Below are 57,671 nucleotides of genomic sequence, written 5' to 3'. Positions count from 1 at the left end.
TAATTGAATGAATGAATCTTGATTTTGGTTTTCTTCCAAATTGGAAGGGTTTACCTAATCTTATACTTTAAGTTTAAAATAAATAAGTATGTTTGAATACAATCCAGAGAAGCATTATCCAAGTCAAACGGAAAGCAGGACAGTCATCCGCTTTCAGGATTGTGACCCACTTCAGCATCTCAACAATGCAAAATATTTCGACTATTTCTTCAATGCAAGAGAGGATCAAGTCCCAAAACTCTATGGAGTAGAAATGATGGATTTTATCAGAAAATACAAAGCTGCTTGGGTAATCTACAACCACAACATTTCTTATGTAAAACCTGCAAAAGTAGGGGAGTGGGTAAGAATCATGAGCAGGATTCTATGGTTCAATCAAAATACAGTAGTCTTGGAATATTACATGACAGATGATTCGGAAAAGGAATTGAAGACGCTGCTTTGGACCACGATGCGCTATGTGAGTATCGCCGATGGCAAGTCCACTGATCATACAGGATCAATCTTGGATTTTCTTAAGGCCACCTCAGAAAATGTTGATATCAAGGACATGTTGATTACAGAGCGGGTTAAATTTCTAAAAGGAAAACTTTCAGAAAAGTAAATACTTCAGATTCCTTGCCCGAAACAGAACAGAACCTGTACATCAGCGAACAGGTTCTGTTTTTAATTCATTTGAAATCAATTTATTACAAAATTTATTTTTATATTATTTCAATTTTTTCTCTGCTTTAACGCAACCTTTTTTAAAGGAGTGGAATCTCTTTTTTTAATCAAAAATTGTTCGGAATCGGAGCAAATTCTTGTCCGCATGTATCACTATGAATCAATTCTTTGAGATTCAAAAATTGAATTTAAATCTCAAAAAAAGAAATTTTGAATTATTTGAGTGTTCAAATCAGATCGTAATAACTCAAATATTTTTTCTGGTACAAATCCTGAATAAGGACCAAGTATCAAACTAAAACACAGAAAATCATGAAAACCCTACTTACACTCGCTCTCGCTTTTAGCCTAGGAGCTACAAGCTTGGCAAACGCAGCAAACGAAAATATCACAGCATTGTCCTCTGTGATTGCAAAAAACAACAAGGTAGTCGTCCACTTAAAACAAGGGCTGGGAAAAGTTAGATTGGCAATTCTCGATCCAAAAGGCAAACAGCTACATCTGCAAACGATCAGGGTCAAAAAAAATGATGTCAATGTTCCCTATGACCTTTCGGCACTCCCAATTGGAGAGTATCAAGTGTACATAGAAAGCAATCTGAATGAAAAAGGTGCTGAAGAAAACCTCGTTTACAGAGTAGAAACTACCAAGCAACCCATCGCTTTGCCCTTAATGGCCTATGGCAAAAGTTTAGACGATAGTACAATACGATTGGCAGTGATAGGTTTGGAAATTCCAGGGGTAACAGTGGAAATCATAGACGGCCAAGGAAAAAAGGTATTTAAGGAGGAAATAGCCCAACCTGAGGGTTTTACAAAAATCTATCACCTAGACAATTTAACCACGAAAGACATCCATCTGAGAGTGACTGACGCAAAAGGCAGAACCAAAACACTCTATTTCTAAGTATTTTTGATTTAATCTTTTGGTTCCAAAAAAGTCCCATCCAATCTGGAGAGGACTTTTTTTGCTTTGGTTCAATAGAAAGAAGTTTAACCCAAATTCTAAGACATCGAAAAAGTAACGAAAAGCAGCTAACTTGATTAATTTAGATGGAAATATGTATTCTGTTTCCTAATAGGGAATGAAACTGCAAGAAAATCAGACCATTTGAAGAAAAAGGTGTAGTACCTATAGGATGAAGTAAAAGCTATAAACAAAGACTGATTATAAAGCTATTTCCGTAAGGAGTCGAATTGGGAATGGATCACACGAATTTAAATAATAACCTTCCTATGAGTGTCCAAGTTATAATAGATGATACTTAAGATATTTTCCAGATTATTCATCTCTTCGAAACCAAATGTAAATTGGTATTTGCGTAAGTAATTAGGAAATCGAAAGTATAAATGATTTTATTTTCGTAGTTTTCCCATTAAAATTCTGTAAAGGATATAAACCCATTTTGAAATGTACGGATTGCCAAGAACGATATTTACTGAGGAGCATGATTTGTTTCGTGACTCGATAAAAGATTTTATTGCCCAGGAAATTTCCCCAAACAACGCCCAATGGGAGAAAAACAAAATGGTTTCCCGTGAATCTTGGAAAAAATTGGGTGACAATGGGTTTTTATGCATTCAAGCACCCGAAAAATTTGGGGGATTGAACATACAGGATTTTCGCTACAATGCGATTTTTATAGAGGAATTGGGACTAAGCGGTTGTTCTGGACCAGCCATCGGTTATCCATTACACAGTGACATCGTTTTTCCGTATATCCTACATTACGGAACAGAGGAAGCCAAAACCAAATATGTACCTGGAATGGTTTCCGGGGATTTGATTTCAGCCGTGGCCATGACGGAACCTGGCGCTGGAAGTGACCTTCAAAACATCCGATCCACCGCCGAAGAAATGGAAGATCATTTCCTTATCAACGGTTCCAAAACCTTCATCACCAACGGTTATCTCTCAGATATCGTCGTGGTTGCTGCCAAAACTGATCCAACCAAGGGTGCAAAAGGAATCAGCTTGTTTTTAATTGACAAAGACATGCCCGGATTTTCAAAAGGAATTCCCTTCGAAAAAGTTGGACTGCATGCACAGGACACCTGTGAGCTCTTTTTTGAGGACGTAAAAGTACCAAAGCACAATCTTCTTGGTAAAATCGGAATGGGATTCAACTATCTCATGACGGAATTGGCGCAAGAAAGATTGATAGTGGCTTTATCGGCATTGGCATTGGCAGAGTCCACTTTTCAAACCACAGTGGATTACGTCAAAAACAGACCCGCATTTGGGAAAATGGTTTCTGATTTTCAAAATACAAGGTTTAAACTCGCAGAAATGGCAGCAAAGTTGGAGCAAGCCAGAATCTACTGCGATCAGTTGGTGGTGCTTCATAACGACAAAAAAGTGGATCCAGCCATGGCCTCCGCTGCCAAGTATACCATGACAGAGTTGCAATGTGATGTTGCTGACGAATGTGTCCAACTACATGGAGGCTATGGGTACATGTGGGAATATGCAGTGGCTCGAGCCTATGCAGATGCACGTGTTCAAAAAATCTATGCGGGGACCAATGAGATCATGAAGGAATTGATTGCTAGAAAAATCCTCAAATAATTAGGTTGAAAATTACTTCCGGCCACTTTTCTTTTTAGGAAAGTGGCTTTCTTTTTTTGTACAAACCATTATTATTTTATATTTAGTGGTTATTAAAAGAATCGAAAATTTGTTAACCCAAAATACAACCCCATTTATGCAAGACTCCCCGTGGTTCAAGTTTTATCCAAAGTCTGTGGAGAAAGAAGTAGATGTGACTGCTTACAGTTCCATCGTAGATCTTTTTGAAGAAAGTATCAAAAAATTTGGAGACTCCATTGCCTATGAATGTATGGGCAAAACATTGACCTATAAAGAGGTGGATAAATTGTCTGAAAATTTTGCTTCCTATTTACAAAATGATCTTAAACTGAAAAAAGGGGATAGAGTAGCCATTCAATTGCCCAACTGCCTTCAATATCCAGTGGTATTGTTTGGGACACTAAGGGCGGGAATGGTAGTTGTCAATACGAATCCACTTTACACCTCAAGTGAAATGAAGCACCAATTCAATGATTCTGGTGCAGAGGTAATTGTTATCTTGGCAAATTTCGCAAGCAATCTGGAGAAAATCAGAAATGAGGTAACCGCCAGGCATGTAATCGTCACTGAATTGGGTGACCTATTGGGTGGACTGAAGGGTACGATTGTAAATCTGGTCGTAAAACATGTTAAAAAAATGGTTCCTGCCTTTAATTTGCCTGATGCCATTTCTTTCCGTGTTGCTCTGGCAAAGGGCAAGAAAAACAAATCCAAAAAAGAAACAGTGGTGCTTTCTGATGCCGCATTCCTACAATATACTGGAGGAACCACGGGTATTTCAAAGGGAGCAGAGCTCACCCATGGCAACATGGTGGCCAATATGCAACAAATCTCAGCTTGGATGAAACCAAAACTGATCGAAAAAGAGGAGTTGGTTGTGACTGCTCTTCCACTTTACCATATTTTTGCGTTGACAGTCAATTGCCTGGCCATGATGAAAATAGGTGCGCACAATCTTCTTATCACTAATCCAAGAGATATGCCGGCCTTCATCAAGGAATTGAGTAAGCACAATTTCTCGGTTTTCACCGGGGTGAACACACTTTTCAATGGGTTACTCAATCAAGAGGCCTTTCACAAATTGGATTTCAGTTCTCTTAAGATCGCAGTAGGTGGTGGTATGGCCGTTCAGGTGGCAACCTCTGGGAAGTGGCTAAAGGTGACAGGAACCCCTATTGCCGAAGGATATGGTTTGACCGAAACTTCACCTGTGGCAACTTGCAATCCAATCGATGGTACAGAGAGAAATGGGACCATCGGCGTCCCGCTTCCCAATACAGATGTTAAAGTGATCGATGATGATGGGAACGAATTGCCTTTTGGCACGAGAGGAGAACTGTGTATCAAAGGTCCACAAGTAATGAAGGGCTATTGGAACAGACCCGATGAGACCGAAAAGGTGATGGAGGGGGAATGGTTGAAGACAGGAGATATCGCAGTCATCAATGAAGATGGTTTTGTCCAAATCGTTGATAGAAAAAAGGAGATGATTTTGGTTTCCGGTTTTAATGTTTATCCAAATGAAGTGGAAAATGAGATCGCTTCACATCCCAAGGTTTTGGAAGTTGGTGTCATCGGAATGCCCGATGAGAGATCCACAGAAAAAGTGATCGCCTACGTGGTTCCCAAGGATAAATCAATTACTGCTGCCGAAATCATTGCCTATTCAAAAGAAAATCTAACGAACTATAAAGTGCCTCGTGAAGTCTATTTTGTGGATGAATTGCCGAAAACAAATGTGGGGAAAATCCTAAGAAGGAAAATCAAGGAACTACATGAGTCGACCCTAAGTCAAGTGAATTAAAACAGAGTCAAATCAAGGTTTTTGTTCAGTCCGCATTTAGGACCAAATTTAGGTTGAAGACTTTATTTGTTTTGGGAAATTAACTTTTTCCAATTGCTTGTGCTGCGGTTTGTTGTTCATCTTAATTGATAAAGGTCAATGCTTTATGATTACATCATAATCGGTGCAGGTTCTTCCGGTTGCGTCATTGCGAATAGATTGTCTGAAAATCCCCAAAATCTGGTTCTGCTATTGGAGGCTGGGAAGCCGGATAAGAAACCAGAAATACATATTCCTGGTGCCTATACCCAGCTCAACAAGTCTGAGGTGGATTGGGCTTTTTGGACTGCACCCCAAACGGCCTTGAGCGGAAGAAAACTTTTCATCCCTCGAGGCAAAACGTTGGGAGGAAGCAGCAGTACGAATGCAATGGCCTATGTTAGAGGAAACAAGGCCGATTTTGATGAGTGGGAGGCTTTGGGAAATCCTGGATGGGGATTTAAGGATGTCTTGCCCTATTTTGTCAAATCGGAAAACAACGAGGACTTTGGAGGTCTATTCCATGGTAAAAATGGACTCTTAAATGTGTCTCATTCCAAACAACCCCATCCACTTGGCCAATTTTTTATAGAGGCATGTGCCCAAAATGGCATTCCCTTCAATCCTGATTATAACGGTGACGAGCAATTGGGTGCCTCTATGCTTCAGTTTAATATCAAAAACAACAGGAGACACAGTGCTGCTTCCGCTTTTTTGAAACCTGTCCTGCTCAGAAAGAATTTAATGGTCAGGACAGGTTGTCATGTTTCCAAAATTATTATCAAAGATGGAAAAGCAGAAGCTGTTTTAATCCTCCTTGAAAATGGTCAAACAGAAGAAATTTACTGTTCAAAAGAAATAATTCTCAGTGCTGGGGCCATCCAGTCCCCCCAAATATTGATGTTGTCAGGAATAGGCAATCAGGAATACTTGAAAGATTTTGGAATCGACCCCATCCATCACTTACCAGGGGTGGGTCAGAATCTTCAGGACCACGTTTGGTCGCCGGTGAGTTCTTGGTCATCGGTCTTGACCAACAACGAAGTCACAAAACCATTTAACATGTTAAAAGCACTGATGCAATACTTGTTATTTAAAAGAGGTCCATTGGGAAATAGTCCACTCAATGCAAATGCATTCCTCAAATCTGACAATGCACTTGAACGACCTGATCTTCAGTTGCACTTTTTGCCTGCAGCCATCGCTGATGATTACAGTACGGATATTTATGACCTTAAAACCTACCCCAGGAAAAGTGGATTCAGCATCATGGTTATTCTTATACGTCCCCAAAGCAAAGGATTTATAGGCCTAAACTCAAATAAACCAACGGATCCACCTTTGATTCAACCAGATTTTTTTCGTTCCAAAGAGGATTTGGCAGTTCTTAAAAAAGGAATGTTAATGGCAAAAAAAATAATGGAGGTTTCCTCCCTTCAGCAATTCAACAAGGGGGAAATTTATCTACCAAATGACTTTTCAGATACCAATTTGGAAATCCATATCAAAAAGAGTTTGGAAACCCTATATCATCCTGTGGGGACCTGCAAAATGGGCAATGATCCGATGGCGGTGGTCAATGCGAGACTACAGGTCCAGGGCATTAAAAAATTGCGCGTTGTAGATGCTTCAATTATGCCAACGATCATTTCCGGAAACACCAATGCAGCCTGTATAATGATTGGAGAAAAAGCAGCTTCAATGATTTTGAATCCATAAGAATGTTGCTTTTTTATTTGGTCGGAATTCCTGAAATTTCTTTTTCGCTTGATATTCAAATATGGAATATAATTGAATTGCACATGATCAGCAATATAGGATGATGGAAAATTATATTATTCATTAAAAAAAAAGCGAGAGGAGAAAAATAACCCCTCTCACTTTGTATTATTCTCTTGGTACTTATTGAGTACCTAAAAAATTCTATTGCGGAATCATGACATTGTCAATGAAATGGGCCACACCATTAAGCGCTCTAAAATCGGTTCTAATGATATTGGCACTGTTGCCAAAAGCATCAAAAACCATCAATTGACCATTTACTGTTTTTACCGTTAATGAGGTTCCGGTGTTGTTGGGTAAACTAGCACTTTCAAGATCCTTTCCGAATACCATTTGGCCAGAGACTACATGGTTGGCGATGATTACCTGAAGGAATTCCATAGGAATCGCAGTACCAATATTTCCGAAATTTAAGCCATATTTTGAGAAGGCTTCATCTGTGGGCACAAAGGAAGTAGCTTTGTCTCTTGCTGCCAAACTTAGAAAACCTGTAATATTTAGGGCACTTGTTAGCGTTTTAAATGCGGGAACAGCATTGCTGCTTCGTGCATTTAAAAAAGGATCTGCCTCGGCTTTGTAATTTTCCAAAAGCGTGATTAGATCTGTTTGGCTTTGCTCTGCTTCAATGGTCAATTGTGGCTCCTCCGTTAATGAGGTACAGCTGAATTGAAAGGCAACCAAAGCAGACATCATGAAGGACAAAATCAGTCTCTTCGGCATTGTGTTAAATTTTCTCATGGTTTCAAATGGATATTGGTGTAGTAAATTTTGCCTTAATATAGGTTAAAAATGCATTTCGTAAAATTAATACTTAAAAATATTATTCTGTAACACTAGATATTAAGTGAATACATATTTGTGAGATAGGATTTTGGGAACAAATCAGATTTATAGATTGAACTAAAAAAAAAATTGATTTTGTTTAAAAAAAGTAAAAAAGCAATATTTTATCTCTACTTCAATTTTAATTGTATTAATCGTATTTTTAATTATACCCTATACTTTTGGCTTATAACTGCCTTTGACCATAGGTAAATAATCACAAAATAATTAGGGAAGAGAAGTCTATTTTTCAGTGATAAAGTAAACTTCGGCAATTTTATCTCCTTTTATTTTATAAATCGCGATCGCCTTCATTGGTTTCTCTCCCTTTTTCAAGGTTACTTCTTCATGATCGATGACAGTGTTTCCCATCACGATTCTGTTCACAAGATGACAATGCAAATCGGGTGTTCTTGAAAACATTCTACCATACAGATTTTTCATCTCTTCTTTCCCTTGGTAAAGTAACGTGTTTGGAAAATCAAAGACCATGACATCATCTGCATAAGGGCGTACAAAGGCATCTACATCTCGGTTGTTATACCCTTCCAATTGTTCATTTGCCAATTCTTCGGGCACACTTACCTTAACCTCCTGCGCAATCGCATGAAATTGGATAAAAAAAACAATCAAAAGGAGAAAGTATCTATACACGGTACTTATCAACTTGCCAATTAGAGATAGATTCCTTTATGAATTTTGATTTTAGTTTTTCCTTGCTGGCTTTTTCCATCAAGGGTACCAATTCTTCATTTCCGGCAAACCTTAAAGCGATGATCTGTGAAAGCCTCAATTTTCTTTCCATTTCGGAAAAGGATTTTCCCGTAAGTTCAAAATACCTTTGCCTCATTTCCAGACGGATCAAACGGTCTTGATTTTTCAACGCATAGATTCTTGCCAAAAGGGGCAAGAGCACAAGGATTACCGCACCCAAAAGATGATAGCTTGCGGTCATCAGAGAAGTTCCATTTGAAAAAGCAGCTGCCAAATTAACGATTGTCCAAATCAAGTAAACCAATGTAAGTGGAGTAATTATAAAATGATGCAGCGGATAATACCTTGCATGATTGTTGAAATTCTGCATAGATTGTTTTTTAACTATATAGCCTGAAAGATACTCGAAATCATTTTAATGACCCAAAAACTATTTGGCAAATCGTATTTTTTTTATTTAAATATTTTTTTTGAAACTAAAAAAAGCAAGGATTTCCATTTTTCATTTCTTCATCTGTATAAATCTGTGTTTTCAAAAAAACAAGGATCATTTTGACAAGGATTATTTTTTTTCTCGGCGCTATGGATCGTTGTTTTTGGAATCCTTTTCCATATTCTATACCTTCGTAGCTTTAATTGAAAAAGTAAAACAATGGATTTAGACAAACTGGATAGAGACCTCACGGTCATTGTAGAGAAAAGAATTGAGCTGAGCAAAATTTCTTACGCAGATGCTAATTATGATGATTTGGAGGAAGAACTTCATGATCTTGAGGATGATTTCAATGAGGAATTTGGAGATGAACTTGAGTCTGAGTTGGAGAAGATTTACGCTAGGCTTAAATCAGACAATGAGGTTCTCCTTCCTTCAGCTTATTTGGCCAACTCCTATGTACCGATGCTTCCAGATGCTCGAGGAGTCGTCTCCTATGAGGTAAAGGGTAGGGAAGGAGTTCCAATAGAATCAGAACAATTTGACAGACAGGATGTAAGGTTAATTATTATTCCCAATCCAACAAGGTTTGTCATGCAAATCAATGGCGTTTCTCTCAAGGACATTTGGAAATCCAGGTAAAAATAAAAGACTTAAAAATGGAGAAAGCGATGGGTTTTGGTTAACCTATCGCTTTCTCCATTTTCCCCTTTGGCCAACTAAAGGCTCCTAAAAACATTAGAAACCCAATTTTTCGCGAATCTTGCCTAGAAGTGCCATTGCAATTACCCTTGCTTTGGCTTCACCTTCGATTAGCTTGGCTTCAAGTTGGTCTGGTTCGTTCATATAAAAGTCAAAAAGCCTTCTTTCTTCTTTGTATTTAGTCAAAATCAGCTCTAAAAATTCTTTTTTGGCGTGGCCATAGCCAAAATTCCCGCCAAGATATTTTGACCGCAAATCGGCTACCTGATCGGGGTTGGCTATAAGGCTAAAGAGTTTGAAGACATTGCAAGTATCTGGGTTTTTTGGTTCCTCCAAAGGCGTACTGTCCGTGATGATCCTGTTGATGTTCTTTTTCAGCTCTTTTTCGGGCAAAAATATGTCGATGAAATTGTCATAACTTTTGCTCATTTTTTGTCCATCCGTTCCAGGGATAATCATCACCGATTCACTGATTCGCGCTTCTGGAAGGGTGAGAATATCTTCTTCCAACTTGTGGTTGAAAGAACTGGCAATATCCCTGGCCATCTCCAAATGCTGCAACTGATCTTTTCCAACTGGAACCAAATTTGCGCTATAAAGCAATATATCAGCAGCCATCAAAACAGGGTAAATAAACAATCCTGCATTTACATCCGAGAGTCTATCGGACTTGTCCTTGAAACTGTGGGCATTGGCCAACATGGGAAAAGGTGTAAAGCAACTCAAAAACCAAGTCAGTTCGGCAACTTCCGGAATCCTGGATTGTCTATAAAATACAGTCTTTGAAATGTCAAGCCCAAATGCCAGCCAGGCAGCGGCTACAGCCATTGTATTTTCCTTTCTTAAATCACCATCCTTTATGGAGGTGAGCGAATGCATATCCGCGATAAATATAAAAGATTCGTTGTTGTCCCTTTTTGTCAATTCGATTGCGGGAACGATTGCACCGAGGATATTTCCCAAATGTGGCCTTCCCGAACTCTGAATTCCTGTCAATACTCTTGCCATTACTCAAATTTTTGTGCCAAATTAAATAATTATGAGTACATATCGCTCCATTTTTCCCGTTATTTGGAGGTATGAAAAACGCCAACATTTTTCTGGGCTTGTTTTGTTTCGTGGGTTTAACACCTATACATATTGAAGCACAGATACTTGAAAGAAATCTCATTCAGTGGGAACAAAAAAAAATAAACATCGGTACCATCCTTGAAGAAAATGGTGAAGTTACCGCAGAGTTTAAAGGAATCAACCCTTCAGGACTACCCATTCTCATTACGGATGTCATTACAGATTGTGGCTGTACCACAGTGGAATTTACCCGCGATACTTTGGAAAAGGATTCAGCTTCCTTCATTAAAGTCAAATTTGACCCCACACACAGGGGCGGGGTGTTTTCCAAATTGGTGATCGTCAGAACCAATACAGACATTTATGGGGACACGCTTTTTTTGGAAGGGTTCAATCTGCCTCTTCCCGAAAACAATGAAATGGCCTACCAAAACAGGATGGGAAACATTGGGATGCGGTTACCCTCAGTAAATATGGGAATTGTTTTTACCAATGAACCGAAAGTCAAATACATTGAGTTGTTTAATTTTGGGAGGAACCCCATCCGGCTCGATAAGGAGCAATTGTTTTTGCCCGAATACCTGAAAGCAGAACAATTCCCGGATTCGATACCAGCCAATTCTAGAGGTCTTTTGAGACTTACTTATGATGGGACAATAAGAAATGATTTGGGTTTTTTTGAAGATGAGATCAACTTGTCTTTGATGCATGGGGAATCACCCATGGCTTTTAAACTGACAGCAACCCTTTATGAATATTTCCCGCCCTTGCCAAAAAGTCTTGAAAACACTGTTGCCAAATTGGGGATATCTGAGACCGACATCGATTTAAGGGGGATCAATTCCAATGAGGAAGTTTCCAGATTGATAACATTAAGCAATATGGGGCCGGAATTATTGGAAATCCGAAAAATTTCCACCAACTGTGAATGTGTGAAAATTGAATTGGATAAAGAAAATCTATCTCCCGGAGAAAAGGCACAATTGCGTTTTACTTTTAATCCAAAAGGAAGGAAAGGTATTGACCATAAACACATTACCATTTTCAGCAATGATCCCCTCAATCCAGTCAGGACGATTGTGGTCAGAAGCTCGATCAAATAACATTTAGGAAATTTTGGCAGGTGCTTCGCACTGGTATGATTGTTGTTTGATTTACTTTGTAACAATTAATTTATATTTTAGTAAATTATATTCTTATATTATTTTATTTCTAACTCAAAAAAGAAAAAAACTATGAGTTCTACAAAATTTATTTTAGGCGCTTTAGTGGGTGCTGTAGTAGGTGTTCAAATTGGAATATTGGTCGCTCCTGACAAAGGAGAAAACACAAGAAAGAAAATCGGTAAAAAAGGAAACGAATACCTTGATGAGGTAAATGGCAAAGTCAATACTTTTCTTGATAGCTTGACCAAAAAAGTTTCTGACGTGAGTGAAGAAGTCGACAAATTGGCCAAAAGAGCAAAAGCCAAAACAGACGAGTTAGCGAAATAAGATCTTCGGTAAAAAAAGGAAAGGGGTTTAACCCCTTTTTTTTGTGCCTGTTTTTTTCCGTTTGATCCGTAAGTTTTTGAGGAGATTTGAAATTGTAAGAAAATCAGACTTTTTGGAAACCAGGGCATAGCAATGATATCGGTTGATTTCCCAATATCTGATTTACTAGCAGTTTCAACCCCAATAAGATATCTAATGCATATTTCGGGCTTAAAGAAAATTGGAAAACAAAATTCATTTCAGCGTATAAAAAAAAATAGGCACTGAAGTAAGTTTACCCAGTGCCTTATTGAATGAACATGCTTTTCAGCAAAATAAAATAAAAATATCTGATTTTTACTTAAATGCCGATATCCCTGTAATCTCATTTCCCAAAATCAACAAATGGATATCATGGGTACCTTCATATGTCACCACCGATTCCAAATTCATCATGTGCCGCATGATGGAATATTCTCCAGTGATGCCCATGCCGCCATGAATTTGCCTTGCCTCACGCGCTATGTCCAATGCCATCGCTACATTATTTCTTTTTGCCAATGAAATCTGTGCGGTAGTGGCTTTTCCTTCCTCCATCATCTTGCCGAGTTTCCAAACCAACAATTGCGCCTTCGTGATCTCGGTGAGCATTTCAGCCAATTTCTTTTGGATCAATTGGAAGGAGGCGATGGGCTTGTCAAACTGTATTCTTTCCATCGCATATCTTCTGGCAGAATCATAACAATCCATGGCCGCACCCAAAGTACCCCAGGCAATGCCATACCTTGCCGAATCCAAGCACATCAAAGGGGCTCCCAACCCGGATTTGTTGGGTAAAATATTCTCCTTTGGCACCTTCACATTGTCAAAGACCAACTCCCCCGTGCAAGAGGCCCGCAAAGACCATTTGTTATGCGTTTCGGGAGTTGAAAAACCTTCCATTCCACGCTCCACAATCAATCCATGGATCCTTCCAGACTCGTCTTTTGCCCATACCACAGCGATGTCAGCCTTTGGAGAGTTGGAAATCCACATCTTTGCTCCGTTCAAAAGGAAATGATCTCCCATATCCTTGAAGTTTGTGGTCATTCCACTTGGGTTAGAACCATGGTCAGGTTCAGTCAAGCCAAAGCAACCCAACATTTCACCGGATGCCAGTTTAGGCAAGTATTTTTCCCTTTGGGCTTCCGATCCGAATTTATAAATCGGATACATCACCAAGGACCCTTGGACGGAAGCCGTGGAACGCATTCCAGAATCACCCCTTTCTACTTCCTGCATGATCAGCCCATAGGAGATATAGTCCAAACCGCCACCGCCATAAGCTGAGGGGATTTGGGGACCAAATGCGCCTACTTCTCCAAATTTCTTTACGATTTCATAAGGAAAATGTGCTTTTTGAGCCCAATCTTCAATGTAAGGACTAATTTCTCTCTTGACAAAGTCACGGATCGATGACCTGATCAGCAGGTGCTCCTCCGTCAACAAGTCATCTATACCATAAAAATCAACTCCTTCATAAAGGTCTTTTTTTAGGGATTTTTGAACAACAGCTCCTGTCTCCATATCTATTTTTGGTTTATTGCCGATTAAAACGGATTTTTGCACATTCAATTCGTTTCTAGCCTTGAAATAAATAAGAAGAAGGCTAAAAAACTACCATTTTCGGCAAAATATTTAAACATGAGCCCAGCGCAAACGCAAAAAGACATCCTGGATAAAATAGAACTCCTTCAGGAAAAATTCAAAGCTTCAGGGCAAGATCTATCTTCGTATTTGGAGGGCCTTTTGTATTCGGATTATCTGACCTATTGGGATTATATAAATTTGGATATTTTGCTCTCCTTACAGCAACCAAGAACTTCATTTAAAGATGAGAAAATATTCATTATCTATCATCAAATCACAGAGTTATATTTTAAACTCATCATCTGGGAATTGGAACAAATCGCAGAGATGAGCCCTTTGCCTGCAAAATTTTTCAAGGAACGCCTCGAAAGAGTAAATATGTATTTTGACCAATTGATCTCTTCTTTCGGCGTGATGTGGAAAGGAATGGAAAGAGAACAATTTCTTAAATTCAGAATGTCCTTGCTTCCCTCAAGCGGATTTCAAAGTGCCCAATATCGCGTCATTGAAATTCTGGCGACCCCTGCCAAAAACTTGATTTTTCTTGGCAAACGTGAAGAGTTAAAGGATGTCGAAGATGTTGAAACTCTTTTTAGCAATCTTTACTGGCAGCATGGCGCCGTGGAATTGGCAACAGGTGAAAAAACCTTGACGCTAAAAACCTTTGAAATCAAATACCAAAAAGACCTGGAGGAATTTATTCAGGACTATAAAACGAAAAACATCTGGAATAAATACAGCGATTGTACGGACAAGGATGAAGAGTTGAAAACTCTGATGAAGAATTTTGATTTGAAAGCCAATGTTTTTTGGCCATTGGCGCATTATAAGTCCGCAGTCCGCTATTTACAACGTGATCCTGTGGACATCGCCGCTACGGGTGGCACCAACTGGCAGAAATACTTGCCTCCAAGGTTCCAAAAAGTCATTTTCTATCCAGAGCTTTGGACAGATCAAGAAAAAGAGGAATGGGGAAAAGGTTGGGTAGTCAAAGAGGTTTTTGGCGATGGGAATCTGGATTGAGAAATTGAAATGATAGGAATAAATCAATTGGGAATATTCAATTGGTATCCTGGCAATGGGCAGGGCATTAAAATTTGAAACCCAATGTTTATCATGACCTATAAGCATACATGCACCTCAAAATTTAATAGCATAAACCTTTAAGGATAAATACCTTACACGATGAAAAAAGAAATTATTTTGCAATTGAGTCCTGAAGAAGCTTATGATGAAGCTAAATTCAGGGAAACCGTTTTGAAAAAATTTGGATTGCCTCCCTCTGATCCCGAAATACTTGCCAGACAGGTGAAAAGGTCTATTGATGCAAGGGGAAGGCAGGTGAAAGTTAATGTCTCTGCAGAGGTTTTTGTCCACGAGGATTTTACCCCATTAATCACCTCAAATATCACCTACCAAAATGTCAGTACCGCTGAGCAAATCGTCATTGTGGGAGCAGGTCCCGCTGGGATGTTTGCCGCATTGCGTGCCATTGAACTGGGTGTAAAGCCTATTTTGATCGAAAGAGGAAAGGATGTACGGGGGCGAAGAAGAGATTTGGCAGCCATCAACAAGGACCATATCGTCAATCCGGAATCGAATTATTGTTTTGGAGAAGGGGGAGCAGGAACCTATTCTGATGGAAAATTATATACCCGTTCCAAAAAGCGCGGCGAGATCAAAAGGATTCTGGATATTTTTGTTTCCCATGGAGCCTCAGAAGAAATCTTGGTGGATGCACATCCCCATATTGGCACCAATAAACTTCCGAAAATTGTAACCGAATTGCGGGAAACCATTCTACGGGCTGGGGGAGAAGTTCTCTTCGAAACCAAGGTTGTTGATTTTTTGATTGAAAATGATGAAATAAAGGGAGTGATCACCGAATCAGGTCAGAAAATCATGGGCCTTGGGGTTATTTTGGCAACAGGTCATTCAGCAAGGGATATGTATCATTTGTTGCACGAAAAAAACATTCTGATAGAAGCCAAACCTTTCGCTTTGGGTGTAAGGATAGAACATTCCCAAAACCTTATCGACCGAATCCAATACCACTGCCAAATTGATAGGGGACCTTATTTGCCCGCATCCGCATATTCATTGGTCCATCAAACCGTATTTAAGGGGATACAAAGGGGTGTTTTTTCATTTTGTATGTGCCCTGGAGGTTTTATCGTCCCCTCAGCCACCTCTCCAGGAGAGCTGGTGGTGAATGGGATGAGCCCAAGCCGGAGGGACAGTAAATTCGCCAATTCTGGGGTGGTCGTAGCTGTGGAATTGGAAGATCTTCCTAAGCAGTATGAAAAATATGGGCCGTTGGCAGCGATGATGTTTCAAGCAGATGTTGAAAAAGCAGTTTGGCAAGCAGGCGGAGAAACCCAAACCGCGCCAGCCCAGCGGATGTTGGATTTTGTCGAAAGAAAAGTGAGTGCCGACCTTTTGGATACCTCTTATCAACCCGGACTTAAATCCGTGGATATGAATACTGTTTTGCCTGATTTTATTGCTTCCCGATTAAGGGATGCGTTTGTTGAATTTGGCAAAAAAATGAAAGGGTATCTCACCAATGAGGCCCAAATTATTGGCGTGGAAAGCAGAACGTCATCCCCGGTAAGGATTCCCAGAAACAAGGAGTCCTTCGAGCATCCACAAATCAAAAGACTGTTTCCTTCTGCGGAAGGGGCAGGCTACGCAGGTGGCATCGTCTCTGCGGCGATGGATGGAGAACGTTGTGCGGAGAAACTGATTGCGCAATACATCAAGAGTTGATAGATTCCTAAACCAAGTTGTATTCCGGCTTCCAGATTTGCTTGCTTCCTTCAAAGAGGGATTTGTTTGCCAAGGCTACGGCAATGGCTGTTCTTCCACCATTGGTGATGTTAGAGTGGGGCAAATCATTCTTTTGTAGGCATCTATGAAAATCTTCAAGGGCATAAAAAGACCCATCCTTCAATGGCCCATCTACTAAATTGATCCCTTTCTTATCCTCGGCCCACTCTAATTTTGTGGCACCAGAAACGCCATCGACTTGCTCAAGTTCCGCTCGCGTTTCTGGTTCTGGATAGAACATGCCTTCATTTGTCAAGAGGTTTACCATTCCTTTTGAGCCTTTGATTTTAAAGGAGTATCCTTCATGTTGATTGCCACAGGTGGCACCAAAATTACCAATCATACCTTCCTTCTCATAGCGGACAGCCACCTGGACATTGTCAAAAGTCTCTCGACCATCCCTAAAATAATCAATTCCTCCCGTACCATAAATATCGGTTGGCACGCAATCAAAAGCCCAGTGCACAAAATCCATCTGATGGGATAAAAGCTCGGCAACCAGTCCTCCGGAATATTCCTTGTACATTCTCCAGTTTATCTGTCGCTCCAGCGAAACATTGGGCACGGGTCTTCGCCAATTGTGGTTCCTATCCCATCGGGCATCGATTTGGGTTATTTTCCCGAGGTAACCTTTATCGATCATATTCTTCACCTTGAAATAAAGTGGAGAATACCGGTATTGATGTCCGATCTGAATGACCTGTTTTGGATATTTTTTCGAAAGGCCTGACAAGAGCAGCGTTTGGTCAACGGTAAAAGCCATTGATTTTTCCAGATAAAGATGTTTTCCCGCCTCCAAAACTGCTTTGGCATGATCAAAATGCAGGTACAAAGGAGTCGCTACCAAAACAATATCCAAGTTTTTGGCTTCCAAAAATTTCCTGGTATCACCAAAGTAGCCAATTTCATTTGTGCCATATCTTTTTTTTGCATTCTCCAATCTGAATGCAAGATTGTCACAAATGGCGGTCACTTTGAATTTATCGGGCATGCTGGCGAGGATATTGTGAAGTCCTGATCCCCTGTCCCCATAGCCCAATATCCCGATATTGAATGGGCCTTTTTTTGAATCTTGAAGAATACCAGAAACCAATGGGGTAGGGAGTGTGGCCGCAGCGGTGAGCAATGATCCAAACTTAATAAAATCGCGTCTTTGCAAGGGAAGTAGTGGTTAGGTGAATTGGGTTTGACTTGATAATTTAAGAAACATAATTATAAAAATTATGAATTTGATGAAGTCAGGGCTTATTTTTTTATAAGCGGATTCATTCATGAGAAAGGATTTTTTCAACGGTATGTGTAAGGGCTTCTGATGAATTCAGGAATTTTTCTTCAAATCTGCTATATTCAAGAAGAGAAACACCTTTCTCTAATGCGATTTCTTTGAAATCATCCAGAGAAATACTTGCAAGTTCTGAACGTTTGACCAATTCGGATAGGATTTGAAAAGTTATGCTGTTGCCAAATTCCAATTCAAAGACCAAAAGGAGCAATGGCCCAAACACATACCTATAATCTTCATCTATTTCATCCCTTTTTTTGATTTTAGCCAAGGCTTTGTAATTTTTCCCACTGAGAAAATTTGCATACCCCTTGATGCGGTTTTGGTAAAATTCGGGCGAGAATTCCTCAACAGCCTTCAACGCCAGGTACTCAGCGGTGGATTCCAACCAAAACCAAGCTTGAGGACCAGAAAGGATTTTAGTGTCAAAATAATAATGTGCCAATTCATGGGCAAAAAAGGACAAATTGGAAGGCTCTAATTTCCCACCTCCATTGATTAGGGCATTGAAATCAACACCTGAATAGGCAAAAGTGGGGAAAATGGCAAAACCCCAAGTTTGGTCTGGTTTATAAGGCGTGACAGCTTTATGTGAAATCAAAAATATTTTTTCATTGTATGGAATTTGCATTTTTCCGGCAAAAAACAATTTGATCTTGTCGATTTCCTTAAAAATCATGTTGGCTTTATCCTCTTCCAAATTCACATTCAGGATATAATTGCCTTTATTTTCCAAAACCGGAAATTCTCCGGCAAAAAGCATCGGTTGTCGAGGAACCGATGACTGAAAAACATGATCCCTTGCAGCACTTGGCACATCTCCATTTATAAAAACCTGCGCACAATCCTCACAAATCACTTTGATCGAATAGCTGAAGGCATCCAATAGTTTGTCTTTAGCGACATCATAAATCACTGGATACCATTTACTTTGCTCAGCAGCCCGAAGGGTTTTGCCATTGAAAGCAATCATTCCCTTATAATCAAAACTGTTGAGTAGATCCTCATAAACAGGGAATGCTCCCCGATATTTGATGCTGAATTTTTTGGGCATTGGTTCGAGCTGCCTGTTTTCATCTATAAAAGTGTAGGCCAGCGCTTCGCCTCTCATGCGTCCATTGTAATAGCCACTGTAGGGAATCACTTGCTTTTCCGTGTTTTGGAAAAATTGAATATTCATTCCTTTGTTAAGAAGAATATTATATGCCTCGATTTCGGGGACATTGGAGAGCTCAAAACTGCAATCGATCAGTCCCTCTTTCATCAAAATTCTAACTTCTCCCTCAAGATGAATTTGTGAAAATCCGACAATTGGAGTCAGAAAACCCAGAAATATGAGCAAAATTGAAGTAAATTTCATAAAATTGAAACGATAAGGGTCCTAATGATAGTTATAATTCATGAATCCTTCTATTTACTTTCATCATTTTAAAATCAAGAGATGCTATTTGCAATTGTGGACATAGAAACAACAGGCGGAAATCCTCTTCAGGGAGGAATTACAGAGATAGCTGCCCTTATCCATGATGGCAATCGTGTGATTGATACCTTTCATACCCTTATCAATCCCCAGCAATTTATCCCTGGATTTATCACGGGATTGACCGGTATCGATCAGGAAATGGTGAAGGACTCACCCATTTTTGCGGAAATTGCTGCTGAATTCTTTGATTTTCTGAAGGATAAAATTTTTGTTGCCCACAATGTGAATTTCGACTACACCTTTATCAAAGAAGCTTTTAGAAAGGAGGGGTATGTCTATGATGTACAGAAACTCTGCACGGTGAAGTTGAGCCGAAAGGCCTTTCCCGGTTATAAATCCTATAGTTTGGGAAGGCTGTGCGAGCATCTGAATATTCGGATTGAGAACCGACACCGTGCTATTGGTGACGCCCAGGCCACTGCAATTCTATTTGGAAAGATCCATGGACAAAATAGTGATGTAATCAGCCAATCGTTGAAGAAAAACAGCGGAGAAATGTTTTTACCTCCCAATATTTCAAAAGAAAAATACTTGGAACTGCCGGAGAGCACAGGGGTCTATTATTTTCATGACGCGAAGGGAAAAGTGATTTATGTGGGCAAAGCACTTGATATTCGAAGCCGTTTCAAAGGCCATTTTTCGGGAACATCCAAGGACAAGGCCAAGATGGACCTCAAATATGAAATCCATGATATCAGCGTTGAAGTGACCGGAAGTGAGTTCTTGGCCTACCTCATTGAAATGCTAGAAATCAAAAGGTTATGGCCTAAATACAACAAGTCCCAAAAATTTAAATCCAGCAATTGGGGCTTGGTAAGCTATGAAGATGCGAGCGGATTTTTAAGGTTCCAGATATCCAAGGTGGCTTCGGCAATCAATACCGTTCAGCAATTTGATTCTCATTCGGAGGCTTGGAAATTTTTGATGGACAATGTAGAAACCTTTGAATTGTGTCCCAAACTCTCGGGAATGCAGAAAAGCAATGAAGCCTGTTTTGATCATAAGATCCAAAAATGCAAGGGAGCATGCTGTGGCAAGGAACAGCCAGACAGCTATAACGAACGTGTGCAATTGTTTCTGTCCACCATTGATGAATTATCTGGAAGTATTTTGATTCGGGAAAAAGGGAGAAATAAAGAAGAACAAGCCGCTATGTTTTTTGAAAATGGGCTTTTTTCTGGTTATGGTTTTATTTCCCATTCTGAAAGTATATCCAAATTGTCCGAAGTTTTTGATGTCTTGAAAAAAGTCAAGATGATCCCTGAGTCGAAATATATTTTGAAGAGTTTCTTGGGGAAAATTCCAATGAACAACATCATGGTCATCAAAGAAGGCTTTTGAGATCCAAGAGCTTACTTGATTTTCGAACTCAGATTTTCAGCTGGATTTCAATTTTTCAAAGTCCCTTATTGAACGCGCCTGAGATACAACCCGAAATATGCATTTGATTTCCAAACGGGGCTTGTAATTGCAAGAAAATCAGAATTTTGGCAGAACATATTCTATTATCGGTAGGATGAAGTCAAATGTAATAAACTGATTATGAAGCATCTTTTGACTAGAATTGAATTGGTATTGCATAAACCGGTTTGAATGGATTCTTCAGAGGTAATAAATATGGGTTGAATGAATTTAATTTTTTTCTGGTGATCCGAGTTTCTCCCTGACCTCGTATTTTCCTTAAACCAACAAATTTAATGCACATGAAAAAATCAAACCTCTTTTCAAAGGGACTTCTTTATTTTTCCCTTTTGGCAACGACAGGTACCATGATATCCTGTAATGACGAAAATAATCCGACCCCAGAAATGGATCAGCCGTCGATGGCTCCAGAAGCCATGTTCACCGCATTGACCAATGACAACAGGATCTCCACATTTGAAGCAAGGAATTTAGGGAATCCAATCACCACATTAAATATTACTGGAATAGCGGATGGTGAGAAGATTCTCAGCATCGACTACAGACCCGCCACTGGACAATTGTATGCTTTGGGATCCTCCAGTAGGCTTTACATCATCAACGAAAATTCCGGATTGGCGACACCTTTGGGTGCAGGCCCTTTTAGCCCCGGAATAATGGGAGAAAACGCAAGTTTGGATTTCAATCCAACTGTGGATAGAATCAGGCTTGTCACCGAATCCGGTCAAAATCTTCGCCTTCATCCCGAACTGGGAACTGTTGTGGCCACGGATGGCTCCATCAATGGAGGTTCTAATCCAAAAATCGGGGCTGTAGCCTATACCAACAGTATGGCTGGTGCCACAGCGACTGAATTGTTTGACATCGATTTTGAAGCAAACAAATTGTATGTGCAAGATCCACCTAACGCCGGAGGCTTAAGAGAAATTGGGAATTTAGGAATTGATTTTGCCGGTCAGGGAAATTTTGATATTTCTCCAAACAACAGCGTGGCCTTAGCGGTAACCCTGAATGAAGGGATGTCCAAGCTTTACACGATCAATCTGTCTTCAGGATCAGCCGATTGGGTCGGTAGTTTTAATTTGCCTGTAATGGGTATTGCCATCAAAACAAATCCTGTAGCGTTTGCAGCTACGGCAGATCAGATGCTGTATCGTTTTGACCCGACGAATCCGACGATGAACAGTGTTCCATTTGTTGGTTTGACAACAGGTGAAATGGTGATTGGATTGGATTTCAGACCGGTGAATGGCCAACTTTATGCAATCACGAACATGAGCAGGCTTTTGAGTGTGAATACGGCAAATGGACAAGTTGCTGAAATCGGAAGCGGCTTGAACCCAATGTTGGAAGGTACATCATTTGGTTTTGATTTCAATCCAACTGTGGATAGGATCAGATTGGTGAGCAATACAGGTCAAAATCTGAGATTGCATCCAGATCTTGGGACAGTAGTGGTTACAGATGGTAATCTGAACCCAGGTACTCCTTTCGTTAACGGTGCTGCTTACACGAATAGCTTTGCATCAGCTACCTCCACAGTACTCTTTGTAGTGGACAGTCAAACGAATATGCTTTACAGACAAGATCCACCAAACGATGGCGTCTTGGTACAAATCGGAAGCCTAGGTATTGATATTGAATCTGAGAATGGTTTTGACATCGGAGGTACTTCCAACAATGCCTTTGGACTGTTCAAAGTAGGTGGAACTACTGCAGTCTATGGTGTGAACTTGATGTCTGGTCAAGCCACTAAAGTTGCGGATTTCAACATCAATGCAACGGCAATGGCAGTTGGTTTGGGATTTTAATAAAACCCTCTTGACACCTTTTTCTACTTAAAAATTGTGGGAATTGGAAATAGTTTAAACCAGAAATATGCAATTTGTTCCCAAATGGTTTTGAAACTGAAAGAAAATCAGACAATTGGGAGAGTAATTCCTGAAATCAATGGGGTAAAATCAAAAATAGTCAATAACAAATTGATTATCATTAAATTAAAACATTGAATTGAGTTCGAAATGCATAAAACAGATTAAAATTGGAATGGATAAAAAAAGCCTTCCGGAAATATTTCCGGAAGGCTTTTTTGTTTCATGCTGGAGTATATTACCAATAAAAAGTCCCAACTGCACCAGCTCCAAGATTGATTTTGGATATTTTTTCACCTTCCTGGATTTGAAAATCCATTGCGGATTTAGAGGTATTCAATACGATCAAAACTAATGTACCATCAGTATTTCTGAAAGCCACATTTGCCAAGCCTTCCGGTTCGTTGGAATCTATTCTCAATGACCCAGGCAGAACAAATTTAGAAGCATGGGCAATGATGTAATAAGCCGGATTGCGGATAACCGAATCGTCATCAATAGTAATCGCACCCAAACACAAACTGCAGCCTCCTCTGTCTGTAAAAGGCTTCAAGTCCGGTGCCGAAGTCAGGTTCCATTCCAACACCGTCCTTGCCCAGTTCCTGGGAGCCCCGATGATCAGGTTTTTGGTATGCCAAACCAAGTCTTCAGGAAGATTCCCTGGGGAACCGATCCATTGTTCGGTGAAATAAATATTTTTGTCCGGATGGGCTTTGTGGACCTCGGAAAGGGCTTCGATCGATCCTCCATAAAGATGAAAGGCCGATCCGTCAACATACTTTTTGGCCTCTGGATCGTCCAAAATAGTGATGGGATAATCTGGTCTGTCCGCATTGTGGTCATAGACGATGATCTTTGTGTTGATCCCGTTCTTTTCAAATGCGGGCCCTAAATGGCTTTTGATAAACTCCCTTTGCTCTTCTGCCTCCATGAGCAAACTAGGATTGTTTCCCGGATGGAGCGGTTCGTTTTGAACCGTGATGGCATCTATGACAAAGCCTTCCTCAGCCATTTGCTGGATGTATTTCACGAAATACAGGGCGTAGGCATCATAGTTTTCAGGAAGAAGTTTTCCCCCTCGCGTATCCTTGTTGTCCTTCATCCAAGCAGGGGGCGACCATGGGGAACCCATCAGTTTGATGTCGGGATTGATCGACATGATTTGTTTCAAAATGGGAAGCACATCTTCACGGTCGGGACCCAAATCAAATCGACTCATTTCCGGATCGGTTTCTCCTTCCGCCAAATCATGATAGGAAAATGGATATTCATTGAGATCAGATGCAGCAATGGAAAGCCTGAGGTAACTGATGCCGATGTTTTTCCCGTCCCTTCCAAAGAGTTCTTCCAAAATAGCCTTTCTTGCTTCCTTCGACATCCCCAAAAGATGAAGCGCACTGCCTTGTGATAGCGTAAAACCAAAACCATCCATTTCCTGATAACCAATGTCTTCATTGATTTGAATGGTCGGAAGGGCCTCAATTTGTTCCGAAAACGAAGGGTCGTCCTGCTCCACAAAGAGGATATTTTGGGCAGGATCTGTCAACCAAAAGGAAAGTGGGGATTTTGGATCTTCACATCCCAATAGGAGCAAAAGAGGCAAATAATTCAATTTTTTGAGTTTCATCAAGGGTAGGGCTTGCTTGGTTTAATTCTTTTTGTTGGGTCTCTTGTATCGGATTGGTGCTTCAGGCTCAGGTTTTAATTCAACACCTTCGGTTTCCATCAATCTTAATGCTTCCTTCACCGCACGTTCCAGTTGCGGATCCCTGCCTTCGATTACGTCCTTTGGCGTCTGTTCTACGGCGATATCCGGTGATATCCCAACGCCTTCGACTGCCCATTCTCCATTGATATCAAAGAACCCTCCTCTTGGTGCCACCATTCGGCCGCCGTCCAAGAATGCGGGTGTATCCCAAGTGCCCACCAATCCGCCCCACGTTTGGGTTCCAATCAGTGGACCGATTCTCATTTTATGGAACAGATAGGGGAGAAGGTCTCCACCAGAACCTGCTCTTTCATTGATCAGCATCACTTTAGGCCCCCATATTCCGGCCATGGGTGTCGTAAAGGGTCTTCTATCGTTTGCCTTGCTGTTAAAATAACCATGGAGTTCCCTCGCCATGATGTCCACCATATAGTCAGCGGCAGATCCACCTCCATTGTTTCTTTCATCGATCACGGCTCCTTTTTTATCCTGTTGGGAGAAATAATACCGATTGAAATAAGTGTATCCAGGTTGACCCGTGTTTGGGATATAGACATAAGCAAGCTTGTTGTCAGACATTTCCCCAACCTTTCTTCTGTTTCCTTCTACCCAATCCATCATTCTCAATTGGTTTTCATTGGCTACAGGTACGACGGTCAAAACCCTGGATCCATCAGTCAACGGTTTGGTATTGACCCTAACTTTGATTTGGGTGTTGGCCATCCCTTCAAAGTACTGATAGATATTGTCTGTTGATTTGATTTCTTTGCCATTGACCTCCAAGAGGTAATCTCCTTCTCTGATCTCCAATCCTGGCTGGGACAAGGGAGCAAGAAGGTTTGGATTCCAGCTTTCTCCATTATAGATTTTCTTGATTCTGTATTTTCCCTGGTGGATTTCATAATCTGCTCCTAACAAACCGATCGGGGTGCTGGTGACAGATGGGAAATCTCCGCCTGATGTATAACTGTGCCCAACTGCTACTTCTCCGCCTAGGATATCGATGATGTAATTCAAATCCGAGCGGTGTCTCACATCCTCCACCCAAGGCTTGTACCAATCAAAAATCTCATCCCATGGCGCACCATGTACATTGTCTACGTAAAGAAAATCCCTTTGGTATCTCCAGCCTTCCCGGTAAATCTGTCCCCACTCTTCTTTTGGGGTGATTTTTACCTTGAAATTGGACAAGGCTTTCAAGGTTCCATCTCCCACTTTTTTCGGACCACCGGTAGTTTCGATAATTCCCCAATTCCCATTGGCTTGGTAAAGCAATGATTTTCTATCCTGAGAAACCGAGCCAGTGTTGATGCCTGAGAGGTAAATCTCAGTTTTCCGATCTTTGAAATTATAACGGTGCAAGTTGACGCCTTGTTGGTTCGGGATCGCTTCTGTGTAGAAAACATGGTTTTCGGGGCCCGCCATCAATTCCATATAATTTCTGTCGGGAATGTCCACAGCAACAATCCTATTCCACAAACCTTCTTCATCAATGACAACAGGCTTTATTTCATCCTTTTTTTCTGCTTTCTTGTCATTTTCTTTGGCCTCGGCTGGCTTTGCTTTTTCTTCGTCACTTTGGGGAAGAAGCGGAGATTTTCCGGTCTTACTCAAGACGCTGAGATAGAGATTCCGAGTTGTGGGTCGGTCATAAGAACTCATGTCCAACCATCCCGTATTCAATCCGAAATTGGTACTGGCCAAAAAGAAGAGATAATCCCCGCTGATATCCCAAACAGGGGAAATTGCATCCGCCATTCCGTCTGTCACCTGGATTTTCTTTCCCGACGCGATGTTGTAGACAAAAATTGCTTTGAATTGGCTGTCGAGCAGGCGGGCGTAAGCGATCCATTTGCTATCGGGAGACCACACAGGATTCAAGGATCTGTTGGGATGTGCAAATCTTTCGGTGTCTGCAATCTTGGCCACTCCGGAATTTATGTTGACAAACCAAAGGTTGTAATCTGTATCCGTGTAGGAAATAAATTTTCCGTCAGGAGACCAATCGGGTTTGAAGTAAAACGACTTGCTGGGTAACTGGATGACTTTAGGGGCATTCAAGCCTTCTTGGTCACCGATCATCAATTGGTATTCTCCTGATAGATCCGAAAACCAGGCAATTTGCTGCCCGTCTGGTGACCAGACCGGTGCGCGGTCAGCGACTCCCGAGCTTTGGGTAATGTTTCTGGCATCACCTTTTTCTTTGGGAACGGTCAGGATTTCACCTCTATATTCAAAAAGTGCCCTTTGTCCCGTCGGAGAAAGCGATGCATTCGTCAGGCGATTTCCAGTGACAGTTTCCCATCTTTCTCTTGCCCAATGAAAATCACCTTTAACCGTAATTTCCAATTGTTTAGTTTCACCACTGGTGGGATTCAATAAATGGAGATATCCTCCTTGTTCGTAGACCACATGGGTTTCATTTGCATCTAAATTTTTCACATCGAAATCGCTATGAAAAGTTTCTTGTTTCAAGTCCCCGGATTGAGGATCATAAGACCAGACATTGTTGGCAAAATCCCTTTCCGAAAGGAAAAAAATCCTTTTTCCAAGCCAAATGGGTTGGGTATGGCGTTCATTGTCTGATTGTGGCGTCATTTTCAATGAAAAATCCGTAAGGTCCACTATCCAAATGGGTTTGGCTTGGCCTCCACGATAGTTTCTCCATTCGGCATCCCAAAAAGCGATCTGCTGATAGGCAATGTGCTTGCCGTCGGCAGAAATCCTTCCATTGACCGCCCTTGGGATGGGAAGGGATTCTTCCATGCCCCCTTCCAAAGAAATTTTGTAGAACTTTGATTCTTTGGTTGGCACTCCTTCTCTACTGGAACTAAAAAGAATATGCTTGCCATCCGGGGTCCAACCTGTCACCAAATCAGCTCCGGGGTGCCAAGTCAACCTTCTTGGTTCTCCACCTGCTGTTGCGATCACATACACGTCGGTATTCCCATCGTACTGGGCAGAAAAAGCGATATGTTTTCCATCAGGTGAAAAATTGGGTGAATTTTCTGCTCCTTCATTGCTGGTCAGTCGAATGGATTCCCCACCGCTGATGCTGGTTCGCCAAAGATCATTGGCATAGACAAAAACAATATACTCCTTACTGATGGCAGGCTCCCGGAGCAATCGGGTTCCTTGACCAAAGGTCAATTGGCTGGACAATACACAAAGTAATCCAAAAACTAATTTTCGCATGCGTCTGATTGGGTTTATACAAGTAAACTAAAGTAAGAAAAGGAAAGCATGCGAAAAAACCGTTGAAGGAAATCCTATTTCTTTTTTGAGAAAACCTCCCGAATGGCCTCCAAATAATCAAAGCCAAGGCCAACGGTGGGTTCGATGTAATTTCCCTCCAAATATTCATTCCAACAGCAAACCATGATCGTGTTTCCATTGGTATTTTTGTATGTATCGGATAAACGCTTTGCTTCCTGAATTTTGGCCTTAAAAGTGGCTTTGGTACTGTGGACCCTGTCTTTGATTGGTTCACTTGGAAAGCCTGATGGCTGCGGCCAAGTTCCACCCACGGGTCGCATATCCCATCCCATGGCTACCGGAACTTGATAGTCAAAAGCGGGATCCCGCGCATAAAACTTACTCCATTTGTCCCAATGTCCTCGATAAGTAGCCCTCATATCGGCATAACTTTTATTGTCTTGCTCGTAGTAATTATGATAGACGTACCCAGTCATTCCCTCAAAACCCATTCCTTTGAGCCTTGGCACATAATCCTGCAAAAGCAGTTTGTCTGTATAGGTTCCGCCTTCCCAAGGTCGTGTTGGATTGTTTGGGATCCATTTGGTTGGCAACCCATATTGTTTTTCGATGGGCAACATTGGACCTGATGCTACGGCGATGAATTTGATTCCTTGCCATCCATTTTTTATAGCCCTGGCCTTTGAGCGATCCAAAAGTTCCTGCATGCTGATTCCATAGAATGCAGCTCTGGATTCCATGTCTTGGGGGAAATAAATGTAGACGATAGGACGTCCATTTTCATCTTTGAGATAATCGGTCCTTCCAAAATATTTATCTATCCAAAGTTGCGTGATTTTATCATGAACCTGAAGGTAAAGGGCTTTATCTGGTTTTTCTCCTGCGTAGTTCCTTTTGGCAGCCAAACTTGCGGGTGAACCAACATCCAACCACAATCTCCATCTTTCATCGCTGTCATCACACCAATTGATGGCCCATTTCATTTGTTTTGAAGCGGGTAGCTTCTCATTTTCCCGGAGCAAAATAGTCAGTTGATCATTCCATTCCTCCAAGCCAGGTACCGCAACCCGACCATCTCGCGCAGGATCAATTTCCCAACCTTTAGGGTAATAAATATTGGCTTGCGGCGCAAAATTGCGGTGATGAAAATAATGCCTTCCAAAAAACCAGTTGTACGCAAAAAAATCAATCCCATAATTCTTCATGTATTCCAACTGTTTTTTGGCAACCTCGGGATCGGTTCTTTTGTAAAATCCTTTTAAAGAAGTATGGGGTTTTCTGTCCAAAAAAGGTCCTTCATAAGGATAGCGATTGTTGTAAATTCTACCTTTCGGTCCCCATATCGCAGGGTTTTTTAAATGAGAGCAATCTTCCCTACCCGTAATACAGGACCAAAAACTGTCTATATCCTTGTTGGGATCTGGAGAGGTATTCCAGGAAGGCATAAAATAGACCCCTACCAAATTCCCTTCCTTATCTTCGGATTTCCTCAAATCGATTTCGGAAGTACGGCTATTTTCTAGCCTCGCCTGTGTAGATTTATCGCTGGTTTCCAGTTGCGGGGAGTTGGAGTCCTGTTTTTGGATAAGCTTGGATTTTTCGCTGCAGGAAAATATTCCAAGTAGCATGAGGAGGGCGAGATTGCACAAAAGTTTTGAAAGGTTGTTTTTCACGGAGGTCAATTTTTATAAAATTACCATTTCCATAAAAAAAAGCATACTTTACTTTAATTCTTTACTGAGTGAATGGTTTTTTTTGCAAAAAACCTTCTCAATTTAATTTCTCCAAAAGCGCATCATAATAGGTATTGCTGACCGGGACAGTCTTTCCCGAAATGGTCACTTGGTGGCGTTCTATTTTTTGGATCAATAAGGTATTCACGACAAAAGACCTTTGGGTTTTTAGAAAACCGGTTGGGAGAAGGCTTTCCACCTCACCCAGGGTCATTCTGCTGAGTATTTTCTGATTGGGTAGGTGGAAGGTGACATAGTTTCCGGTTGCTTCGCAAAACAAAAGATCCTCAAAATTGACCTTGATTTGTTCATATCCGGTTTTGACAAATAGAAATCCATGCGATGGTCCGTTTTTGAGATCGTGCCATTCCTGGGCCTTTTGACAGGATTTCAAGAATCGGCTGAGGTTGAATGGTTTCAGCAAATAGTCAATGGCATCCAGTTCAAAGCTTTTGACGGCATGTTCGGAATAGGCCGTGGTGAAGATGACCATCGTTTCCTTTGGGATCAGGGTAGCCAATTCAATTCCTGAGATATCCGGCATTTTGATATCCAGAAAAATCAGGTTTACGGGATTTTCCCTGATATAATCCAAGGCCTTGATGGCATCGGTAAAAACAGATTTGAGTTCCAAAAATGGCACTTTAGAAGCATGTGATTTCACCACTTCCAAAGCCATGGGTTCATCGTCTATGGCTATTGCTGTCAGCATTTTAGGTCAATTGAATGGATAAATGCACAAAATATTCAACCTCATTTTCCCGAATGACCAATTCATGTTTGCCTGGATAAAGAAGTTCAAGTCTTTGTCTGACGTTTTCGAGTCCAATGCCAGAAGCTTTTCTTTCGGGGTCCTCAGCATTGGATCGGTGTATGCTGTTGTTTACATCCAGATGTACAGATCCCGACAAACATCTCAAGCTGATTTTCACCCAGGATTTGCTCTGGAAGCTGATGCCGTGCTTGAATGCATTTTCCACAAATGGAATCAACAACATCGGTGCAATTTCACCTGCACAAGCTTCTTGACTCCGGTTGAATAGGATTTCAATGTTTTCCTGGTCCTTGATGCGGAGCATTTGAAGGTCTACATAATTGACCAAGTATTCTTTTTCCCGTTCCAAAGGGATTTTATCCTGATTATTTTCGTGGAGCATAAAGCGCATCATGTCGCCGAGTTTCTGGATGCCTTCAGACGTTCTTTCTGCATTTTCCTGAAGCGCAGTGCCATAAAGCGTATTCAGGGCGTTGAACAGGAAATGGGGATTGATTTGGGAGCGGAGAAAACTGAGATTGGCTGAACTCTGGTCAACCTTATAGGTAAGCGTTGTCAATTGACTTAAGTAGTGGTCATACTTGTTGAAAAACAGATTTGACAATGGAAAAATGAGGACCATAATCAAGAAAATAACGAATAGACCAGCAATCAAAAACTCTCCTTTTTGGTTAAATATTGAGAGGAAAATAAATAGGACGACAACAAAAGCAATCAAGGAATAATAATACGTCCATGCCAGTCTATTTTTTTTCGCCTTTCGATTTCCATATACCAGAAAGAAATTGAACAACACCAAAAGGATCAGCACAGGCATTACCAAACCATAAGCCCCCAAAATGGCCGAATGAATGATGGAATGTGATTGGAATAAAAAGAGCAAAACAAACAAATATAGGGCAACCAATCGGAAGGCATTGTAAACCTGATAATCTTTAAGTTTTGGGGGATAGATTACTTGATTCAGTATATAGACAAACACCAGGTAACCTACATATATGGCGATGGTATTGAAATAGAATGGGATCATAAAATCCCTTGTCATTCCGGCCACCACCGAAAATGTCCCGATGATAACCCAAGAGCCTATCAATATTAAAATTGCATAGAGGATCAATTTCCATTTTTTTCTTTCTAAAAAGAATTTGGGGAGCAATCGGATATGGAAAAGATAAAAGGAAAGAAAAAGCGTCAATGGGATAAATACTTTCGCAAAGTAGGACTCCAATTCCCTGTCAGTGGCGTCTCTGTAAAAAATTCCTGCATCGAGGACATTGACCAAAACGATGGCCAAAAATAACAATGTCAGTATCCACCATTCTATTTGTTTGAAGGGTAAAGCTTTTTCTTTCATGTTGGAAGTCTTAAAGTTTTTGAATGCGTTGGGTAAGTGTTTCATTTTTTTGGAGGGAATCGGGAGAGATCCCAAAATAGGAGGATGACTCAGGGAAAATCGGAGGGCTTTCCATTCCAGGCTTTTTCACATCTGGATTGGGATGTATTTGAAATGCCAAATGAAGATTGTAGAGCAATCCCGATAGGATCAGAAGATATACCTTCCAATGGTTTTTTCTCGGCGCCAATTTTTTCCCTGAAATCATTATGCAAGAATAGTGGAAGCCCCATTTTCAAGCAAAAATATGTGATGAAGTCTCCAAACAAGGGGATGGAAAATCGTTTTGCTCCTCAAAGGACATGAAATAAAATCCCTCCTTGAAATGCATCCGACAAATATGGGTTCATGATTTTCTAAATGATCTGACGGAAATCCATTTGAAGGGATAGTCCTCTCAAATACCCTCCAATACCCGCATGATGCTGCGGATTCCCAAAACCAAAGTAATCACCCAGATCGCCAAACCTAGGACATTGAAGCCCAAAGAATTTCTGTATTTCCCCATCACGGAGGCTTTGTTGATCACCCATAAAATATAGGCACTGAGGAGTGGCAGCAATATCCCGTTGGCTAGCTGGGCGAAGGTGATCAATTGGACGGGTTTTATTCCAAAAGAGGAAAAAACCAAACCCAGTCCCAAAATGGCCAAAATACTCACCCGCATGGTCCAATTCTTTATATCCGTGGACCAACCAAAACAACCCGCCACCACAAAAGCACCTGCCAATGGGGCGGTTATCGCAGAGGTGATCCCAGCGGCAAACAATCCAAATCCGATAAAATATTTAGCAGCAGCACCCAACAAGGGCTCCAAGCCAAGGGCCAAATCCACGGCATTGTTGATTGCATCTGCATTTCCGCTTGCACCGGTGATGACAATGGCCATAGATACCAGGCCTCCCAAGACCACCGCAACAATGGTGTCCACGCGTACAAATTTTAGATCCTTTCCCGATTTCCACTTTTTTGAAACCAATGAGGAATGAAGGAACAGGTTGTATGGAACCACCGTGGTGCCAATCAAGGCGACTATCGTCAGGATGTTACCGCTGTCAACTCCAGGCACGAATCCCTGAAAAATAGCCAACATGGATGGTCTGACCATCACGGCAGTTACCAAAAAAGTGATGCTCATGAGGATGACCAAAGCAATCAAATATTTTTCAATCAATTTGTAATTCCCGGTCATCAGCAAAACCAGAGCGATCAATCCAATGGACAAATTGATCATGTTTATACTTGCTTGACCAATGGTCAATACCGGTGCTTTGATGAAGATTTCAATTCCCATCGCTCCACCACTGATATTACCGGCTTCGTAAGCGGCGTTTCCAAGAACAATGGCAAGTAGGATCAAACCCAGTGAAAAATAGCGGACGATGCCTTTGGTCAGCGTTTCACCGATGACTTCAGTCAGGCCTTTCTGGGTGACCAGGCCAATCCGAGCAGCCATTTCCTGCAATACTACGGTCGCAACCATGGAGAGCGCCAAAGCCCACAGCAGGTCAAATCCAAAATTCACACCGGCAAGCGTGCAAACGGTAACAGTCCCCGGCCCGATAAAAGCAGCTGCAACCAGTGGACCCGGACCTATATAATTCCTCCAATTGCCTCTCATGGGGCTTGCAACAATGCATAAACCGCAAAACTCCCCAACCAATGGGTGCCTTCGTAATTGTCATCTACAATAGAGGGAAGAGAGTATTGAATATGGGCATTTGCAACAGCCATCAAATGTCCATAATCCTCGGGATAAGCATGGATCAAACCGTAAATCACCCAAGCCCTGCTGAAGTTCAGCCCATCCAAATGGACCAATTTCCCATCGGTTCTATCACTCACTCTACCCGGCTCGAGAGAAAAATCATTTTTGGCCAATTGCGGCAAAAATCCATTTGCCCAAATTTTGAATTCCTCCTTACCCAAAACCTTCCGCATGATGTCCAATTCCTGAAAACAAGGGGAAAGGAAATCAAAACCGCTCGGTTCCCAGGTCAAGGGACAGTTCTCGTCATTTTCAAACCAATCCAAGGCCCGCCGCCGGATGAGTTCCTTTAAGGGTTGGTGTTCCACTGTTTCGGCATAATCATAAGCCAAGGAAAGCCCAAATGCAATGTTGGAATGTTCTCCCACCCGAATGGGATATATCAGTTTGGAAAGAAACTCCAAATATTTTTCCACCATCAACTCCGTAAGCGGTTGGAGATTTGCTTCCAGTTCCCTCGCCAAAGGATCTTCCCATTGGTGCAGTTCCTCGGCAAGTTTCAGGATCCAGGCCCAACCATAGGTCCGCTCAAAGCTTGCATTCTGTGGCCCTGAGAAGTAGAATACTTCTTTTTCAATATTAAGGGCAGATAAGTTGGTCTTTAACTTTTCCTTTATTTCTTCACGATTGTCCAAATCAGGGAATTGTCGCAAGAGGGTCACCAACATCCAGTGCCCATGGACGCTTGAATGCCAGTCAAAACAACCGTAAAAGGCCGGATGCAATTCCATAGGACCTTTTAGGTAGCTTTCGTTTTCCAAAGTCTGATTGAGTTTATTCGGGTATTCCACCTGCATACAATGGAGTGGGAGCAAAGCCAAACGGTTTGCCTCGGCCAAGGTCAATCTGATGGGTTCCAGGTTAGCTAGTTTTTGAGATTTTTCTGTGGGCAAATCGGATAAGGCAATGCTGCCCAAAAGGAGAGAAAGGAGGAGTGTTTTGATCATAACAAGTAACTTGAGGCTTTGAAATCGAAATATGCATTAGGTTTCCTATCAGAGGTTGAAAATGCAAAAAAAGTCAAACTATTGATAGAATAAGGCATATAACCGATATTGAGAATCAAAAACCGTAAATAACGGTGTGCCAATTAAGCAATTTCCGGTTGAAATGGAATTGGGAATGCATAACATGGCTTGAATATACCTGAAATCCTCTTTTTAACAATCAGAATTATTGATTATACTTGTTTCATCTGATTGTCCTCCATGAAAAAAATTCTCAAAATTATATTCAGGATTTTCCTGATTCTAACTCTTTTGGTCATCCTTATCTTGATCGGATCTTACCGAAAAGATATTTCCCCGGAAATCTTGGTGGAGAAATATGCCGATCAAAACTCATTCTTCCTGAAAGTAAATGGGTTGAATGTGCATGTCAAAATAAAAGGGGAGGGGGAACCGATTTTTTTGATTCATGGAAGCTTTTCTTCTTTGCATACATGGGAGGCTTGGGAAAAAGAATTGAGTCCTTATTTTATGACTATTTCGATGGATCTTCCCGGACATGGATTGACCGGACCGGACCCCGGAAAAGGCTATGGCATTTCTGATTATTCCGCTCTTGTATTTGGCATAGCCGACCAACTTGATTTGGATGAATTTCATGTGGCGGGAAATTCGATGGGAGGGGGAGTCGCCTTGAAAATGGCTTCGGATCATCCTGAACGGATCTTGAGCTTGAATTTGATTGACGCTTCCTTTCCGGCGAAGCAACGGAATTCAGGAAGCCAGAAACCTTCGGGTAATCTGATCAGTTCTATCACTAAACTGGCACAAAATCCCATTTTTTCAAATCTGCTCTTGAAATGTACACCGAAATTCATTTTTAGAATGAATATGGAGCAGGTTTTCTTTGACCAAGCCAAAATCAAAGAAGAATCGGTGACCAGATATTATGAATTGATCAGAAGGGAAGGAAATAGGCAGGCCACCATCGATCGCCTGACGACAAGGAAATCTTATGAGATCGATTTTAAAAGACTGAAGATGCCGGTATTGATCATGTGGGGAGAGGAAGATCGATGGATCCCTTTGGAAAGGGGAAAGCAATTGGCGGCTGATATTCCGGGCGCAAAATTGAAGGTGTTCGAACGAGCTGGTCACGTCCCTATGGAGGAAATTCCGACGGAGACTGTCAGGGAATATTTGTCATTCTTAGGCATTCAACTGGATATGGACTATTTTTCCGCTCCTAAATATCTCAGTTATGTCCCTTGATGTTTTCCTTGTCTCCATCCTGCTTCTTCAATCCGCCCTATTGGTTTATTTTATCCTAAAATCAAGAAGCAATGTGGCCGATCCGGATCTTTTGCAAAGAGAACTCTCCCAACTTCGTCAGGATACCGCCCAGCAAATGCAAGCAAACAGGGCTGAAATCACCAATGGATTGATGGCACAATTTGGATTGGTCTTCGAAACACTCCGCGGAAACACCAAGGACCAAACCGAGGTTTTACGGGATTTTGGAAGACTTTTTAAAGAAAATGTCAAGGAATTCAATGATCTCCAAAGAGAGAAATTCCAGGATTTGATCCTGAAACAGGAGCGAATGCTTCAGTCCACCGAAGAACGACTCGAGAAAATGAGGGAAACCGTCGATGAGAAGCTTCAAAAGACGCTTGACGTCCGATTGGGTCAATCCTTTGAATTGGTCAGCAAACAATTGTTGGCGGTACAAAAAGGTTTAGGAGAGATGCAGAACCTTGCCGTTGGAGTTGGGGATTTGAAAAGAGTACTCAGCAACGTGAAAAGCAGGGGAGTATTGGGTGAATACCAGTTGCAGAGTATTTTGGAAAATATCCTTGCTCCCGACCAGTTTGAGTACAATGTCCAAGTGAAAAAAGGCAATTCCGAAAGGGTGGAATTTGTCATCAAGATGCCTGGAAATGGCCAAGATGGCCCTGTCTTTCTACCAATGGATGCCAAATTTCCGCAGGAGACCTATTACCGTTTGTTGGATGCGTATGATTTGGGTGACAAAATCGTGATCGATGCCGCTCGCGCCGATCTTTTCAAAGCCATAAAAAAATCCGCACAAGAGATCAGCCAAAAATACATCAATCCCCCTTACACCACAGATTTTGCGGTTTTGTTCCTTCCCATGGAGAGTTTGTATGCAGAAGTTCTTCGAGACGGGGATTTGGCACAGATTTTACAGCGGGATTATAAGATCATCATGACCGGCCCCACCACTTTGGCCGCGATTCTGAACAGCCTTCAGATGGGTTTCAAGACACTGGCCATCCAACAGAGAAGCAGCGAAGTTTGGAAGGTTTTGGGTGCCGTAAAAACAGAGTTCTCCAAGTTTGGGGACCTGATCAGCAGGGCACAGAAAAAAATCCACGAAGCACATACAGACCTGGACAATTTGGTCGGTACCAGAACCCGGGTGATCCAGAGGAAGTTAAAAGAGGTGGAAGAATTGCCGGAAGAGGAGGGTAAAAAGTTTTTGGAATAAGGATGGTCCTTGAATATTGGTTGTGTATGTTTGAAAAAAAACAAGTTATGAAGTACATTCAGATCATTGCATTTTTGTTTTTAGCAAATCCTCTTTTTGCCCAAAAGATTTATGATGTTGATGAAAATATACGGAACAATTCTGTAGTCATCACACAGACTGCAAGAGGAATGATTTCCGATCGAAATTATCAAAAAGCTTCAGAATTATTGGAAACAGTCATGGAGAAGGATCCATCTTTTCATGCAGCTTATGTGAATTATTACAGTGCCACCAGGAATATCCCTTCCAAAACAGGCAATTTGATAAGAATCCTAAAGGAAAGTTTGTCAATCTTTGAAGAAGATGATGAATTGGCTTATTATCTCGGGAATGTTTTTCAGGCTGAAAATCGGTATCCTGAGGCGATCAAGGCGTATTCTGAGGCCATTGCTTTTAGCAAAATCAACGGTGAGGACTTTCCTATCGTCTGGGCTTATTATTTCAATAGGGCAAATTGTTTGTTGAAAACCAACCAACATGCGAAAGCCATTCCCGACTACACCTATTCTCTAAAACTCAGTCCAGACAATCCTGATATCTACACCAACAGAGGATTTTGTTACTACAAAACAGACAAAAGAGCTGCAGCATGTGATGACTGGAACAAAGCCATTCAATTCGGAAATCCTGCCAGTGAAAAATATTTGAAGTCTTTTTGCAAGTAAAATTATTTTCAAGTATGTTTTTTGGATTGAAACAAAACATAATGAGTTTTTATCTCTAAAAGCCCATTAAAGTAGTTAAATTTGCCGGCCGGATTTACCTCTAAAATTTCACATCCATGGGCATGAAGATCGTAATAGCAGGTGCGGGAGATATGGGTTACCATCTTGCCGAACACCTTAGCTATGACAACAAAGACATCATCCTTATCGACACCGATAAAGATGTATTGGACAATGTATCTGCGCATTTGGACGTGTTGACAATATTGGGTGATTCCACTTCTTTGGAAGTCCTCAAAAGTGCAAATGTCAAAGATGCCCACATGGTCATGGCCGTGACCACTTCCGAAAAAACCAATATCGTAACGGCCTCACTTGCCAAACAGCTTGGCGCCAACCGGGTTTTGGCAAGGGTAAGAACCCATGATTACTTGAGTCCGGAAAACGATAAATATTTCAAAAACATCGGGATTGACAATATCATTTCCCCAACGATGCTCGGCAGTGCGGAAATCTATAGAATGATCAAGAATTCCTCCTTTTCAGATGTTTTTGAATTCGAACAGGGAAAACTGAATGTAGTAGGGATTACACTCGATCAATACAGTTCCTTGGTGAACAAAAAAATCTCCGAAACGAGCAATTTACTTTTTGAAGATATCAGAATCATTGCCATCGTTAGGGACCAATTGACCATCATCCCAAAAGGAAATACGATCATTAGAAACAACGACCATGTCTTCTTTATTTCCAATAAAAAAAATGTAGAATCCATCATCGCCATCCTGGATCAAAAAAGGGTAGATATCAAAAATGTCATGATCATCGGTGGGGACGATATGGCCTTTGCAACCTCACTGAAGTTGGAAGCAGAATACAGGGTAACACTCATCCATAGGGATAAAGAAAGGTGTAAATGGCTTTCTGAAAGACTGGATAAAACATTGGTTATCAATGGAGACTATAAAAATGTTGAACTTTTGATTGAGGAAGGCCTGGAGCAAATGGATGCTTTTATTTCCTTGACAGAATCATCAGAAACGAATATTATTACGAGTTTGAGTGCCAAAAACCACGGCGTTTACAAGACGATTGCCCATGTGGATACCCGAGAATACATCCATATTTCACATAGCATCGGTGTGGATTCTTTGATTAATAAAAAGCTAGTTGCAGCGAATCAGATCACCAGGTTCCTGAGAAAAGGAAATGTGGAAGCAGTCTCCGGGATATATGGTGTAGATGCTGAATTCATTCAGTTTGTGGTGACAAAAAACAATCGTGTAACCAAAAAAGCTTTGAAAGACCTTCATTTTCCGGAAACTGCCATCGTCGCAGGAGTCATCAGGAACGATGATGTGTTTATCCCCGATGGAGATTTTATCCTTCAAATCAATGACAAGGCGATCGTGATGGCCTTGCCTGAGGCCAAAATCCCACTAGAAAAACTTTTCCATTAACAGATGATTCATTTCAAGGCCATTGGAAAGATTATGGGTGCATTGTTGATGCTTCTTGGGCTTCTTATGCTTCCTGGTGTTGGATTTTCATTATACTATGAAAGCGGGGATGAAATCTCCCTGATAGCTGCCGCCATTGTCTCTGGACTGATAGGGGCGATTCTATTTTTCTCCTTTTCCAAACAAGATCAAAATATCCGAAAGCGAGAAGGATACATGATTGTATCGGTCAGTTGGTTCTTGATGTCCATTTTTGGGATGCTGCCTTATTTGATCAGCGGTACCATTCCGAATGTTGCAGATGCCCTCTTTGAAACGGTATCGGGATTGACGACTACGGGAGCCTCCATTCTAACGGATATTGAAGTAATTCCTAAAGGTATTTTATTTTGGAGAAGCATGACGCAGTGGATCGGTGGTTTGGGTATCATCGTTTTGACCGTCGCTATTTTTCCCCTTTTGGGAATTGGTGGAATTGAACTATTTGTGGCAGAATCCCCGGGGCCAACCTCCGACAAATTGCATCCGAGAATCCGGGAAACAGCAAAACGTCTCTGGTATATCTATGTTGGATTGACCTTTGCCGCAGGGCTTTTGTATTTTCTTGGAGGGATGGATTTTTATGATGCGGTGAACCATGCCTTAACCACCATGGCCACGGGTGGTTTTTCCACCAAAAATTCCAGTATGGCGTATTATGATGGCCCATTTATCCAGTATACAGCAATTTTATTTATGTTTTTGGCAGGTACTAACTTTACGGTCATCTATTTCAGTCTTACCGGGAAATTTGACAGGGTATTTCGGTCTGATGAATTTAAAGCTTATGCGACCACCATCATTCTTTTGGGAATTGGGTTGTCTATTCCCATCTACTTTATCAGTGGTTTGGAATACGAAAAGGCATTCAGGGATACCTTGTTCCAAGTTGTTTCTTTGATAACCACTACCGGATTTGTGTCTGCAGATTATACCAGGTACCATATTGGAATCACATTGATTTTTTTCATGCTTTTGTTTATGGGTGGATCTGCGGGTTCTACTGCTGGGGGAATTAAATTTGTCAGGCATTTGGCCTTTTTTAAAAATAGTTGGCTGGAATTCAAAAGGATCGTTCATCCAAGAGCGGTAGTTCCACTAAAAATAAATGGAGATCGGGTAACAGGGAAAATCATCACACACATTATGAATTTCCTCTTGATTTATCTCATGATCTTTGTGATGGGTTCTATCGTGCTCACGATAATGGGATATGATATCCTTACATCTTTTGGCGCTGTAGCCACTTGTTTGGGAAATGTGGGGCCTGGAATCGGAAAAGTGGGACCCGTCGATAATTTTTCTTTCTTTTCTCCCACCGCAAAAGTATTTCTATCCTTCATCATGCTCCTGGGAAGACTTGAACTTTACACAATTCTGATTCTATTCACCCCTTATTTCTGGAGGACAAATTAGGATTTGGAAATCGTAAATTTAAAGGTTGATCCAAGGCCGAGTTTACTTTCCGCCCAGATTATCCCGCGGTTTTTTTCAATCAATTCCTTGGAAAGCAAAAGGCCTATTCCCGTACCCGATTCCTGATGGGTACCCGATGTAGAGATAAATTCTTTCCCAAAGAGCTTGTTTAAACTTTCTTCTTTCATTCCAACGCCCGAATCTTCAACACTGATCGTGTAGGTTCCATCTGATCTTAGAAGACAACTGATCTTGATTTCATCATCCTTGGATGTGAATTTTAAGGCATTGGAGATCAAATTCCTCAATACGACTTCCAACATGGCTTTGTCAGCTTTCACCATTAGAGGATCAGGGACCTTGTTGAATAGCTTTTGGCCTTTGAAATAGTTTGATTTTTGGAAGAAAGAGAAGTTGTTTTCGATAACCAAAAACAAATTAAAAGTTTTGAAATTTGCTTCCATTCCCTTCATCTGACTTTTGGACCATGTTAGGAGATTTTCCAGCAGGATGGTGTTGTTTCCTAGATTTTGAGAAAGCAGGGGCAAGAAGGATTTAAATTCATCTTGTGTCAGGTCATTCTGGTTCATCAATTCAATCATTCCCTGAAGGGAATGCAGTGGACCTCTTAGGTCATGGGCAAGGATGGAAAAAATCTTGTCTTTCACTAAATTCAATTTGTCAAGTTCTTCAGCTTGCTTCTGAATCCTGATTTTTTGTTCCAATAACTTATTTAGATTGTCTTTTTCCTTTTGAAAAGATCTATAGTAGACAAAAAATGCTGCAAAAAGGACCACGACCAGTATCGTCAGAATGTAGGATATCCACAATTTGAAATTGTCATTTTTATCCTTCAATAAATTCTCCCGATTGAGTGCCGCAATTTCATCCTTTTGCTTTTGGATCATCAAGGCAGAAAGATAATTTTTTGTTTTTTCCTCATCGATGGCATTTTTTGCTTCAGACAAAAGCTCCAAATATTGCATAGCTTTTTCTGGTTGATTTTTTTTGAGGAAAATTTGGTAAAGCAATCCATATACGGTGACCATGCCTGTTGAATTGGGATGGGACACATTTAACTCAATCGCTTTTTGCGCCATTTCAATGGCTTTTTCATCTTGATTGCCCTTAAAATAGACTTCTCCAAGTTTACCATAAGTGGATACAGCACCTCTTTGATCATGAACCAAGGCATAATCCAAGAAAGTCCTAATATCGGCTTCCGCTGCTTCCAAATTCCCAAGTTGATAATAAATATCCCCTCGGTTAAGTTTAGAGATGGTCACTTGTCTCTCATGATCCAAATCCATTCGGATTTGGATTGCCTTGTTGATGAGCTCAATGGCAAGTAGGTAGTTTTTGATTTCGCTATATGCCGCGCTCAAACCCGTATAGGTATAGCCAAGTCCTTCCATGAAATTAATTTCTTGAAAAATTGTCTGTGCCTCTGTATAAAAATCAATCGATTCCTCATGAAGGTTTTGATAGTGATAAATCTGTGCAATGTTGTTCAATGCAAAACCTTCCTCTTTTTTGTTTTGAATACTCCTGCTGGTTTTAAGTGCCTCGTCATAATATTTCAAGGCTTCCTCTTGAAGATCCAAATTGCGATAAAAAATTCCCAGACGGTTTAGATTTTGGGCCTCGATATTTTTATCGCCAAGCTTCTTGGCCATATCGATTACTTCCTCATAATAGACCTGCGCAGAGTCTGAATAATGGTTTTTCCAAGCCCGCTCACTGAAGTACTGCAAGTTCTCTATACTTACAGTAGTATCGCTTGATTCCTGTATCAAAATGCCAGCAATCAATATCGAACCATTTGCAGTATTGACCTTGATTCCAAGAAAAAAAACAATTAGGCACAATTGCATGAGCATTAGCAATTGCTTTTTTAAAAAGAATTTTGGGCACATTTTCAAGGGATAAGCTTACAGGGATCATAAATCGATCGAAACTAGGTTTTAGTTGCTCGAAATCAAAGCAAATCACAATTAATTCATTCAAGTAAATGAGCTTTCATTTTCACAATCCTATCCTCGAGTGTTTCCGAAGAAAGTGTGGCCCTTAATCGATCAACCATGATGGGAAATGAAAATGGGGTAAACTGCCCCGGAAACCTAACTTGTATCTCTTGTCGGTTGATCTTCCGGATCGCCTCCAAAATTTTGTCTTTCTCCATCTGAAGGTCCAAAACTTCCCGATGGGCCTGTTCGAGTAACAAATTTGTGGAATCATATTCTTGGAACACACCATAAAGAATTCCCGACGTGGATTGAAGATGCTTAAATTTCAATGGTTTGCCAGGAAATCCCTGAAAGACCAATCCCGAAATGGTCGCAATGTCTCTGAATTTCCTTTTGGCCATTTCGCTTTCGTTGATGCAGGTCAGGATATCTTCGGTGAGATTTTTTTCCGAAAACAGATCTTGTTCCAAAATTTCTTCGATCGGAATGTCAATGTCGGATAGCAGTTCAAAGCCATAGTCATTCATCGCTATGCTGAAACTGATCGGATAACTCACGCTTATTCTATATGCCACCAGTGCGCCCAAAATTTCATGGACAACTCGTCCTTCAAAAGGATAGAAAAACAGATGGAATCCTTCCTTGGAATTGTTCTTTTCTATCAAAAAGGTGCGCCCAGGCACCATAGACAATCGCTCCTGTAATTTCAAAAGTGGAGCGATATATTCTGCTTCTTCGGTCAAAAAATCATTCTGGGAGGCAGCTTCCAAAATTTCCCGGATTTTAAAAGCCAATTTGGAAGTCAGCGAGATTCTACCTCCCATAAACCTGGGTACGTTCACCGTTTTTTTCTTGGAAAGTTGTACCAATGCACTCATTTCTTTGATTTTGATGAATTCCAAATTTCTCCCTGCAAAGAAAAACCGGTCTCCAGATTTAAGTTTTGAAACAAAATTCTCCTCAACCATTCCCAGATAGCCTCCAGTCTTGAACCTAACCTTCAGCATCGGATCACTCACAATCGTCCCCATGGAGAGCCGGTGACGCATGGCTGTTTTTTTGTTATTGACTTTATAAAGTCCATTTTCCTCTATTTCTACTTTGGAGAATTCATCATATCCGCTTAAGGATTCACCCCCATGTGTCACGAATGCTATGACCCAATCAAAGTTTTCCTTGCTGATGTTTTGGAAGGAATGGGTATTTCGGATGACTTCCAGGATTTGGTCAAAAATAAATCCCTCACCGACAGCCAAAGTAATCAGGAACTGAATCAATACATCATATGTGTTTTCGGGGCAATGGATATTTTCCATTTCCTCCTGTTGGATCGCAATTCTGAGCGCGGCAGCCTCCATCAACTCCAATGAGTTGGTAGGTACAAAATAGATTTCACTTGGCACCCCAGGTCTATGTCCCGAACGGCCGGCTCTCTGGACAAATCTTGCTACTCCTTTTGGACTCCCGATCTGAATGACCGCATCCACAGGCCTAAAATCCACACCCAAATCCAAACTTGAAGTGCAGACAACGACTTTCAACCGCCCATCATGCAGGGCATTTTCAACCCATGCTCTTACAGCAGGATCCAGAGACCCATGGTGCATGGCTACCCATCCTGCCCAATCCGGTCTTTTTTCCAGGATCTTTTGGTACCAGATTTCAGTTTGCGCACGGGTATTGGTGAAGAGCAGTAGGGAGGATCGGCTTTCGATGATTGGTATGATTTTATCCAAAAGCTTGATACCCAAATGGCCGGACCATGGATATTTTTCCAGCTCGTCAGGATAGACCGTATGCATGGTAATGTTCTTCTTGATCTTGGCACGGATGATTTCACTCGGGGCGTTTTTCCCAACGAGGATTTCGCATGCTTGCTCCAAGTTTCCGATGGTAGCCGATATTCCCCATAGCTTTAGAGGAAGCGGACAGCTTGCTTTGATGTATTGGACCGCCAACTGAACCTGAACACCTCTTTTGTTTCCCATCAATTCGTGCCACTCGTCCACCACGATACATTTGAGGTTTTCGAATAGCTTTTGGTTTTCTTTTTGGGAAAGTAGGATATGCAAGGTCTCAGGAGTAGTCACCAAACATTCAGGCGGGTTCCTTTTTTGGGAAAGTTTCTGTTTGGCATCCGTGTCACCGTTTCTTACCGAAACTTTCCATGGCAAACCGATTTCAAGGCAAACTTCCTGCATGGCTTTCTGAATGTCCTGTGCCAATGCCCGTAGAGGGGTGACCCAAATGATCTGGAGACCATTTTTTTTGGGCTTTTGCCAATCATCGGGATTGTCTCGGATATATTCCAATAAGATCGGAATCCAGAGTGCAAAAGTCTTCCCGCTTCCCGTAGGTGCGTTCAGTAACCCGGATTTACCCATAAGGTAAGCTTCCCATGTCTCCGTTTGAAAAGCAAAAGGCTGATATCCTTTACTCTTAAAATAATCCTTGCCAATTCGCAAATCTTTATCCACCATATTCGGAAAGCAACGATTTTAGATCTGATAAAGTGTTTGCTTCCGATACAGGTTTGTCCTGTCTCCAGCGCTGGATGCGAGGAAAACGAAGTGCTATGCCGGATTTGTGCCTGGGACTTTCCTGAATTCCCTCAAAGGCGATTTCGAAGACTAGCCCAGGTTTTACCGTCCGCACAGGACCAAAGCGTTCCAGCGTGTTTTGCTTGATATATTTGTCTACTTCCTGTATTTCCAAATCGGTTAATCCCGAGTAGGCTTTGGCAAATGGGATCAATCTATCCCCATCCCAAACCCCGAATGTGTAATCAGAATAAAGATTTGACCTTCTGCCATGTCCTTTCTGGGCATAAATGACCACACCATCTATGGTCAAGGGTTCTGTTTTCCATTTCCACCAATCCCCTCTTTTTCTCCCAACCCCGTAAGTCGATTGGATATTTTTCAGCATAAAACCTTCAGCAAACATTTTTCTGGCCTCTAGGTGAAGTTCACGCAATTCATGCCAGTTCAAGGCTTTCACCTGTACCGAAATCAGTAGATTTTCCTCCTTTGTTTCAAAAACGATTTTCTCCAAAATTGCTCTTCTTTCTCCCATGGAAAATCCTCGGATATCTTTCCCCTGGCTTTCCAAAATATCATAGGTGATAAAACTTACAGGTGCTTCCTTCAATATTTTCTTGCTGAGATTCTTTCTCCCTATCCTGGTTTGCAATTTGGAAAAGGGTAGGGGTTGCCCATTTTGGAAGGCAAGGATTTCTCCATCCAGTACAGTTCCGTTGGGTAATTTCTTTGCCATTTCCATCAATTCTGGGAATTTCTCTGAAATCAATTCTTCCCCTCTTGACCAAACAAAAACTTCCCCATTCCTCTTGATAATCTGGCCGCGGATCCCATCCCATTTCCATTCTATCTGCCAGTCTTGAATGGATCCAAGGTCCTCCAATTCCTTGTCAACCGAATAGGCCAAATAAAACGGATAAGGTCTGGAAAGGTCATCAGAAAAATTTTTGGCTAAAATCAAATCCTGGAAACTCACCGTGTTGGGATGCCAATCGCCCATAATTCTATGGGCAACTTCTGTTTTCTCCATCGCAAAGGTATTTGCCACTGCTTGGGTGATCAAATTTTGGCTGATTCCAACCCGAAAACCTCCAGTGATGATTTTGTTGAAAATAAAGCGGCCATCTTTGCCTAGGGATTTCCAGGCATAAATGATTTTTTCTTTTTTTTCAATCTCATCCAATCCTTCCAGCCCAACCAAATATTGAATCCAATAGGAGAGAGATTCTTCCCGAATCTCCTCAGAAATAGGCAAAAGCAAGGATAGTGTTTCGGCCAAATCACCAACGGAATGATAGGATTCCTCAAACAGCCACATGGGAATTTCCGCCCATTCACAGCACCATTCCCGCATCAATCGGGTATTGATCTGCCTTTTAGGACGTTTGTTGGTGAAGAGTGCTATGGCCCATAAACGATCTTGATCCACCGCATGTGCAAAATAATCCCCCAAAGCAGCCAGCTTATCACTGGTTTTGTTGCTCTGATCCAAATTGGAAAAAAGAAGTGCAAAATGCTTCATTGGCTTTGTTTAAATCAAGTCATTTATTTAAAGTGATGAAAATCACATTGAATCTTCATTAAATTGAATAAATTCAGGTGTGAAATTAACCAAATCCTCGATTCGGTCGTTATTAATTCAAAACACAGAAGAAATGAAAAAGTTGGCTTTTTATTTATTGATGGCAGTTGTACTGGTTTCCTGTCAACCAGAAGAGGAACAAAAATACACCAGCAATAAACTTGAATATGCGCTTTACCAAGGTTCTGAATTTGATTATCAAGGGAAAGTAAATGTTAGGGAATTGGCGAATGGATCGCTTGAGTTGTCCATTGTATTGTCCGGTAAAAAAGATGCTGGAGAGTATTTTTTTCCTACTCATCTCCATTTTGGCGGGTTTGACAGTCCCGATGCACCCATAGCTCATCTTTTGAATCCCGTGAACATCAAGGATTTGAAAAGTGAAACCGTTCTGGGTCCTTTATCTGACGGAAGGAATTTGACCTTCAGTGATTTCAAGAATTTTGATGGACATATTAAAGTTCATCTTGCTGACAGTGGACCTGAATATGGAGTCATCCTAAGTGTAGGCAACGTTGGCAACAATGACAATAGCCTTGATGCATTCAATAGGGAAATGATCACCGTTTGCTCACCGTATTTGGGTAATTAGACTGACGATAAATCAGGTAAGCTTTATCATTTTCTGGAATGGGGTAGGGGGATTTAAAATTGGCAACTTCAATTGCATATCCTTTTAACCTGTTTCATTCATTACCAATTCTATTCCAATCTAAAATTCTTTAATAATCAATTAGTTGTACACTTTTTTTGACTTCACCATATCGGTAATTTTCCTTAATCCATAAAGCATTGAATTTCTTTCGGTTGCAACCCTATTAGGAAGACCAATGCATATTTCGGGGTTCTCTTTTTAAAAAGGATAGTTTCCCAAATCCAAGTTCCATAAAATAGGCAAGATGAAGTAAGAAAATATTGTGATGATGGCAATTGAAATCAAATTCATCCAAAAGCCTGCTTTTACCATATCCGGAATGGTCAAATAACCTGATCCAAACACTACCGCATTTGGGGGAGTCGCCACCGGAAGCATAAAAGCACAACTCGCAGCCATGGTTGCAGCGACCAAAAGTCCAAATGGATGTACACCCATGGAATAAGCCACGGCAGCCAAAATCGGCAAAAGCATGGAAGCCGTGGCCACATTTGAGGTGATTTCTGTCAAGAAATTAACTGCTGCAATGATGATCAAAAGAAAAAGCCAAAAAGCTATAAAATCAAGGAAAACGAATTGATTTCCAATCCAGGAGGCAAGTCCGGTTTCCTTGAATCCCTCAGCCAAAGACAATCCACCACCAAAAAGCAATAAAATACCCCAAGGGATCTTTTCGGCGGTCTTCCAATCTAATAATTTAGTTTTACCATCAGAAGCGGGGAGGACAAAAAGGAGAATCACTCCCGTGATCGCGATAATGGTATCATCAAGGTCAGGTAGTAAATCCTGTAAAATCAAGGATCTTGCTATCCACGAAAAACTCACCAAACCGAAAACCCACAAAACTCTTTTTTCTTCTGTAGATATCGGACCAAGTTGTTTGATTTGATTTTCGATTTCTTCTTTTCCACCAGAAATCGAGAAATTTTTCGGAAAGGGATAGGCCAAATTGACCAAATAGAACCAACAAATCCCCAATAACAGAATTGAGATAGGCAAACCAAAGAGCATCCATTGGGAAAAGGAAATTTCATAGGCATACAATTGTTTGACTACACTGGCCAAGATAATGTTTGTTGGCGTTCCAATCAATGTGGCCATTCCACCTATGGAAGCGCTGTAAGCAATGCCCAACATCAATGCTTTACCAATCCTTGATGGGTTGATTGCACCAGTTTCTTTCAAACCATTGGAAAGCTGGCTCACCACGGCAACAGCTATAGGGAGCATCATCAATACTGTGGCAGTATTCGAAATCCACATGGATAGGAAAGCTGTGGCAACCATAAATCCCAGGATGATCCTTTGGATATTTGTTCCTATAAAAGCAATAATGGTTAAAGAAATCCTTTTGTGCAAATTCCATTTTTCAATGGTGACCGCAATCATAAATCCACCCATGTAGAGCAAAACCATGGGATGCGCATAAGATGAGGCGGTGTCGGAAATATTCAGCGCTCCCAAGAGCGGCAACAAAATCAAGGGCAACAATGCCGTCGCTGCGATGGGTATGGACTCAGTAATCCACCAGGTGGCTACCCAAGCCGTCACAGCCAGCATAGACAAAGACTCAGGAGACATGCCTTTGGGAGAAAGAAAAAGTAGGATGAACAAGAAGAATAGAGGACCTAGGTAGAGGCCAACCTGTGCGGATTTTATTTGGGACATTTCATTTTTAAATTGAGCATAAGGATACTTAAAAAATCATGAATTTCAAACGGATGGAGAGGAATGCAGCATATATGAATCACTCTATTTAACATAATGTAAATTATATAACTTTTAAAGAGCGCTGCCTGCGAGAACCGTACATGTTGGTTGCATTCAGATCCAAAAAAATCCCACCGTATACCAATTGATAATTAACGGCAGCTTTAAAGGTTACACAAGTGATTTGAAATACCAATTTCAATCTGACCTGAAGTTGATTAATGAATATTCAGTTGTTTGCTTTTTTTGCCTTGACCCTATTGGTTATCTAGTTTCAATCCCATCAGCTAACACAACGCATATTTTGAATTTAACAACTGACCTGAATCTGGATCTTGCTTGAATTTCTTCTTATTGTCTCCTAGGCCCAAATTGATCGAGTAAACCACCTAAGCAATACGTCTTTCCTCCATTTCATTATCCATTCAATTCCACTCCATATTTACTTAGCAATCAATCAGTTGTTTGCTATTTAGTCTGATTTTCTTACAGTTCCAACCCCAATAGGAAATCCCAATGCCTATTTCCATCTAACTCAATCAAGTTAGATGCTTTACGTAACTTTTTCGATGTCTTAGAATTCGGGTTTAAAGTTTGATAAATATCTTTCGTTTAAAAAGAAACCAAGCCGGAATGAAATTGATACCCACAAAAATTGACGCGTAAAGCAAACTGACCACTTTAGGCGCAATGCCAATGGAAGTAAATGCATTGAAAAAATGGGCATTCAATGAATGCTCACCAAATGAGAGATAATAAAAAATAATTGCCAAGAGATCAGCCAAAACATACACGGTGATGGCATTCATACCATAGACCACTCCAAATTGTGCCCAATTTTGATTGCTCCCCATATCAATCACATAGATAGAAGAAGCGAGTGTCATGGCTGCCATTCCTGAAGTAAACAATACAAATGAAGGCGTCCAGAGATTTTCGTTTAGCCCAAAGTTCCAGGTCAACACAATACCAATAATAAATGAGATAAACCCCGAGAACAAAAGCGTTTTAACTTTTGCTTCAATGGGTTGTTTTGTAAGCAGAAGTCTTCCAACAATCAAACCCGTGATGCCGGTAACAATAGAAGGGAATGTGCTAAGTATACCCTCCGGATCCCATGTTCCCCGCCACATTTTCCCGGGAAGTAACTGCTGATCAACCCAAGCTGCGAGATTAACACCGGGTTCAAGCATTGCTTTGTCATACCCAGGAGTTGGAATTAACAGCATTGCTAGGGAATAAAGCACCAACACCATCGCACCGATAGCGGCCTGCATACGCCAACTTGTGTGTAAAAACAAAAAGCCACAAACCAGGAAAACAATGGAAATACGCTGCAATGTGCCCGCCCAGCGCACTTCTTCCCAACTGAAATTAGCCAGTATTCCAAAATCATCTACCTGAGAATCGAAGCCTTGCGAGGGGCCTAAATTTAGGATCATTCCCACCATGAATATTTTTATGGCGCGTATAAACAGTTTTTTATACATTTCCTGCGGTTTATTTCCCGCCTCAAGTCGCTTGGAATAAGCCAAGGCGATAGAAACACCAACTGTAAATAAGAAAAAAGGCGCAATGACGTCTGTAAACGTAATACCCCACCATTCACTGTGCCGCAATGGACTGAAAACATAATTCCAGTCACCTGGAAAATTTACAAGTATCATGGCTGCAATGGTAAAGCCTCTGAAAGCATCAAGTGATACTAATCTTTTGTTTTCCATATTACAGTATTTTATTTAAAAAACTAATTGATTCGTCTCCTCAAAAAAGGCCGGCTTCTTTGTCTATTGACACTGAAAAAAAATAGCCGGTAGTTTTCAATTTCTTTTCCGGCTTACAAAATTCAATTCATACAATATAGCCAACCGCATCCTATCTAAATCCAATTGCAATTTTTAATCCGATGTTCTTCCTCAAAGACTTGGCTTCGAAGAAATGTACTGCTTAGGTTTCACCCGATTGAGTTGCAAAAGCCACATCTCCAATTTGAAAAAAATAACTTTGATTCAAACAAACCCTTCCGGTCCATATAAAATCAATCTGATCTTAATTGTAATGCTTATCCAATTAAACCTGTTTTATGCATTACCAATTCAATTTCCCACTTGAAATTGATTAATAATCAATCAGATGGATGCTGTGTTCGACTTCACCATATTGGAGGACCAGGCCTTATTCTCCAAATCGTCTGATTTCCTGTCAGTTTGCCCCCCTATTATGAAACCTAAAGCATATCCCATCTAACTTACCTCAAGTTCGATGTTTTCCGTAACTTTTCCGCTGTCTTGGAATTCGGGTTAAACAGTTTCGGATTTGAGAATCCTACCGATTGACTCTCCTATTTCCAACAGCATATCACTTTCGTCTTTGGTGAAATCATACGAAACCGGCTTGGCAATCCCCAAAACCCCATACAACTCCCCATTAAGCAACATCGGTACAGCAATAGAACCTTCTACCTTTGTTTCTTTCGCCGCTGGTCGGGCTACTCCTGTGTCGTCGGTCTGGAGGTTGCACATTTCCACAGGCTTTCTGCGCTCAGCCGCAATCCCTGCCATTCCTTTTCCTATGGGAATTTTAGACATTTTAGGGAGTAGAAATTCAGGAATTCCTTGCTGGGCCATCAGTACCAAGTGTTGGGATTCCTTGTCAAAAGAATGCAACGTGCCTGTGGAGCAACCAAATTCCGAGATAAGGGTTGTCAACACCTTTTGCCAATGCATTGGACTTGTGGATTCTTTTAAAATGTCAAGAATTGAAGCCGATAAAGCCATAAAATGATTTTATTGATTATAAAAACTAAATATTAAATACATTAGATTTCTCAATGATAGTCAAAATCTTCGTGAAATTATAAGCCTTGAATACCAAAAACAAATTGGTTTCTATAACTTTCATCCTAAATATACTTCGTTTCTATAAATATTAAAATTCTTAAAATGAGCTCCAACCAGCCAGAATCATTCTCGCCTCTCCTGATCCAACATATCTTAGGAGGCAATGCCTTTGTCAAGATTGAGGAAATTCTCAGTAAGATAAAATTTAAAGAACTTGGTTTAAAATTTTCAGGACTCCCCTACTCTTTCTGGCAAGTATTTGAGCACATGCGGATTGCCCAAAAAGACATTTTGGAATTCTCTACTTCTTCCAATTACAAAGAGCTCAGCTGGCCTGAAGAATACTGGCCAACAAATGACCTTCCTGATTCTCCCGAACACTGGATCAATACCCAAAAGGATTTTTTTGATGATCGGGAAAAATTCAATGCATTCCTTTTAAACAACACCAAAAGTCTTTTGCATCCCTTTCCCTATGGAACTGGACAAACCCTTTTCCGGGAAGCATTGCTCATTCTTGAACACAATGCCTACCATACTGGTCAATTGATGATCATCTTAAGGATGTTAGAAGCCGAATCCTGAATACTTCCTTTACCTTCCTTTCTGGATTTAAACGCGAAATATGCATTAGGTTCGCCAATAGGGGTTCAAACTGTCAGAAAATCAGACGATTTGGTGAAGTCAAAAATAATAAACTGAGACTGATTATGAAGTGATTTCAGGTTAGAATTAAATTTGTAAAGCCAAACACGGATCAAACTTATTTCCCTTTCATTAATTCCAATTCCACACTGGTCATATTTCCTTCCAAAGCTTGATCAAGTATCGTATTCCAGCGAGATTGAGCCCCATGGTCCAAACCATGGCGTGTCTGACCATCATATATTTCCTGTAGCCGGTTCATTTCCCGAAAAGCATCCAAAAATGCATCGTTTACCAAACCTTCATAGTTGTCGGGATTCAAATCCATATACTTAAGCTTTTCAACCAATCGATTTCCTACGATCTTGGTGACATCAAAATGCCGTTGTTCATGGTTCAAAGTGTACTCACTTTGGCCACCGCTTTTTATCCAAGATGACCCGGGAAGCATATAGACTTTTACCTCCAAAGGCAGAATAATTGTCCCTTCCTGAACAAAGGAGGCTCCTTCCAAAGATAAACTGGTGAAAATTGTGGCATTGAATCGACTAGCCACATTGGGCCTATCCCTAAAATCTTGAAAGGAAATGGGTTTATTGGCATTATAAAAAACAGTGTCAGGATGGTTGATCCGATCTTTTTCAATAATTTCCACGCGGACCTTATTGGCTAGCCTTCGGTCGTCTGCCGCCTGATCTCTTATCCAATCATTCAAAAACTGAACTGATTTTTTTATGCCTTGGTTTAGAACATTTCCTACCAAATCAGTCCGGTTGATCGATCGTCTGTAATTCATTCCTGCCTCATAATCAACCAAATGTATAGGCTGAAAAGCACCTTCAAGGTAATAAGCAAATTTCATTTTGATATCCCCTGATGCCACCGAATTCCCTTGCTTTTGCTCAACGATGGCAAATTCCAGTACATGCAATTGGATGCGACGAATTTCACCTTTTTTCGGGACGGCATTGTTATAAAATTGCTTGAGCCCTTCTTGAAGACCACCTTCTAATCCATATAAAACGGATTGATTGGAAGAGGTATAGATTTTGCCCAACGCCGGTTTATTGCGTCTTGCGTCAACCACTTCTACCAACTCAAAAATACGCTCTGGCAAGTCCAGTGCGTTCCTTTTTAATCCAAAACTGATTTCCTGCGCTTTTAACGGAGTGATCAAACTTATCAGGAGGATCAAAAGACCCAATAATTTTTCATGCATAATTAAAGTAAACGGAATGCCATTTCAACAGTTTTATTCTCTTTTCGAATATTTTTATTGCAAGGCTTCGGTTTTCCCTTCAAAATTTTGGTTTATTTCTTTTCAAATACCAATCTTGCATGTCCCATAATTTCCCTCTCGAAGCAAACCCTGTTTGGTCTAACCCTGAGTACGGCGAGTTGGTGCCTAAATTCCTTATCGGTAATCAGTTTGGGGACCAATGAAGCAAACCAAAGGTATTTTTTTAGGTCGAATTTATAGAATAATTTAGTCCACTCCCGATTGGTCTTGATATAATCCAGTCGTCCGTCACTGTAAAAAACTTTCTTAAAATAGGGTTCAGCTACCCTTAGGATATGTTCGTGACCATAGGGTATCCATGAATCGGGATTATGTTTGAGCAAAAGTGCCATGATGTAACTATCTGAGCCTTTGGGAGCATTGATATCGATCTCCTCAAAGGGAATCATATTTTTACCAAAAACCATGGATTGCATATAAAACCTCCCCCCTTTGGGAAGAAGGTTGTAAATGTGCTTGAAATAATCATCGTAAACCTCGTCCTGATTGCCATTCAAATAATCCTTGACAGAAGCCACATGTTCGAAACTCCCAAAAGCCGTGACTGCATCAAATAAACCGAAATCCTGTGGTTTGATGTATCTGGCATCCTTGAGGTAAACATCAAGCCCAGATTCAATGCAGGCGGCTGTTTGAGCATCAGAGAGATTCACTCCTACACCGTTTGCGCCAACAGTATCCCTGATATATTTGAGCCAACCTCCCCAGCCACAACCCAAGTCCAATACTTTGGTTCCAGCCTTGATCCCCAATTGATCAATCACAAAATCATACTTTCTTTTTTGGGCCTCGTCCAAACTTAGGGTGAAATCTCCATTGTACATGGCATTGCTGAAGTGGGCATTTTCCCCTAAACTCAGCCGGATAAATTTGTCAATGTTGGAATAAGTGAAATCCATTTCCTTTTTCTTGTCCCAAGTTTGTCCCTCTCTTTCGCTGACACTTGAACCAATCCACTTATCTGTCAAAGTTTCCGGTTTTAACTGATCTGATCCCATTTTTATTTGATTAAAGAGTGAAAAATAAATGATTAAATAGAACTCATTTCTCTCTTAATGTAATAATATATTTAATTTAAGTAATAAAACCTTTAAAACATATTCCCGATTCAAGAAATTTTTTACGCAAAAAAATAAAAACACCCAAAGTCTCAAAAAAAACCTTATGAAATTTAGCAATTGACAAAATAGTGTACAGAATGTTTTTCATTGTCTCAATAAATCAATAAATTATTTGTGAATTACAGTAAAACACCAATTCCAATCTTTCAAACTAAATTTTTAACATTATGGGAAATTTACTTTATATTATCGCAGTGATTTTAATCATTGCCTGGGCAATCGGTTTTATCGGCTACAGTGCGGGTGGTTTGATCCATGTTCTTCTCGTTATTGCCATTATAGCTGTCATTTTAAGGGTGATACAAGGAGGAAGAATCGTTTAAAAAACAAAAGGATTGCAAGATCACCAACTTTGGAACAGGATTGGAAAAATATTCCTTTCCTGTTTTTTTATTGGGTACTGTTTTTGAAGTCAAGGAAAAGTAAAACTAAAATAAATCTTATGGAAACCATTAAATCAGGATCAATAGATGCTTTGTATGAAAGGATTGAGACTTTTGGCAAAACCACCCTTGAACTGTCCAAGCTAAAAACGGTCGCCATAACATCAAAAATAATGACGACTTTGGTGGCGAGAATGGGTCTCATGCTGATGGTTTCAATGTTCTTGCTGGTATCCAGTGTTGGCTTATCTCTTTATCTCGGAGATCTTTTGGGAAAACTTTATTATGGATTTTTTGTAGTTGGGGCCTTTTATTTCCTTATCAGCATCATTTTCTATTTTTTCCTTCACAAATGGGTAGAAAAACCCGTCAGTAATTTACTCATCTCCCAAATTTTAGATTAGACCCAATCATGAAAAAAATAAAATCAGAAACCGACCTGAATGCTGCGATTTGGGCATTGGAAAGAAAACGGGAAGAGGATTTGAGATTGCTCAAGGCGGAGTTCCACCTTGTCTCTGATAACCTCAAGCCCTTGAACCTGATCAAAAACACCTTCAAAAAAGCGACAGAATCTCCGGAAGTAAAGCAGAACTTGTTGAATACCACTTTGGGCCTTTCGAGTGGTTTGGTTCTGAAAAAAATACTTGTTGGCGCATCTGCCGGACCTGCAAAGACCATCATTGGCACAGCCTTGATGCTTGGAATAACCAATGTGCTTTCCCATAATCCAGAAAAAGTGGAAAAGGTGAAAAACAAGATTATCGGTTTTATCCAAACAAAACTAAAAAGGCCTAGGAAACAAATTATTGACATCACGCCAGATTCCAAAGATATTACATATCAAGATCCAGAGAATTGAGATGTAAATTATCTAACGTAATCTTTTAAGTCATCTAGATTGTCCTGAAAATCATATTGAAGATCTTCATGAAGTCCGCTGATCAATTTTTCGACTTTTCCGACTTGTACTTTGTATAGGTTGTCAATGACGGGATGTCGAAACCGGAGGTAACCATATTCCTGCAACATTTTGCAAAAATCGATGATCAACTCAATTTGAGCAGCTTTGTCCTTGGAGATTTTCAAAAATTTATTGAGCTTTCTTCGGATGCCCTGCGCGGATTTTTTGGCGAGATGGTAATGGCTGATATTGGCATTTTGGAATTCACTCTTGAGTTCCTCCTGTACCATTTCGATGAAAAGCCTAGGATTGTCCCGTTCATAAAGTTTAAAAAATAAATATTTTTTATTGTCCATATTGAATTTGGACAAATCTGTAATGAGGGCTATGAGTTCTTTTTCCGATAAAAAATTCAACTCCTTTTTGATATCTGCCAGACTTGCTATTTTCATGTATCCAATAGAATCAAAAACTTGATTGGGTATTTAAAATTGATCGGGAATTTCAGTCGATAAAGGAAGAAATTAAAAAATATTGGATAATTAAACCTTATCCAATATTTTCACTTTTATTGCGCTCAGACCTTTGGGCGTTCTTTCAGTTTCGAAAGTCACTTTGTCGCTTTCCTGAATACTGTCTATGCAGCCGTTCAAGTGGACAAAAATACTTTCCTGTGATTCCTGGTCTTTGATAAAACCATAACCTTTTGATGAGTTGAAGAAGGTTACCGTACCTTTTCTGGTTGGATCTTCAGGCTCAATGTCCTCTTGTCTCGAAACCCCAATCTGGATATTCTCGGCAATGACAACTCTCTTTTTCAGAGGATCAGGAGGAGTTGAGGTAATGTTTCCATCTGCATCAACATAGGCGATCATATCATCTAGATCTCCGCTTTTATCTGTGTTGGCCTTACGGGCAACTTTCTTCTCATCTTTGTCCTGCTTCTTTTTGAGTCTTTTCTTTTCCTTTTCTTTTTTGTTAAAAGTTTCTCTCGATTTTGCCATTTATAATTTTTGTTGTTTGATAATGATGTTCTTTCAATAATTCCCCTTCAATTCCCTAACCCTTAAGGTCCCATCAGTGTTCCCTGATACGTCCAATAAAAATAAACTTTTTACTGAATATGGCTGAAGTTTATAACTTTAAGATTAAAAAACTTTTGTCAATATTTAGGGAACCTAAACAGATTCTTATCAGAATAGCTGTAAGGAATACAAAGTACCGAGAAATTTTAGTTTTTTCCTATTTTGTGGACGGTTATGTTATGAAAATATGGGATTAATAAATGGATAAATCCTGTTTATCATCGTTCAGTCTCCCTTTAGGACATTTTGGGTCGAAAATCAATCGTCTGATAAAACTAAGTTAGTAATTTAATTATTTGTCTTTTGGTCTTGAATCAAAAAAGAAGCAGGATTGTCTCCCGAGGCCACTGAAAAAGTCCTTTGATAAAATGTTAGTAAAAAAGGTGTAGGAAAATTACTTTTCTACACCTTTTTTTTGTATATTTTAATATACAAATAACTCAATATCATGTTATTACATCAACAAGAGATTAAGTTCAGCCAATACAGTTCCATCTATGACTTGATAGTCCCAAAGGACAATCTTCTTAGAAAGATCAATGATATCATTGACTTTAGTTTTGTTTACCAAGAGTTAGTTGATAAATACTGCTCTAATAATGGACGTATGGCACACAGTCCTGTTCGGATGTTTAAGTATCTGTTGCTCAAAACCATTTATACCTTGTCAGATGTC

At 40.6% G+C, this 57,671-nt stretch carries 47 protein-coding genes and 1 pseudogene; 23 read left to right on the top strand and 25 right to left on the bottom strand.

All coding sequences use genetic code 11. From position 1 onward, the window contains the following. Positions 1–88 precede the first annotated feature (88 nt). From F824_RS0123295 to F824_RS0123270, 5 genes are all read left to right on the top strand, one after another. On the top strand, positions 89–604 hold the full coding sequence (locus F824_RS0123295; RefSeq protein ID WP_019600355.1) for an acyl-CoA thioesterase: 516 nt from the start codon (positions 89–91) through the stop codon (positions 602–604). 374 nt (positions 605–978) lie between these two features. Further along, positions 979–1,572, top strand: coding sequence for a hypothetical protein (locus F824_RS0123285; RefSeq protein WP_026333886.1), 594 nt, complete (start codon positions 979–981; stop codon positions 1,570–1,572). A 504-nt stretch (positions 1,573–2,076) separates the two neighbouring features. After that, the gene (locus F824_RS0123280) at positions 2,077–3,234 is read left to right on the top strand and encodes an acyl-CoA dehydrogenase family protein (RefSeq protein WP_019600352.1); all 1,158 of its coding nucleotides are present in this window, start codon (positions 2,077–2,079) and stop codon (positions 3,232–3,234) included. A 136-nt stretch (positions 3,235–3,370) separates the two neighbouring features. Beyond that, positions 3,371–5,059 (top strand): AMP-binding protein, encoded by a 1,689-nt coding sequence (locus tag F824_RS0123275; RefSeq protein WP_019600351.1) that lies wholly within the window; start codon positions 3,371–3,373, stop codon positions 5,057–5,059. A 138-nt stretch (positions 5,060–5,197) separates the two neighbouring features. Further along, the gene (locus F824_RS0123270; protein ID WP_019600350.1) at positions 5,198–6,796 is read left to right on the top strand and encodes a GMC family oxidoreductase; all 1,599 of its coding nucleotides are present in this window, start codon (positions 5,198–5,200) and stop codon (positions 6,794–6,796) included. Positions 6,797–7,000: 204 nt separating this feature from the next. Here the strand turns inward: F824_RS0123270 and F824_RS0123260 are convergent, their stop codons facing one another. The 3 genes from F824_RS0123260 to F824_RS0123250 form a co-directional block, all read right to left on the bottom strand. After that, positions 7,001–7,597: a fasciclin domain-containing protein gene (locus F824_RS0123260; protein WP_081625042.1), complete on the bottom strand. Its 597-nt coding sequence runs from the start codon at positions 7,595–7,597 to the stop codon at positions 7,001–7,003. Between the two features lie 327 nt (positions 7,598–7,924). After that, positions 7,925–8,335: a nuclear transport factor 2 family protein gene (locus tag F824_RS0123255; RefSeq protein ID WP_019600347.1), complete on the bottom strand. Its 411-nt coding sequence runs from the start codon at positions 8,333–8,335 to the stop codon at positions 7,925–7,927. After that, positions 8,328–8,765, bottom strand: coding sequence for a DUF6526 family protein (locus tag F824_RS0123250; protein ID WP_019600346.1), 438 nt, complete (start codon positions 8,763–8,765; stop codon positions 8,328–8,330). Before F824_RS0123250 ends, F824_RS0123255 begins: the two co-directional genes overlap by 8 nt. A 282-nt stretch (positions 8,766–9,047) precedes the next feature. Here F824_RS0123250 and F824_RS0123240 point away from each other — a divergent pair, with 282 nt between their 5' ends. Then, complete coding sequence (locus F824_RS0123240) at positions 9,048–9,470, top strand: hypothetical protein (protein ID WP_019600344.1); 423 nt, start codon at positions 9,048–9,050, stop codon at positions 9,468–9,470. A gap of 96 nt (positions 9,471–9,566) precedes the next feature. Here the strand turns inward: F824_RS0123240 and trpS are convergent, their stop codons facing one another. Then, the gene (trpS, locus tag F824_RS0123235; RefSeq protein ID WP_019600343.1) at positions 9,567–10,538 is read right to left on the bottom strand and encodes a tryptophan--tRNA ligase; all 972 of its coding nucleotides are present in this window, start codon (positions 10,536–10,538) and stop codon (positions 9,567–9,569) included. Positions 10,539–10,609: 71 nt separating this feature from the next. On the opposite strand from trpS, the gene F824_RS0123230 reads away from it, so the two are divergent. Both F824_RS0123230 and F824_RS0123225 read left to right on the top strand, forming a co-directional pair. Continuing rightward, a complete protein-coding gene (locus tag F824_RS0123230; protein WP_019600342.1) occupies positions 10,610–11,704 on the top strand; it encodes a DUF1573 domain-containing protein in 1,095 nt (364 codons plus the stop codon). A gap of 132 nt (positions 11,705–11,836) precedes the next feature. After that, positions 11,837–12,094 (top strand): YtxH domain-containing protein, encoded by a 258-nt coding sequence (locus F824_RS0123225; protein ID WP_019600341.1) that lies wholly within the window; start codon positions 11,837–11,839, stop codon positions 12,092–12,094. 336 nt (positions 12,095–12,430) lie between these two features. Here the strand turns inward: F824_RS0123225 and F824_RS0123220 are convergent, their stop codons facing one another. Beyond that, positions 12,431–13,639 (bottom strand): acyl-CoA dehydrogenase family protein, encoded by a 1,209-nt coding sequence (locus F824_RS0123220; protein WP_026333885.1) that lies wholly within the window; start codon positions 13,637–13,639, stop codon positions 12,431–12,433. A gap of 117 nt (positions 13,640–13,756) precedes the next feature. Between F824_RS0123220 and F824_RS0123215 the strand changes: the two genes are divergently transcribed. Next, positions 13,757–14,725, top strand: coding sequence for a tryptophan 2,3-dioxygenase family protein (locus F824_RS0123215; RefSeq protein WP_019600339.1), 969 nt, complete (start codon positions 13,757–13,759; stop codon positions 14,723–14,725). A gap of 162 nt (positions 14,726–14,887) precedes the next feature. Continuing rightward, on the top strand, positions 14,888–16,471 hold the full coding sequence (locus tag F824_RS0123210; RefSeq protein ID WP_019600338.1) for an NAD(P)/FAD-dependent oxidoreductase: 1,584 nt from the start codon (positions 14,888–14,890) through the stop codon (positions 16,469–16,471). 7 nt (positions 16,472–16,478) lie between these two features. Here F824_RS0123210 and F824_RS0123205 read toward each other — a convergent pair whose 3' ends face one another. Beyond that, a complete protein-coding gene (locus F824_RS0123205; protein WP_026333884.1) occupies positions 16,479–17,690 on the bottom strand; it encodes a Gfo/Idh/MocA family protein in 1,212 nt (403 codons plus the stop codon). Between the two features lie 106 nt (positions 17,691–17,796). After that, on the bottom strand, positions 17,797–19,173 hold the full coding sequence (locus F824_RS0123200; protein ID WP_019600336.1) for a hypothetical protein: 1,377 nt from the start codon (positions 19,171–19,173) through the stop codon (positions 17,797–17,799). 81 nt (positions 19,174–19,254) lie between these two features. Here F824_RS0123200 and F824_RS0123195 point away from each other — a divergent pair, with 81 nt between their 5' ends. Together F824_RS0123195 and F824_RS0123190 are read left to right on the top strand one after the other, a co-directional pair. Then, complete coding sequence (locus F824_RS0123195) at positions 19,255–20,637, top strand: exonuclease domain-containing protein (protein ID WP_019600335.1); 1,383 nt, start codon at positions 19,255–19,257, stop codon at positions 20,635–20,637. A gap of 362 nt (positions 20,638–20,999) precedes the next feature. Then, a complete protein-coding gene (locus tag F824_RS0123190) occupies positions 21,000–22,529 on the top strand; it encodes a DUF4394 domain-containing protein (protein ID WP_019600334.1) in 1,530 nt (509 codons plus the stop codon). A gap of 298 nt (positions 22,530–22,827) precedes the next feature. On the opposite strand, the gene F824_RS0123180 is transcribed toward F824_RS0123190, so the two are convergent. From F824_RS0123180 to F824_RS0123135, 8 genes are all read right to left on the bottom strand, one after another. Then, positions 22,828–24,216, bottom strand: coding sequence for a glycoside hydrolase family 30 protein (locus tag F824_RS0123180; protein WP_019600332.1), 1,389 nt, complete (start codon positions 24,214–24,216; stop codon positions 22,828–22,830). A 21-nt stretch (positions 24,217–24,237) separates the two neighbouring features. Continuing rightward, the gene (locus tag F824_RS0123175; RefSeq protein ID WP_019600331.1) at positions 24,238–27,492 is read right to left on the bottom strand and encodes a S41 family peptidase; all 3,255 of its coding nucleotides are present in this window, start codon (positions 27,490–27,492) and stop codon (positions 24,238–24,240) included. 74 nt (positions 27,493–27,566) lie between these two features. Next, positions 27,567–29,186 (bottom strand): glycoside hydrolase family 99-like domain-containing protein, encoded by a 1,620-nt coding sequence (locus F824_RS0123170; RefSeq protein WP_236613229.1) that lies wholly within the window; start codon positions 29,184–29,186, stop codon positions 27,567–27,569. A gap of 97 nt (positions 29,187–29,283) precedes the next feature. Beyond that, positions 29,284–29,958 carry a LytR/AlgR family response regulator transcription factor gene (locus F824_RS0123160; protein WP_019600328.1) on the bottom strand — a complete coding sequence of 225 codons (675 nt, stop codon included), beginning with the start codon at positions 29,956–29,958 and terminating at the stop codon, positions 29,284–29,286. A gap of 1 nt (position 29,959) precedes the next feature. Next, positions 29,960–31,420 (bottom strand): sensor histidine kinase, encoded by a 1,461-nt coding sequence (locus F824_RS0123155; protein ID WP_236613230.1) that lies wholly within the window; start codon positions 31,418–31,420, stop codon positions 29,960–29,962. Continuing rightward, a complete protein-coding gene (locus F824_RS27625) occupies positions 31,386–31,622 on the bottom strand; it encodes a hypothetical protein (RefSeq protein ID WP_139189919.1) in 237 nt (78 codons plus the stop codon). Before F824_RS27625 ends, F824_RS0123155 begins: the two co-directional genes overlap by 35 nt. A gap of 189 nt (positions 31,623–31,811) precedes the next feature. After that, the gene (locus F824_RS0123140) at positions 31,812–33,035 is read right to left on the bottom strand and encodes an Nramp family divalent metal transporter (protein WP_019600324.1); all 1,224 of its coding nucleotides are present in this window, start codon (positions 33,033–33,035) and stop codon (positions 31,812–31,814) included. Further along, positions 33,032–34,129: a DUF2891 domain-containing protein gene (locus tag F824_RS0123135; RefSeq protein ID WP_019600323.1), complete on the bottom strand. Its 1,098-nt coding sequence runs from the start codon at positions 34,127–34,129 to the stop codon at positions 33,032–33,034. Before F824_RS0123135 ends, F824_RS0123140 begins: the two co-directional genes overlap by 4 nt. A 261-nt stretch (positions 34,130–34,390) precedes the next feature. On the opposite strand from F824_RS0123135, the gene F824_RS0123130 reads away from it, so the two are divergent. From F824_RS0123130 to F824_RS0123110, 5 genes are all read left to right on the top strand, one after another. Beyond that, entirely contained in the window at positions 34,391–35,401 is a 1,011-nt protein-coding gene (locus F824_RS0123130; protein WP_019600322.1) for an alpha/beta fold hydrolase, read from the top strand. After that, a complete protein-coding gene (locus F824_RS0123125; RefSeq protein ID WP_019600321.1) occupies positions 35,391–36,641 on the top strand; it encodes a DNA recombination protein RmuC in 1,251 nt (416 codons plus the stop codon). The genes F824_RS0123130 and F824_RS0123125 overlap by 11 nt, the downstream gene beginning before the upstream one ends. A 47-nt stretch (positions 36,642–36,688) precedes the next feature. Continuing rightward, positions 36,689–37,348: a tetratricopeptide repeat protein gene (locus tag F824_RS0123120; protein WP_026333883.1), complete on the top strand. Its 660-nt coding sequence runs from the start codon at positions 36,689–36,691 to the stop codon at positions 37,346–37,348. Between the two features lie 116 nt (positions 37,349–37,464). Next, a complete protein-coding gene (trkA, locus tag F824_RS0123115) occupies positions 37,465–38,808 on the top strand; it encodes a Trk system potassium transporter TrkA (RefSeq protein WP_019600319.1) in 1,344 nt (447 codons plus the stop codon). A gap of 3 nt (positions 38,809–38,811) precedes the next feature. After that, a complete protein-coding gene (locus F824_RS0123110) occupies positions 38,812–40,263 on the top strand; it encodes a TrkH family potassium uptake protein (protein ID WP_019600318.1) in 1,452 nt (483 codons plus the stop codon). Here F824_RS0123110 and F824_RS0123105 read toward each other — a convergent pair. From F824_RS0123105 to F824_RS0123095, 3 genes are all read right to left on the bottom strand, one after another. After that, positions 40,260–42,143, bottom strand: a complete 1,884-nt coding sequence (locus F824_RS0123105) for a tetratricopeptide repeat-containing sensor histidine kinase (protein WP_033405632.1) — start codon at positions 42,141–42,143, stop codon at positions 40,260–40,262. The two genes, F824_RS0123110 and F824_RS0123105, sit on opposite strands and share 4 nt — an antisense overlap. A gap of 119 nt (positions 42,144–42,262) precedes the next feature. Continuing rightward, entirely contained in the window at positions 42,263–44,710 is a 2,448-nt protein-coding gene (locus tag F824_RS0123100; protein ID WP_019600316.1) for a ligase-associated DNA damage response DEXH box helicase, read from the bottom strand. Next, positions 44,700–46,292, bottom strand: coding sequence for an ATP-dependent DNA ligase (locus F824_RS0123095; protein ID WP_019600315.1), 1,593 nt, complete (start codon positions 46,290–46,292; stop codon positions 44,700–44,702). Before F824_RS0123095 ends, F824_RS0123100 begins: the two co-directional genes overlap by 11 nt. 133 nt (positions 46,293–46,425) lie before the next feature. Between F824_RS0123095 and F824_RS0123090 the strand changes: the two genes are divergently transcribed. Further along, a complete protein-coding gene (locus F824_RS0123090) occupies positions 46,426–46,944 on the top strand; it encodes a hypothetical protein (RefSeq protein WP_019600314.1) in 519 nt (172 codons plus the stop codon). A 261-nt stretch (positions 46,945–47,205) separates the two neighbouring features. Here the strand turns inward: F824_RS0123090 and F824_RS0123085 are convergent, their stop codons facing one another. The 3 genes from F824_RS0123085 to F824_RS0123075 all read right to left on the bottom strand — a co-directional run bounded on the left by F824_RS0123085 (position 47,206) and on the right by F824_RS0123075 (position 51,494). Beyond that, a complete protein-coding gene (locus tag F824_RS0123085; protein WP_019600313.1) occupies positions 47,206–48,675 on the bottom strand; it encodes an SLC13 family permease in 1,470 nt (489 codons plus the stop codon). A gap of 629 nt (positions 48,676–49,304) precedes the next feature. Continuing rightward, entirely contained in the window at positions 49,305–50,441 is a 1,137-nt protein-coding gene (locus F824_RS0123080; protein WP_019600312.1) for an acyltransferase family protein, read from the bottom strand. 576 nt (positions 50,442–51,017) lie between these two features. Further along, on the bottom strand, positions 51,018–51,494 hold the full coding sequence (locus F824_RS0123075) for a GAF domain-containing protein (protein WP_019600311.1): 477 nt from the start codon (positions 51,492–51,494) through the stop codon (positions 51,018–51,020). A gap of 165 nt (positions 51,495–51,659) precedes the next feature. Between F824_RS0123075 and F824_RS0123070 the strand changes: the two genes are divergently transcribed. Further along, positions 51,660–52,142 carry a DinB family protein gene (locus F824_RS0123070; RefSeq protein ID WP_019600310.1) on the top strand — a complete coding sequence of 161 codons (483 nt, stop codon included), beginning with the start codon at positions 51,660–51,662 and terminating at the stop codon, positions 52,140–52,142. Positions 52,143–52,320: 178 nt separating this feature from the next. On the opposite strand, the gene F824_RS0123065 is transcribed toward F824_RS0123070, so the two are convergent. Together F824_RS0123065 and F824_RS0123060 are read right to left on the bottom strand one after the other, a co-directional pair. Next, positions 52,321–53,421: a hypothetical protein gene (locus F824_RS0123065; protein WP_019600309.1), complete on the bottom strand. Its 1,101-nt coding sequence runs from the start codon at positions 53,419–53,421 to the stop codon at positions 52,321–52,323. Positions 53,422–53,513: 92 nt separating this feature from the next. Continuing rightward, positions 53,514–54,500, bottom strand: coding sequence for an SAM-dependent methyltransferase (locus F824_RS0123060; RefSeq protein WP_019600308.1), 987 nt, complete (start codon positions 54,498–54,500; stop codon positions 53,514–53,516). Positions 54,501–54,790: 290 nt separating this feature from the next. On the opposite strand from F824_RS0123060, the gene F824_RS27620 reads away from it, so the two are divergent. The 3 genes from F824_RS27620 (at position 54,791) to F824_RS0123040 (ending at position 55,868) form a co-directional block, all read left to right on the top strand. Beyond that, entirely contained in the window at positions 54,791–54,946 is a 156-nt protein-coding gene (locus F824_RS27620; RefSeq protein ID WP_019600307.1) for a lmo0937 family membrane protein, read from the top strand. A 119-nt stretch (positions 54,947–55,065) separates the two neighbouring features. Further along, the gene (locus F824_RS0123045) at positions 55,066–55,410 is read left to right on the top strand and encodes a hypothetical protein (RefSeq protein ID WP_139189918.1); all 345 of its coding nucleotides are present in this window, start codon (positions 55,066–55,068) and stop codon (positions 55,408–55,410) included. Between the two features lie 8 nt (positions 55,411–55,418). Beyond that, positions 55,419–55,868, top strand: a complete 450-nt coding sequence (locus F824_RS0123040) for a hypothetical protein (protein WP_019600305.1) — start codon at positions 55,419–55,421, stop codon at positions 55,866–55,868. An 8-nt stretch (positions 55,869–55,876) separates the two neighbouring features. Here the strand turns inward: F824_RS0123040 and F824_RS0123035 are convergent, their stop codons facing one another. Together F824_RS0123035 and F824_RS0123030 are read right to left on the bottom strand one after the other, a co-directional pair. Beyond that, positions 55,877–56,362 (bottom strand): hypothetical protein, encoded by a 486-nt coding sequence (locus F824_RS0123035; protein ID WP_019600304.1) that lies wholly within the window; start codon positions 56,360–56,362, stop codon positions 55,877–55,879. 90 nt (positions 56,363–56,452) lie between these two features. Beyond that, positions 56,453–56,914, bottom strand: a complete 462-nt coding sequence (locus F824_RS0123030; protein WP_019600303.1) for a cold-shock protein — start codon at positions 56,912–56,914, stop codon at positions 56,453–56,455. A 529-nt stretch (positions 56,915–57,443) separates the two neighbouring features. Here F824_RS0123030 and F824_RS26465 point away from each other — a divergent pair. Continuing rightward, a pseudogene (locus F824_RS26465) lies at positions 57,444–57,671 on the top strand (IS5/IS1182 family transposase); the annotation flags it as partial.

Origin of the sequence: Rhodonellum psychrophilum GCM71 = DSM 17998 (genome assembly GCF_000381545.1) — a bacterium.
In the GTDB taxonomy this organism is placed as follows: domain Bacteria; phylum Bacteroidota; class Bacteroidia; order Cytophagales; family Cyclobacteriaceae; genus Rhodonellum; species Rhodonellum psychrophilum.
The sequence above is the reverse complement of the archived record's forward strand: the minus strand, read 5'-3'. Positions and strand labels throughout refer to the sequence as shown.

Coding starts and splice junctions, on each gene's coding strand:
- F824_RS0123295 (WP_019600355.1), top strand. CDS start 89: ATGTTTGAATACAATCCAGAGAAGCATTATCCAAGTCAAACGGAAAGC.
- F824_RS0123285 (WP_026333886.1), top strand. CDS start 979: ATGAAAACCCTACTTACACTCGCTCTCGCTTTTAGCCTAGGAGCTACA.
- F824_RS0123280 (WP_019600352.1), top strand. CDS start 2,077: ATGTACGGATTGCCAAGAACGATATTTACTGAGGAGCATGATTTGTTT.
- F824_RS0123275 (WP_019600351.1), top strand. CDS start 3,371: ATGCAAGACTCCCCGTGGTTCAAGTTTTATCCAAAGTCTGTGGAGAAA.
- F824_RS0123270 (WP_019600350.1), top strand. CDS start 5,198: ATGCTTTATGATTACATCATAATCGGTGCAGGTTCTTCCGGTTGCGTC.
- F824_RS0123260 (WP_081625042.1), bottom strand. CDS start 7,597: ATGAGAAAATTTAACACAATGCCGAAGAGACTGATTTTGTCCTTCATG.
- F824_RS0123250 (WP_019600346.1), bottom strand. CDS start 8,765: ATGCAGAATTTCAACAATCATGCAAGGTATTATCCGCTGCATCATTTT.
- F824_RS0123240 (WP_019600344.1), top strand. CDS start 9,048: ATGGATTTAGACAAACTGGATAGAGACCTCACGGTCATTGTAGAGAAA.
- trpS (WP_019600343.1), bottom strand. CDS start 10,538: ATGGCAAGAGTATTGACAGGAATTCAGAGTTCGGGAAGGCCACATTTG.
- F824_RS0123230 (WP_019600342.1), top strand. CDS start 10,610: ATGAAAAACGCCAACATTTTTCTGGGCTTGTTTTGTTTCGTGGGTTTA.
- F824_RS0123225 (WP_019600341.1), top strand. CDS start 11,837: ATGAGTTCTACAAAATTTATTTTAGGCGCTTTAGTGGGTGCTGTAGTA.
- F824_RS0123220 (WP_026333885.1), bottom strand. CDS start 13,639: ATGGAGACAGGAGCTGTTGTTCAAAAATCCCTAAAAAAAGACCTTTAT.
- F824_RS0123215 (WP_019600339.1), top strand. CDS start 13,757: ATGAGCCCAGCGCAAACGCAAAAAGACATCCTGGATAAAATAGAACTC.
- F824_RS0123210 (WP_019600338.1), top strand. CDS start 14,888: ATGAAAAAAGAAATTATTTTGCAATTGAGTCCTGAAGAAGCTTATGAT.
- F824_RS0123200 (WP_019600336.1), bottom strand. CDS start 19,173: ATGAAATTTACTTCAATTTTGCTCATATTTCTGGGTTTTCTGACTCCA.
- F824_RS0123195 (WP_019600335.1), top strand. CDS start 19,255: ATGCTATTTGCAATTGTGGACATAGAAACAACAGGCGGAAATCCTCTT.
- F824_RS0123190 (WP_019600334.1), top strand. CDS start 21,000: ATGAAAAAATCAAACCTCTTTTCAAAGGGACTTCTTTATTTTTCCCTT.
- F824_RS0123180 (WP_019600332.1), bottom strand. CDS start 24,216: ATGAAACTCAAAAAATTGAATTATTTGCCTCTTTTGCTCCTATTGGGA.
- F824_RS0123175 (WP_019600331.1), bottom strand. CDS start 27,492: ATGCGAAAATTAGTTTTTGGATTACTTTGTGTATTGTCCAGCCAATTG.
- F824_RS0123160 (WP_019600328.1), bottom strand. CDS start 29,958: ATGCTGACAGCAATAGCCATAGACGATGAACCCATGGCTTTGGAAGTG.
- F824_RS0123155 (WP_236613230.1), bottom strand. CDS start 31,420: ATGAAACACTTACCCAACGCATTCAAAAACTTTAAGACTTCCAACATG.
- F824_RS27625 (WP_139189919.1), bottom strand. CDS start 31,622: ATGATTTCAGGGAAAAAATTGGCGCCGAGAAAAAACCATTGGAAGGTA.
- F824_RS0123140 (WP_019600324.1), bottom strand. CDS start 33,035: ATGAGAGGCAATTGGAGGAATTATATAGGTCCGGGTCCACTGGTTGCA.
- F824_RS0123135 (WP_019600323.1), bottom strand. CDS start 34,129: ATGATCAAAACACTCCTCCTTTCTCTCCTTTTGGGCAGCATTGCCTTA.
- F824_RS0123130 (WP_019600322.1), top strand. CDS start 34,391: ATGAAAAAAATTCTCAAAATTATATTCAGGATTTTCCTGATTCTAACT.
- F824_RS0123125 (WP_019600321.1), top strand. CDS start 35,391: ATGTCCCTTGATGTTTTCCTTGTCTCCATCCTGCTTCTTCAATCCGCC.
- F824_RS0123120 (WP_026333883.1), top strand. CDS start 36,689: ATGAAGTACATTCAGATCATTGCATTTTTGTTTTTAGCAAATCCTCTT.
- trkA (WP_019600319.1), top strand. CDS start 37,465: ATGGGCATGAAGATCGTAATAGCAGGTGCGGGAGATATGGGTTACCAT.
- F824_RS0123110 (WP_019600318.1), top strand. CDS start 38,812: ATGATTCATTTCAAGGCCATTGGAAAGATTATGGGTGCATTGTTGATG.
- F824_RS0123105 (WP_033405632.1), bottom strand. CDS start 42,143: ATGCTCATGCAATTGTGCCTAATTGTTTTTTTTCTTGGAATCAAGGTC.
- F824_RS0123100 (WP_019600316.1), bottom strand. CDS start 44,710: ATGGTGGATAAAGATTTGCGAATTGGCAAGGATTATTTTAAGAGTAAA.
- F824_RS0123095 (WP_019600315.1), bottom strand. CDS start 46,292: ATGAAGCATTTTGCACTTCTTTTTTCCAATTTGGATCAGAGCAACAAA.
- F824_RS0123090 (WP_019600314.1), top strand. CDS start 46,426: ATGAAAAAGTTGGCTTTTTATTTATTGATGGCAGTTGTACTGGTTTCC.
- F824_RS0123085 (WP_019600313.1), bottom strand. CDS start 48,675: ATGTCCCAAATAAAATCCGCACAGGTTGGCCTCTACCTAGGTCCTCTA.
- F824_RS0123080 (WP_019600312.1), bottom strand. CDS start 50,441: ATGGAAAACAAAAGATTAGTATCACTTGATGCTTTCAGAGGCTTTACC.
- F824_RS0123075 (WP_019600311.1), bottom strand. CDS start 51,494: ATGGCTTTATCGGCTTCAATTCTTGACATTTTAAAAGAATCCACAAGT.
- F824_RS0123070 (WP_019600310.1), top strand. CDS start 51,660: ATGAGCTCCAACCAGCCAGAATCATTCTCGCCTCTCCTGATCCAACAT.
- F824_RS0123065 (WP_019600309.1), bottom strand. CDS start 53,421: ATGCATGAAAAATTATTGGGTCTTTTGATCCTCCTGATAAGTTTGATC.
- F824_RS0123060 (WP_019600308.1), bottom strand. CDS start 54,500: ATGGGATCAGATCAGTTAAAACCGGAAACTTTGACAGATAAGTGGATT.
- F824_RS27620 (WP_019600307.1), top strand. CDS start 54,791: ATGGGAAATTTACTTTATATTATCGCAGTGATTTTAATCATTGCCTGG.
- F824_RS0123045 (WP_139189918.1), top strand. CDS start 55,066: ATGGAAACCATTAAATCAGGATCAATAGATGCTTTGTATGAAAGGATT.
- F824_RS0123040 (WP_019600305.1), top strand. CDS start 55,419: ATGAAAAAAATAAAATCAGAAACCGACCTGAATGCTGCGATTTGGGCA.
- F824_RS0123035 (WP_019600304.1), bottom strand. CDS start 56,362: ATGAAAATAGCAAGTCTGGCAGATATCAAAAAGGAGTTGAATTTTTTA.
- F824_RS0123030 (WP_019600303.1), bottom strand. CDS start 56,914: ATGGCAAAATCGAGAGAAACTTTTAACAAAAAAGAAAAGGAAAAGAAA.